This window comes from Alteromonas sp. W12 (assembly GCF_001924945.1).
In the GTDB taxonomy this organism is placed as follows: domain Bacteria; phylum Pseudomonadota; class Gammaproteobacteria; order Enterobacterales; family Alteromonadaceae; genus Alteromonas; species Alteromonas macleodii.
Genome location: NZ_LQXH01000007.1, coordinates 403,699 through 461,369, shown reverse-complemented (window position 1 = coordinate 461,369; position 57,671 = coordinate 403,699). Strand labels below are relative to the sequence as shown.

The following is a 57,671-nucleotide window of genomic DNA, read 5'->3' as shown; positions in this document are numbered from 1 at the left end:
TTTAGCTTTATCAATATAAATTAAAACGCATACTCCAACATCTAGCCACTAGACATTAGCAGTAAGGCATTCCAATCATCTAAGCCACGCTGCTTTAAAACTAAGCAATTCGACTCGCAGGCCTTTTCGATATGACAAAGCATAGCACGAAATACGACCTGTTGACTGCTACACCATGTTCGAAAGCCTGATGCGCTAGTCGATAAGTGTGTATTCGATAGTAGAAACCACGCGCACTTTCTTTATATGTGGATGATGACTATCGCGACTAGAAATACTGAACTGCCCTTGGTTAGCGCGCTTAATTTTGCCCAAAGTACTTTTTGAATCTTTGGCAAATTTTTCCGCAACCTCTCTCGCATTGAGCGTAGCTTCTTCAATCATTTCCGGCTTTACTTCGTTTAAGCGGGTAAATACATAGTCGGGCTGAGCGCGGTAGCTTTGGTCTGATAATACAATACCAGTTTTAATTAACTCCCCAATTTGCTGCATAAGCGCTCGCACCTTTTCAACATCATTTGAAAAGACAGTAACGGTTTGAATGGCACTGTAGCGAAATGGCGCTTTTTCACTACTTCCATATTGTTGTGCCAATTTGTCATTTATTTCTGGCTTTCCAATAGTAATGCTTTCTGCTGAAATGCCCTTCTCTTCTAAAAAGTTAGCTACCTGAAGGCTATTCTTTTCAATATGTTCATACAGTTGAGGTAAATCATTGCCCGCGTCGACAAATTGAATAGGCCAAATAACCTGATCAGCAATGTATTCTCGCTCTGACAATCCTTTTACGGTTACTACTCTATCCCACGTTTGCATATCGTTCATGGCAGAAGATACCTGAACACCAAGCAAAGACACAGCAACCACCATGCCCATCGCCATTACTATCGCCGCACCTATTTTCATTCGAATCTCCATTCTTTCTGTTTTCAACAGGATACAAGCGAATATAAGCTTTTCGGTTTCACAAAACGAGATAAAAGCTGACCAATGGTGGCAAAAAAAAGGCCACTCAAATGAGTGGCCTAAAGAGCCCCTTAAGAGGGCAACGCTTGGGTAGACGGGAGAGTTAACCTTTACGCTGTATCAGGTAATAAAATACCGGAGTTAAGATAAGTCCAAATACGGTAACACCAATCATGCCTGAGAATACTGCCACACCCATGGCCTGACGCATTTCAGAGCCGGCACCGGTTGATACCGCCATTGGCAGCACACCCATGATGAAAGCAATGGATGTCATTAGTATTGGACGAAGACGTAATCGACTTGCTTCTTTAATAGCTGAAAGCGCGTCCATCCCCTTGTCTTGTAGCTCTTTTGCAAACTCGACAATAAGAATGGCGTTCTTCGTTGCAAGGCCAACCAGTACAATCAAACCTATTTGGGTAAAAATATTGTTGTCGCCGCCATAAACTTGCACACCAATAAGCGCGCTCAGCAAGGTCATGGGAACAATCAATATGATTGCCAGTGGCAAACGCAGGCTTTCGTATTGTGCAGCCAGTACTAAGAACACCAAAAGCACAACTAATGGGAATACAAACGCTGATGCATTACCCGCTAATATTTGCTGATAGGTGATCTCAGTCCACTCGTAAGTCATGCCAAGTGGTAACGTTTCAGCCAGTATTTCTTCAATTGCTGCCTTCGCTTGGTCAGACGAATAGCCTGGCGCTGCTGCACCGTTTATTTCAGCGGTAACGTATCCGTTATAGTGCATAACACGGTCAGGGCCTGCACTGTGCTCAATGTTCAAGAATGAGCCAAGCGGGATCATTTCACCTTGTGCATTACGCACTTTAAACTGCGTAATGTTCTCAATATCCTGACGGTATTGGGCATCAGCTTGTACATTTACTTGGTAAGTTCTACCGAACAAGTTGAAGTCGTTCACGTATAACGAACCTAAGTAGCCCTGCATGGTGGTAAACAAGGTATCGATGTTCACACCTTGGCTTACCGCTTTTTCACGGTCTACATCCACATCGAGCTGAGGTACAGCAACAGTGAAGCTAGTGAATGCATCGGTAAGCGCTGGGTGTGCCCACGCTTTGCCAATCACTTCTTGCGTTACACGCTCAAGTTCTTCAAAGCCTAGGTTCCCTCTGTCTTCAACCTGTAAACGGAAACCACCAATCGTGCCTAACCCCATTACTGGTGGCGGCGGGAATATTGCCACAAAGGCACCTTTTATAGACCCAAAGTTCTGGTTAAGCTGTGCAGCAATAGCGCCACCAGATAGATCAGGCGTCGTTCTTTTATCAAAGTCAGTCAGCGTTGCAAACAACACGCCTGAGCTTGGACTATTGGTAAACCCGTTAATATTCAAGCCAGGGAATGCAATTGCATCTTCAACACCAGGGTGTTCCATAGCAATACGAGACATTTCACGGATCACCTCTTCAGTTCTGTCTAAGCTTGCTGCATTAGGCAGTTGAGCAAAGGCGACCAAATACTGCTTATCTTGCGGCGGAACATAGCCTGTTGGTGTATTGGCAAACTGGAAGTAAGTGAGCCCTAACAGACCCGCGTAAAGCACCATGATGATACTGCTCTTACGGATAAGCCCACCCACAGCACCAGTGTAGCGCTTTGAGTTACGGTCAAAGAAACGGTTAAACGGTGAAAATACAAAGCGGCCAAACACTTTATCCATTAAACGGGTTAACCAGTCATTCGCTTTACCGTGAGGTTTCAACAGCAATGCAGATAACGCAGGGCTAAGCGTTAACGAGTTAATTGCAGAAATTACCGTAGAGATAGTAATTGTTAGCGCAAACTGCTTATAGAACTGCCCGGTAAGACCGCTCATGAAAGCAGTAGGTACGAATACCGCAGCAAGTACCAAGGTTGTGGCAATAATAGGACCGGTTACTTCTTTCATTGCCTGTACGGTGGCTTCAAACGGCGCTTTGCCTTCAGAAATATTACGCTCTACGTTTTCGACAACAACGATGGCGTCGTCCACAACAATACCGATTGCCAGCACAAGGCCAAACAGCGACAGTGCATTCAGCGAGAAGCCCATTAGCTGCATAAAGGCGAACGTTCCCACAAGTGAAATAGGTACTGCAACGAGTGGAATAATAGACGCACGCCATGTTTGTAAGAACAGTACAACAACAAGTACAACTAACAATACAGCTTCAAGAAGTGTACTAATTACCGCTTCAATCGAACCGCGAACAAATACGGTAGGGTCGTAGGCAATTTCGTATTCAAGGCCTTCAGGGAACGCCTTAGACAGTTCCGCCATACGAGCGCGAACGTCATCTGAAATTTGGATTGCATTAGAGCCTGGTGCTTGGAAAACCGGCACCGCTGCCGCAGGGTTATTGTTAATAAGTGAACGCAGTGCATAAAACTCTGAACCTAGTTCGATACGCGCAACGTCTTTAAGACGGGTTATTTCACCATTCTCACCCGACTTAACAATAATATTTTCAAATTCGGCTTCATCTTTTAAACGGCCGCGCACATTGATAAGCAGCTGAAATTCGCTGGTACCCGTAGGCTGTGCACCTAGGCTACCTGCCGCCGCTTGCTGGTTTTGGTCTGCAATAGCGGCTGCCACATCGCCAGGGTTTAACTGGAGCGCAGCCAGTTTGTTAGGGTCTAACCATACTCTCATGCTGAATTCACCAGCACCGAACAGACGCACTTGCCCAACGCCATTGATTCGCGCTAGCTCGTCTTTAACAAACTGATCAGCATAGTTTGAAAGATAAAGCATGTCATAACGATTATCAGGCGACGTCAGGTGCACTACCATGGTTAAATCTGGTGACGATTTTTCAGTTACCACACCTAAACGCTGTACTTCTTGAGGTAAACGCGGTGTCGCGCGATTTACTCGGTTTTGTACCAGCGTTGTGGCTTCATCTGGATCCGTACCAATGGCAAACGTAATTGTTAGCGTCATACGGCCATCACTGGTTGCCTGTGATGACATATACAGCATGTTTTCAACACCGTTGATTTCTTGCTCTAGCGGCGTTGCAACTGTTTCCGCGATAACTTCTGGGTTTGCACCGGGATAATTCGCAGTTACCACCACGGTAGGCGGCACTACTTCTGGGTATTCAGTGATAGGCAGTTGCCAGACAGCAATTGCACCACCTATAAAAATAAGTAGGGAAAGCACGCCCGCAAAAATCGGGCGGCTAATGAAAAACTGCGAAATGTTCATTACTTAAGACCTGCTGTTGCTGTACCTGTGGCAAATGAACCACCAGATAAAACATCCTCATACTGCGCCATGTTTTGGGTTACTTGTGTTGCATTATCAACACGTGACTGCCAGCTAGATAAGTTTGCCAAAGCATCTTCATCACCCATAGGCACTTCGTTAGCGGCAACTTGGGCACCAGGGCGAACGCGCTGTAAGCCATCAACCACAATGGTGTCGTTTACATTCAAGCCGCTTGTGATGATGCGCATGCTACCCACTTTGTCGCCTAGCTTAACCGCACGGTATTCCACTTTACTTTCGTCGTTTACAACCAGTACAAACTTATTATTAAGATCTGTGCCGATAGCTTTTTCTTTAATAAGAATGCCCTGTTCATCGGTGTCACCTGCCAATTTTAAGTGTGCAAACAATCCCGGAATTAAACGACCTTCTTCGTTATTAAATACGGCACGAACGCGAAGTGTGCCAGTGCTACCGTTAACCTGGTTGTCGATGAAATCAATTTGACCCCAGTGGTTATAATCAGACTCGTTAGCAAGGCGCATCGCTACCGGCTGCTCGCTCACTGCTGTTGAAGCCGCTGATTTATCGGTTAGATAGTTTAGGTAGGTCTGCTCATCAATATCGAAATACGCATATAAACGGTCGGTCGATACGATGCGAGTCAACTCTGTTTGTCCTGCGGTAACAAAGTTACCTTCAGTAATGTTTGCGCGAGAAATACGTCCAGAAATAGGTGCTTCAACACGAGCAAAGCCTCGATTTAGGCGCGCTACTTCAAGTGCGGCTTGCGTTTGGTTTAAGCTTGCAAGCGCTTGGTTTTTCTCAGCTAAACGGGCATCAAGAACTTCTTCAGAAACCGCCTGGGTTTTACGAAGTTTAAAAGCACGGCTATAGTTTTGCTCAGCCAACTGAACGCGACTTTTGGCTTCTTCAAGCTGTGCAGTCAATCGATCAACTTCTGCTTTAAACGTGCGGTTATCAATTAAGAATAAGGTTTGCCCTTGTTCGACATATTCGCCTTCGTCAAATGCAACAAAGTCAATATAGCCCGACACGCGTGGGCGAAGCGCAACAATTTGCGGAGACTCTAGACGACCTGTAAAATTATCCCACTCGGTTAAACGCTGAGACACAACCGTTGCCACATCAACAGGAACACCAGCATTTGCGCCAGCGCTCATTGATTGACTTGGATCCTGCTCGTCACCACCGCATGCAGCGACAAGCGCAGTTAGGCTTACTATTGCCAATAAACGGGTAAAAGTTTTCATTGCAAGATTCTCTTAAAAATTAAACTAAAGTTTGATGCTGTGCATTATGCATCGCCACCAACAATAAAAATAATTATCTTTTTATATGCAACACATCACATGATATTATATATTGAAGATCGGGCTGACAGAGACAACCGCTTTTAAAGATTTAGAAGAATGGTTTCGCAGAGAAAATGAGAATAACCGTATAAAAAGCGAGAGCTTAGGGAAATCAACGGTTACAGCGATATAGTGTACCAGTGTCGCTCGTCGCATTCATTTGGAAAATAAATGCTTTTAGCTATAACCTATAACTAAACTATGTCAGTTAAATTACATAGCCAAAAAAGAAGTAAACGGCAGCTTTTTTCATCGTTCGGTAGATGAAAGTAGATTGTCCGCAATAGATACCGGAGACAACCATGCGTCCACATGATTTAAATTTATTGATGATTTTTGATGCCATCATGACCGAGGGTGCAATTACCCGCGCAGCTGACAGGCTGTCGATGACGCAACCTGCGGTATCTAACGCACTCTCTCGTATGCGCACAGCCTGGAAAGATGAACTGTTCGTTAAAGACGGCCGCGGTATTCAACCTACCTCATTTGCTAAAAATTTATGGAGCCAGATTCAGGGCCCTTTAGGCGAGCTCGAAGTCGCCGTTAACCCAACTGACTTTAACCCTGCAACAGCTAAGCGTACCTTTCGTATAGCTGCAACTGACAGCATCGTTTCTATGGTGTGGGGGCCGCTACGCAAAGTTATTGAGAATGAAGCGCCTGGTATTAATATCCATGCCATTCCTAATTACGACATGGAAACCGATAAAATACTCAAAGATGCTGAAGCAGAGCTCACTTTCTCTAAATATCAGGAGCCTGGCTCTGTTATTCGTGCCGAACATGTTCTCGACCCAAGCTGGGTTGTGGTAATGCGCCCCGATCATCCATTAGCAAAATCTCAATTGACCTTAGAAGACTTTGTCGCGGCTGATCATCTTCTCGTTTCTGTTACAGGCGATGTGACTGGCCCTACAGATCAGGTGCTGGCGAATTTAGGCCTTAAACGCCGCGTGGCAATGTCAGTAAACCAGTTTTATAACGCTACACCGTTACTAAAAGAGAGCAACCTTATTTGTGTAGCACCGTCTTTGGTAATGGAAAAAGAGATTTTCTCAGGCGAATTGGCAGTATTTGAAACTCCAATAGAAATTGTCAGCTCTCCGCTGTCTGTGATGTGGCACAAACGTCAGGATCAAGACGCGGGCTTACAGTGGCTTAGAGGACTCGTAGTTAGATTTATTCGCGAGCGTGTACAACGTCATGAAATGCTGCTCTCTCAATGCTGTAGAAAAGCCTATTGCGCCGAAACGGTTAAGCGCTTTATGGACCAGCGCAATATGGACTGTGAAGAATTCACGCCAGCGCATTTGAAAACGCCCAGCAACGATGAAATGGACGAAGAACGCGACACCGTAGCGGTTGGAAAAGAAACAGCTTAATACTAGCCTGCTTAGATAACTACACACTCGGCGAGACTTAACATGTTCGCCATTGCGTTGTGCTATCGCAGGTAAAGTGGTTCTAAAACATTCAAAGCCCTAATAAAAAACCGCTCAAAGAGCGGTTTTTTCGTAGTTCGAACAAAGAAGCTAATTTACTTCTTTTTCTTTGCTTTCGGGTTTGGTAGGTCAGTAATACTTCCTTCGAAGATTTCAGACGCAAGACCAATTGATTCGTTAAGCGTTGGGTGAGCGTGGATAGTCAATGCTACGTCTTCAGCGTCAGCACCCATCTCAATAGCTAGGCCGATTTCGCCAAGCATTTCGCCCGCGTTGGTACCTACCATAGCACCACCAATTACGCGGCCCGTTTCTTTTTCGAAAATCATCTTAGTCATACCGTTAGTTGCATCAGATGCAATTGCACGGCCTGAAGCAGCCCATGGGAACGTTGCTGTTTCATAGCTTACGCCCTGCTCTTTCGCTTCTTTTTCAGTTAGACCAACCCAAGCAACTTCTGGCTCAGTGTACGCTACTGAAGGAATAGCACGTGGGTCGAAGTAATGCTTCTGTCCAGCAATAACTTCTGCTGCAACGTGACCTTCGTGAACCGCTTTGTGCGCAAGCATTGGCTGACCTACAAGGTCACCGATTGCGAAGATGTGGTCAACGTTAGTACGCATTTGCTTATCAACGTTGATGAAGCCACGCTCGTCAACGTTTACGCCAGCCGCATCTGCGCCAACTAGCTTACCGTTTGGCTTACGACCAACAGCAACAAGTACTTTGTCGTAGCGCACTGGCTCAGCAGGTGCGTTCTTACCTTCAAATGTTACGTACAAGCCATCGTCTTTTGCTTCAACCGCAGTCACTTTGGTTTCAAGCATGATGTTAAACTTGTCTTTGTAGTCTTTCATGAACACTTTCATGATGTCTTTGTCAGCTGCTGGAATTAGCTGATCTAAGAATTCAACTACATCAATGTTCGAGCCAAGTGCTTCGTACACAGTACCCATTTCTAGACCGATGATACCACCGCCTAGTACTAGCATTTTCTCTGGAATGTCTTTCATTTCCAGTGCGCCAGTTGAGTCGATTACACGATCATCTTCTGGGATGAACGGTAGGCTTACTGGCTCAGAACCCGCAGCGATAATCGCTTTCTCGAAAGTAATAGTAGTAACGTCGTCACCATTTTTTACTTCTAGGGTGTTTGCGCCTGTAAATTTACCGAAGCCTTGTACGTGCTTGGTTTTACGCATTTTAGACATACCGCTAAGGCCATTTGTCAATTGCTTAACAACGCCGTCTTTGTATTCGCGGATTTTATCTAAATCGATGGTAGGCTCGCCAAACGATACACCGTGGCTAGCAAGGTGCTTCGCTTCTTTCATCACTTTAGCAACGTGAAGAAGGGCTTTTGAAGGGATACAGCCAACATTAAGACAAACACCACCAAGCGTGTCGCGAGAGTCTACGATAACTGTTTCAATACCTAAGTCAGCCGCACGGAATGCTGCTGAATAACCGCCAGGGCCGCCGCCCAGTACCACCAATTGCGTTTTAATTTCGCTCATTGTGAACCTCAATCCTGTTCTTGTAGGGTCATGCTATTACTTTTGTGTAATAGCATAACCTAAATGCCACCAAATGGGCTTATAAAATCGTCGAAAATGTTACTGATATTGTAAACTTTTTCGACCTTTTATTTAAAGTATGATTCTGCGTAAGTCAGTTAGGTTTGCAGCAACCTCAGTAGAGAATCTTGCACCTACCGCACCATCGATGACTCGGTGGTCGTATGACAGGCTTAGCGGCACCATTAAGCGCGGCTCAAACTCTTTACCATTCCACTTAGGCTTCATCTCAGACTTAGACACACCTAATATGGCGACTTCTGGTGCATTTACAATAGGCGTAAACGCCGTGCCACCAATACCACCTAGACTAGAGATAGTGAACGTTCCACCCTGCATGTCAGCCGCTTTAAGCTTGCCTTCACGGGCTTTCTTAGATGTTTCGATAAGCTCTTGAGACAGCTGCTCAATACCTTTCTTATTCACGTCACGAATAACAGGTACAACAAGGCCTCCCGGTGTTTCAACCGCAATACCAATGTTGATAAACTTCTTAATGATTAAGCTCTCGCCGTCGTCAGACAGTGATGAGTTGAATACTTCGTATTTCTCAAGCGCTTTCGCTACCGCTTTCATAACGAATACTAGTGGTGTGATCTTAAGACCAGACTTTATTTTCGCGTGGTAAGCGTTTTGCTCTTTACGGAATTCTTCAACTTCAGTGATATCTGCTTCGTCGAACTGCGTAACGTGCGGGATAGTCGCCCAGTTACGGTGTAAGAACGGTCCAGAGATCTTTTGAATTCGAGAAAGCTTTTGTTCTTCAATCTCGCCAAACTTGCTGTGATCAACAGGCTTAACCGGAACGATTTGAAGTACGTTGTCGCCCACAGGAGCACTGCCTGAAGCTGCTGCTGTGCGAGGTTTCGCAAGCTCAGCTTTCACATAGGCTTGAACGTCTTCTTTCAAGATACGGTTTTTAGGACCAGAGCCGTTAACTTGAGTAAGGTCTACACCAAACTCACGAGCAATACGGCGAACCGAAGGAGAAGCATGTGCTTTACCTGTATTCTTGGCTTCTGGCGCTGGAGGCACAGGAGAGCGACCTTGCGAGGCTTCCTGCTGTGACCCTTGTTGAGTCTCTTCTTGCTGTGAGTCTTGTTTAGTCTCTTCTTGCTTAGGCGCTTCAGCAGGCTTTTCAGCTGCACTTGAAGACGAACCACCGCTGGTCTCAAGCTTAACAACTAAGGTGCCTTGCTTAACTTTGTCGCCCGCTTTGATAAAGACTTCTTTAATCGTACCTGCATGTGTCGAAGGCACATCCATGGTCGCTTTATCAGTTTCTAGCGTGATAAGACCGTCTTCTTTTTCAACGGTATCGCCAGCTGATACAAGTACATCGATAACGTCAACTTCACCGTCTTCACCAATGTCTGGTACAGCAACTTCGATAGTCTCGCTACTTGCAGACGCCGCTGGCGCTGATTCTTGCTTTGCACTTTCCTGCGCAGCCGGTGCAGATGCTTCAGAAGAAGCATCGCTAGACGCCGATTCACTTGAAGACGAGCCTGAACCCGCTACTTCAAGCTTAATAACAACTGTGCCTTCTTTCACTTTATCACCAGTACTGATGAATACTTCTTTCACCGTACCTGCGTGTGTTGAAGGAACGTCCATGGTTGCTTTATCGGTTTCAAGGGTAATTAGCCCATCTTCTTTTTCAATGGTGTCGCCCACTGAAACCAATACGTCGATTACGTCTACTTCGTCGTCAGAACCGATATCCGGTACTGCAACTTCAATCACTTCGCTGCTGCCAGACGAAGCTGGCGCTGCTTCTGACTTGCTTTCGTCTTTTGGTGCTTCTTCTTGCTTAGGTGCATCTTCTTTAGAAGATTCATCTGAAGCGTTTTCTTCAGACGCGCCTTCATCGGCACTGTCACCATTGGCAACTTTCATTTCACCAATCACATCGCCTTCTTTGATTTTATCGCCTACTGATACAGTCAGGCTTACAATCTCACCTTCAAACGGTGCTGGGATGTCCATTGACGCCTTGTCACTTTCAACAGTAACAACGCCTTCATCAGCCTCAATGTTGTCGCCTACGGCAACACATAGCTCGATAACTTCAACTTCGTCACCGCCTACGTCGGGTACGATAATCTTTTGAATATCTGACATATGTAAAATACCTTATCTGGCTTACGCGTAAAGTGGGTTAAGTTTTTCAGCGTTAATTTCAAAACGCTTAATGGCTTCTGCTACCACTTTCTTCTCAACGTCACCGCGCTGAGCCAATTCGTAAAGTGATGCCACCACAATGTATGACGCATTAACTTCAAAGTGAGTACGCAAGTTTTCACGGCTATCGCTTCGACCGAAACCGTCTGTACCTAGGCATCGGTATTCAGTTTCGATGAACGCACGTACTTGGTCTGAGTAGTTCTTCACATAGTCAGTGGCAGAAATCGCAGGACCTGCGTCTTTCGTAATTACCTGACCAATGTAAGGTACTTTTTGCTCAGCTTCTGGGTTTAGCATGTTCCAGCGTGCTACGTCTTGGCCTTCACGCGCTAGCTCGTTGAACGAGGTCACTGAGTAAACGTCAGATGATACGTTATAGTCGTCACAAAGAATTTGTGCCGCTTTACGCACTTCGTTCAAGATAGTGCCTGAGCCCATCAACTGAACATTCAGCTTAGACTTGTCATTTTCAACACGCTCAAGCTTGTAGATACCTTTAATGATCTGTTCAGCAACATCATCACCTTCTGGCATTGCAGGATGCTGATAGTTCTCGTTCATCAATGTTAGGTAATAGAAGATATTCTCGTTATTACCGTACATGCGACGTAGACCGTCTTGAACGATAACTGCTACTTCGTAACCATACGTTGGGTCGTAAGTAATACAGTTAGGAATTAGGTTCGCTTGAACATGTGAGTGGCCGTCTTGGTGCTGTAGACCTTCACCGTTAAGTGTGGTTCTACCCGCAGTTGCGCCTAATAGGAAACCACGCGCTTGGCTATCGCCTGCCGCCCATGCAAGGTCACCAACACGTTGGAAACCAAACATTGAGTAGTAAATGTAGAACGGAATAGTGGTAGCGTTACACGTTGAGTAAGACGTACCCGACGCAACCCACGATGCCATTGCACCTAGCTCGTTAATACCTTCTTGTAATACCTGACCTTTCTTATCTTCGCGATAGTAAGCGACTTGGTCGGCATCTTGAGGTACGTATTTCTGGCCTTCATTGGCGTAAATACCTACCTGACGGAACAAACCTTCCATACCGAATGTACGGGCTTCATCAGGAATAATTGGCACAATACGCTTACCAATTTTCTTATCTTTCAATAGCGCGTTAAGTACACGTACAAACGTCATGGTTGACGATACTTGACGGTCACCTGACCCTTTTAAGATAGCGTCGAATGCACTTAGCTCAGGAATTTCAAGCTGCTCTTCAGCCTGTTCACGGCGAGAAGGCAAGTAACCGCCTAGAGCTTCACGACGCTCGCGAAGGTACTTCATTTCTTCGCTGTCTTCGTCGAACTTGAAGTATGGCAGGTCAGCAATTTTCTCGTCTGCTACAGGAATATTGAAACGATCGCGGAACGCTTTGATTGAATCAACGTCCATCTTCTTAACGTTGTGCGCCACGTTTTGTGCTTCGCCTGATGCACCTAAACCGAAACCTTTAACCGTTTTAGCAAGGATTACCGTTGGACGACCTTTCGTATCAATGGCTTTTTGGTAAGCCGCGAATACTTTAACTGGATCGTGACCACCACGGTTCAAGCGCCAGATGTCGTCGTCAGACATGTTCGCAACAAGTGCCGCTGTTTCAGGATACTTGTTGAAGAAGTTTTCACGGGTGTACTTGCCGCCTTTGGCTTTACAGTTCTGGTATTCACCGTCTACCGTTTCACCCATAAGCTGAATTAGCTTGCCAGATTTATCACGAGCTAATAGCTCATCCCAGTAGCTACCCCAAATAACTTTCACTACTTCCCAGCCAGCGCCGCGGAACGTACCTTCAAGTTCTTGGATAATTTTGCCGTTACCACGTACAGGTCCGTCTAGACGCTGAAGGTTACAGTTGATAACAAACGTTAGGTTGTCTAGGCCTTCACGAGAAGCAAGACCAATTGCACCCAAGCTCTCTGGCTCATCACACTCACCGTCACCCATGTAGCAGTAAACGCGCTGACCTGAACAGTCTTTGATACCACGGTTAGTTAGGTACTTAAGGAAGCGCGCTGTGTAGATAGCTTGAAGTGGACCAAGACCCATAGATACGGTTGGGAATTGCCAGTAGTCTTTCATCAAGTGAGGGTGTGGGTAAGACGACAGACCATCGCCAGCACACTCTTGACGGAAGTTGTTTAACTGCTCTTCAGTTAAGTTGCCTTCCATATATGAGCGCGCATAAATACCTGGAGAAATATGGCCCTGAGCGAAAATAAAGTCGCCGCCTTGGTTCTCGTTAGGCGCTTTGAAGAAGTGGTTAAAGCCAACATCGTAAAGCATAGCCGATGATGCGAAGCTACCAATGTGGCCACCAAGCTCTAGGTCTTTTTTAGATGCACGCAATACAATCATCAATGCGTTCCAACGAATCGCCGCACGGATGCGCGCTTCGATGGTCAAGTCACCAGGCATTTTTGGTTCTTGCGCTGCAGGGATAGTATTGATGTAGGCAGTAGTTGCGTCATACGGTAGATGCGCTCCGCTGCGACGTGCTTTATCAATAAGTTTTTCGAGTAAATAATGGGCGCGTTCTACGCCTTCCTCTTCTAAAACCGACTCAAGCGCATCAATCCACTCTTTAGTTTCTTGAGGATCTACATCTTGGTGCATCATATCAGACATGGTGCCATCCTATTTTTTGCTTATATAGAAAATCCTCCCTTAGCATTGCCTCTACTCTTAAAGGCGCTAAAAGAAGGAAAACTAAATTACGTTGTACTCACAGTGACCCAATCTGGCTCACCTGCTTTTGCAGTGGCACAGGAAAAACCTGACCGGCCTCTGCGAATGAATAGCTATCTAGCCCTTATCTTATGAAAAGTCAGACTAGTAACTAAATCTCTAATCGTCGCAATGCGCGCTGTACGCGGGTATCGCGTTGATTAATGGTTAATAGCGTTTTTTCAATAAACGCCAAATGCGTATTACATGCCTGACGCGCAGCTTCAGGGTCGCGAGAAGCAATGGCTTCTACAATTTCACGACGCTGCTTAGCAATGTCTTCCACCGCTTCAGGGTGCGCTGCCAACATGTCAAAGTTTCGTTCAATATTGTCCACCAGCATGCTTTGCATGGTGCTCATTACGTGCAACAACACCATATTGTGTGATGCTCTTGCCATAATGATATAAAACTGTCCTAGCGCCTCAGCTTGGGCACGCTTGCTTTCGTGCGCTTTAGGCGTAGGTACGTCGTTCAGTGCTTGCTTCAATGCGTTGTAATCTTCAGGTTGACCACGAAGTGCCGCATAGTACGCCGCCATCCCTTCAAGCGCATGACGAAATTCAAGCAAATCAAATTGAGTTTCAGGACGCTGGCTAACTAAGTCCATTAGGGGGTCTGTCATGGCTGAGTTAAGGTTGCGATTAACAAACGTACCGCCGCCTTGCTTACGTTCTACCAACCCACGTGCCTGTAAATTACCAATGGCTTCCCTAAGCGAAGGTCGCGATACATCAAATTCAAGCGCAAGCTCTCTCTCTGGCGGTAATTTCTGACCAGCCAATAACGTACCGTCGAGTATCATTGACTCGAGTTGCTCGGTAATCACATCAGAGAGTTTTTTTCGCTGCTGCCGCATGCGCGCTACGTATCCTTCTATTTAGACCGTGCTCTATAACAATAGCGACGTTATAAGAGCGGTGAATGTAAAAAATAATCGTGGAATATTTAATCACAAACACAATTGGTAATACCATTTTACCTATCTAGTTTAAGGCAGATCGATTTCGAGGTAAATACTCACAAGCATAGCAAAGCATTTACCTTTTGCTGGGTGTTAAGCTTTATTGTTGAATTTGTTAAGAAAAATCAGTAGCCGCAAACTGGTCTGATGAGGAAGGGAGAATGCAGCAATAGGGGCAAAGCGCCTGATCTACATACAATTAATAAATAGACCAAACGCCCTTCTAAGCCGAGTAGACTAGTAAATGTTAAAAATAATGACTATGCAAGACTGCCTACAAGCGTGAGCGCTGATGTTATTACAAGAAGAAAAATAACATTACGTTTTGCTAACTTTACAAGCACCTTCGGTTCTATTGCTGCATTTTCAGCCTGCAACTGCTGTTCATCAGGCGTTAGAATCTCAGCTTTCGAAGAAATTTGTGTAAGCACATCGTATGCAGGTACATCGAACTGAAGTGCATACTTAATCCACTCAGGCAACGCTCGTGAGAAATGTCCCATCATCAACATGCCAAAAGCGGTAACGCGAACAGGAATATAATCGAGCGCAAACATCAATCTTCCCGCAGCGGCTTTTAAAGGGTGATTTGCATCACACAATGCCTCGGTTGTGCTTCGACTCAAGCTATAAAACAGCGCGCCAGGTGCACCAAAAGCAATAAACCACAGCATCACAGCGGCATAGTGTTGATAGTTAAGCCAGGTAAGGTGTTGGCCAAAAGTTTTGCCTTCTGTACCCGCACTTCCGTCACTGTCTGTTTGACTTGCACAATGCCCTAGTTGGTCGGTGTACATACTGCACGCCTGAAGGTCACCTCGATCAGCAGCATTCAAAAAACTCTTGTAGACGGCTCGCAATGCAGGGCAGCCAATACAGATGAACAAAATTATGCTTTGCTCTATAAACGTAAGAAATGCACCAAGTACCCAGTATTCAATTGCTCCCAGCACTACTGCGGGAAGTAAAAGATAGAAATAAAGTGCTGTGGATGGGGCCTTTTTACTCCCCTCCTCACCTTCATTTCCTTCTTGAAACTTAATCAACCCTTTATCTTGAAGAAAAGCACGATATTGAGCGGCATACTTTTCAATATGCCAATTAGGTGTTTTTGTTATCAACCGCTCGAGGCTGAGAACTAATAGCAAGCTCATTAACATCATAGGTATTGAGTTTCCTTTTTTCTGCAGTGCGGATTAGTTAAATTATTTAAACCCAGCAACGCGCATTCTATATCTTGCCCAATCGAAAGATGCACCAGGGTCAGTTTTTCGCCCTGGTGCTATATCATTATGGCCTACGATACGCCCTAAAGTGATCCGAGGATAGTATCTCGTAATAAAATCAGTGAGTTCGCCAAGGGCTTGGTACTGTGCATCGGTGTAATGCAACGTATCAGTACCTTCAAGTTCAATACCTATAGCATAGTCGTTACAGCGGCTGCGGCCTTGAAATGAAGACAGGCCCGCGTGCCATGCCCGCTGTTCAAAGGGCACAAATTGCTCTATTTCACCCGTTCGATAAATTACACAATGAGCAGAGACCCGTAACCCAGCAATTTCTCTATAGAAAGGATGTTCATCAGGATTGAGGGTTCCGGTAAACAATTGGCGAATGCCCGGCGTACCAAACTGTGAAGGAGGTAGTGAAATATTGTGTATCACTAACAGGCTAACGTCTGCGCTGTCAGGACGGGCATCATAATGCGGACTTGCTGTGTACTTTGCTTCGTTGTAAAGCACCATAGTATTTGCTTCGATAATTGATTTTCTGCGTTATAGCCTACATTGTATATGGATATAAGTGTATAGGGCTATACATTGCATTCTAATAAGCTAATCAGCACGTTAGTCCTTTGCTTAAGAGATTACGCCGAGTATTTAGCAATACGAAAAGCGGTGCACCACTATTATAAGAAAGGTAGAAGCATGAATGAACAACAAGACCCGACAGCGTCAACGGGTAAATGGATGGTTGCGCTTGCTTGGATTTGCGGTTTTGGTCTACTGGTTTTTGTTTTCTCAGATCTTTTAGAAAAACAAATTAACCCAAATAGCGAACCAACATCAGAGCGTATTGGTTCACAAACCGAAGTCCGACTTAAGCAAAATCGCCAAGGTCACTATGTGACAACAGGTTATATTAATGGTGAGGAAGTCGTATTTCTTGTTGATACAGGTGCAACTGACGTGGCCGTTCCCGCTCATTTGGCTAACAAGCTTCAACTCAAAGCGGGTCGAGAAGGGTTAGCCAGCACAGCTAACGGCGTTGTAAGAGTCGCCGAATCGACTATTGAAACTTTGCGCATTGGTGAAATTGTGGTGCGCGATGTAAAAGCAAACTTAAACCCCGGTATGCAAGATGACCATATATTGCTGGGAATGAGTGTTCTTCGCCAATTAGAGTTTACTCAGCGCGGAGAATGGTTAATATTGCGTACCCTTTAAATACACAGATAGCATAGATCATAGCGATGAAGATGACATCACCAGACATGCAAGCGATTCGAGAGCAAGTATCGAACGCGCTTATTGAAGATCTTGGCGGCGAATTAAATGCTGCAAACGACATTACGGCGAACCTGATAGATGAAAGCGTTAATGCAAAAGCCACTATTATTACGCGAGAGCCTTGCGTGGTTTGTGGAATCGCATGGGCAAACCAAGCATTTGCACTAATCGACGAGTCGGTGTCGCTAACGTGGCATGTAAAAGATGGTGACAAAGTTGATGCCAACACCGTACTGGTTAGTTTGGAAGGCTCTGCTCGCGCGATATTGACGGCAGAACGTACGGCGCTTAACTTCCTACAAACCCTGTCAGCAACCGCCACTGTTACTGCCTTTTACGCTAAGTATTTAGATGGCTCCAACACCAAAATTCTCGATACCCGCAAAACGTTGCCAGGTTTGCGGCACGCACAGAAATACGCGGTGCGTTGTGGTGGTGGTCAAAACCATCGTGTGGGTTTGTTCGATGCATTCTTAATTAAGGAAAACCACATATTTTCTTGCGGAAACATCGAAAAAGCCGTAAGCCGAGCGAAAACAATGATGCCGGGCAAGCCCGTTGAAGTAGAAGTAGAGAACTTAACCGAGCTTGAACAAGCCCTTAATGCAGGTGCCGACATTGTCATGCTGGATAATTTTTCTAACGAACAGATCCAACAGGCAGTAGCGCTCAACAAAGGTCAATGTAAACTGGAAGTATCAGGAAACATTACTGATGAACGACTGGCGTCTCTCGCTAAGCTAGGCGTAGATTACATTTCATCTGGAGCTTTAACCAAGCACGTTCAGGCCATTGATTTGTCGCTGCGCATTAATTTGTCATAGCAGAGCAAGAAAGATAAAGAGTCAAATTAAAAGCTGTAAAGGTGGATTTAACATTAGGTAAGCGAATGTGTTGCTTATCCCCTTGTACTTCCACCTTTATAACGCGGCTTCTTTGTTGCACGTGTTTTATTATAAAGATACAGTGTTTCAGTGAAATTTACGTTATCGCAATTATCACTTCCCTATACTGTGGCTTTAAATGCTGAGACCTTAATGGTTGAGGTTGCACAGTGATTTTAAATCACCGAGTAGATGTATAATTTACAATACGATTACTCGTCATTCTGTTCAGTCATTTCTCGATAATGCTTTTTGTGTATAGATAGACATACGCACTTAAGTCATTAACTTTTATACGAAAGTTCAAGTGATAAAGCCTGCCAAGGCGCGGCGAACCGTGTCATACTGAAAAAGCTAGACATAGGTATATTTGCCTATACTTGTCAGTAACAAATAAGATTCTATACTGAGTATCAAGTACCAGGGGCGTTAAATGGACGACTCGGGTATAAACGTCAATTTGAATTAGATTTAAACTTTACGTGTTATACACGTCCCGGAGAAAAACCATGATGAACATGAATACTAAAAACCAAAAAGGTTTCACCCTAATCGAACTAATGATTGTTGTTGCAATCATCGGTATCCTTGCAGCAATCGCACTTCCTGCTTACCAAAACTACACGCAAAAAGCGAAGTTTACAGAAGTAACTAACGCAACTGCGGCAGCAAAAACTGCTGTAGAGATTTGCGCACAAACTGTTGATAAAACTCTAGCGACTTGTATCGCAGGTTCTAACGGCGTTCCAGCTAAGGTCGACCCTGCCGCAACTGTTGTAGGTGTTGATGTCCAAGCTGACGGCGTTATTGTTGCAACAGCATCAGGAAATTCAGACGTTGAGAAAGCTGACGGTTCGGCCGCTACATATACTCTTACACCTGCGGCAGACGCTTCGGGCAGAGTGACATGGACTGCAGTTTGCGACCCATCAACTCTTTGCTAACCGAATTTGTTGATAAAGCCCAGTTTAACACTGGGCTTTTTTGTTTAAGTTTTACAGTGGAATGCTTCTATGGCAAAGGCTGCTACGGTATACACATGGCAAGGTAAAGATCGCCATGGCCAAGCTCGAAAAGGCGAAATTTCTGCAACCTCACTCTCAGAAGCCAAAAACCTTCTCCGTCGACAAGGCATTTCTGCAAATAAAGTTAAAAAGCTCGCTAAACCTTTGTTCGGCGGTGCACAAAAGATAAAACCTGCCGATATTTCTGTCATTTCTCGTCAAATCGCCACTATGCTCGCGGCTGGCGTAACGCTAATTCAATCTTTAGAAATGATTTCCCAGGGTCATGCCAATTCTTCGATGCGAAAACTCCTTGGTGAAATAACCGATGAAGTAAAAGCGGGTAACCCGCTCTCATCGGCCCTTAGAAAACACCCCCTATATTTCGACGATTTATACTGCGACTTGGTTTATACCGGTGAGCAGTCGGGTGCACTTGAAACCATTTATGACCGCATCGCAACCTACAAAGAAAAGGCCGAAGCACTAAAATCAAAAATCAAAAAAGCAATGTTTTACCCCATTGCAGTTTTGGTTGTTGCTTTTATTGTTACGACTATTCTCCTAGTGTTTGTTGTGCCGCAGTTTGAAGAGATTTTCAGCAGCTTTGGCGCAGAACTCCCTGCCTTCACCCAGTTCGTATTGGCTATTTCACGGTTCGTCCAAGACTACGGTATTTTTATCGCCATAGGTATTGGTGGTGCTGGGTTTATGTTTATGCGCACCTATAAGCGAAGCCAGAAGCTACGTGACACGGTAGACCGCAACATTTTAAAAATTCCCGTTATCGGCGAGATACTAAAAAAAGCCAGCATTGCGCGCTTTACCCGAACCTTAGCCACAACTTTTGCAGCAGGTGTGCCGCTTATTGGCGCACTTGAATCCGCCGCAGGTGCATCGGGCAACGCAGTATACCGCGAAGCCATTTTATACATGCGTAAAGAAGTGGCGGGCGGTATGCCAATGCATGTTGCAATGCGCGCTACACAAGTATTCCCTGACATGGTGACGCAGATGATTGCCATTGGTGAGGAGTCGGGCGCGGTTGATGAAATGCTCAGCAAAATTGCCACCATATATGAAGCTGAAGTCGATGATATGGTAGACGGTTTAACTAGCCTACTTGAACCTATGATCATGGCCGTACTTGGCGTGGTAATCGGCGGCTTGATTGTGGCTATGTACCTCCCTATATTCCAGATGGGTAACGTGGTATAACGTGGCTCAGCACAAAAAGAACGAAAATCAACAATTATAAGAACCACATACCATGGACGCGATAATTACGCTTAGTCAGCTTTACCCTGCTGTATTCTATTCCCTAGTCTTTTTTGTAAGCTTAATGGTTGGCAGTTTCTTGAACGTGGTGATTTACCGCTTGCCTATTATGATGGAACGCAGCTGGCAGCAAGAGTACCAAAGCTATTTTAGCGAGGGTGAGCCGACACCTCACGATAAAAACTCATCCGCGTCAGAAGAAGTATTTAACCTTGTAAAACCAGACAGCACATGCCCTAGCTGCGGCCACAAAATTCGCGCATGGGAAAATGTTCCTGTTATTAGCTACCTGTTCCTTAAAGGTAAATGCGCTAAGTGCAAAGTTGGAATATCAGTTCGTTACCCGCTGGTTGAATTGTTTACTGCTTTAGCCTGTACGTTTGCGGCCTATCAATTTGGTGTCACATCGCAAGCACTATGGGCCATATTGTTTACCTACATACTCGTTGCTCTGCTGTTTATTGACTTAGATAAGATGCTATTACCTGACCAGTTGACACTGCCTCTACTGTGGTTGGGGTTACTGTTGAGCACGCAACACATTTTTGTAGGCACCACCGACGCTATTATTGGCGCAGCGGCGGGTTACTTAAGTTTATGGTCTGTTTATTGGCTATTTAAACTTGCCACTGGCAAAGAAGGCATGGGCTATGGCGATTTCAAGCTGCTCGCCGCACTTGGCGCTTATACGGGCTGGCAAGGTTTGCCCATTATTATTTTGCTCTCTTCGTTTGTTGGTGCAATTGCAGGCATACTCATAATGGTGATTCAAAACAAAGGTAAGTCGCTGGCAATTCCTTTTGGTCCCTATCTCGCAGTGGCAGGTTGGCTGACACTGCTTTTTAAAGATGCCATTATTACCGCCTATCTTGATTACGTACTTTAGTTTGAAGGTGCCGGCATTATGAATAAGCAGACTCCCTTTGTAGTGGGCCTTACTGGCGGGATAGGTAGCGGTAAATCTGCTGCCACTGATATTTTTGCGTCGTTAGGCATAGACATCGTGGATGCCGACGAGGTCGCAAGAGATGTGGTTGCCGTGGGCTCACAAGGGTTGCTTCAAATAGCTGAGCATTTTGGCGAGCATATTTTGCTTGAAGACGGTAGCCTTGATCGCGCCGCACTTCGAGAGAAGGTTTTTGCTAACCCAGATGAAAAAACCTGGCTGAACGGCCTTCTCCACCCGCTTATTCGTTCTCGCATGCAACAGCTAATCATGGAATCGACTTCCCCCTATTGCATCTTGTCTGTTCCACTATTGGTTGAAAACAAGCTTACTGAAATGTGTAACCACGTAGTAGTGGTTGACTGCCCTGAAGTGCTTCAGCTTGAACGCGCCTTAAAGCGAGATGGTAGCTCTGAAGCAACGATAAAAAGTATTATGGCGTCACAAGCTAGCCGTAAAGAACGGCTGAGCGCTGCAGACCATGTATTAGACAATAGCACCAGCCTAAACGCCCTCTCTTCGCAAGTTTCGGCCTTGCATGAACACTTACTTTCGCTATCTAAAGCGTGAAGTTGATAGACGAAGTTAACGCAAAAACACATCCCTAATAACTAAATTCACCACCTAAAAGCAGGGCGTTACAGCCTTACGGATTGATTTTTGAAACTTTTTTGACCAATTAACGTCAAAGTAAAGATTTGGCGAACAAGTATACTTGGCTTAAACGCTTTGATGCTTTAGGCTTGTTGCCTTTCACTGTTCAGCTAAATTTTTAGCGACATTTCTCTAAGTCTATGTGTTTTAAGGGGTTCCATGGGTCACGCTGTTTTCGAATTTCCACTAAAGGAAAAAGTACGTAACTATTTACGTGTTGAGCAGCTGCTTGGACAACTTAAAATTACGGCTAAATCAGAACATACTCATCTGCAGCTGGTGTTCTTTGAACAGCTTTTCGAATTACTTGATCTCATTGAAAGACTGGATCTTCGCTCCGATCTCACCAAAGACCTCGAAGCCCATGAAAAGAACTTGGTGTATTGGTCTAAGCACCCGAAAATTGACAGCACCGCCTTAGAACAAGCGCTAAAAACCGTGCTTACCCTAAAACAAAAGCTAAAAACAGACCGCCGTTTTGGTAGTGCTTTGAAAGAAGATAAACTGCTAAGCGCAATCAGGCAGCGCTTTGCCATTCCAGGTGGCGCGTGCAGCTTCGATTTGCCCAATCTTCATTTTTGGTTACAACAACCCCTTGAACAACGCCTCGCTGAAATAGCGCAATGGCTTGAAACGTTAGCCTTACTCGATGATGCTATTGCTGTTAGCCTGTCGTTCATTCGCGAACGAGGTCAATTTGTCAATGTGGTTGCTGACAACGGTTTTTACCAAGGCGCTGCAGAAGATAAAAACGAGTTAATTCGCGTTAAATGTAGTGTTGATGAAGGGTATTACCCTACGCTTAGCGGCAATAAATACCGTTACGCACTCCGCTTCATGCTATTTTCTCCTCAAGAGGGCCAATCTGGCGCAGTGGAAAGCAGTATTCAGTTTCGTTTAGCTGCCTGTTAAACTTAAGACCTGTTGATGTTTGATTTACCGCAAAGATCAGCAGGCCCGAGTCTTTAATTTATTATTTCCCGTCTGCGGTAGTGATAGCAAATCGCAAACTTCGCCGTTTAGACGTATTTCACTGGAGTAAATAATGGAAGTGAAATGTCCTATTTGTGCCAAGCAGGTTGTTTGGGCACCAACAAGCGAATATCGCCCTTTTTGCAGTAAAAAATGCCAACTTATCGATTTAGGTGAATGGGCCGCTGAAGACAGAAAAATAGCCGGCAAGCCTGCAGAAGACGCAACGCCCAAGCATATCGATGTTGAAGAGATAGAGGCGATGCTAGCACAGCAATCAGATGACTTCTTTAAGCACTAATACGCGATGTCATTCCCATACAATTTGGCAAACATCAGTATTTAGGTAAATTCCACTAAGACGTATTCTCGTACAAAGCGCAGTGGTGTAGTATCGGTTTACTTGGTCTCCAAGTCGTAGGTAGATGCTCAGCAATCGAACGTATTAATTCGTCACAATATTAATCAATAGCTCGCTGCGCAGCCTTCCTCATCCTCAACCTATACAAAAAGGAACATGAATGTTTAATTCTATCGCGCTTGTTGGTGGTACTCATGGAAATGAAACCAGTGGTATTCAGCTTATTCGAAACTGGCAACAGTTTGGGCTACCTTCGCGATTTAATGAGCTAAATGTTTCGTTAAGTATCGCCAATGAAGCGGCCATTGCGGCAAACGTTCGTTTCGTAGACGAAGACTTAAACCGTCAGTTTACTTTTGAACGTTTATCGAATAACAATTCTGCGAAAGAAGCTGAGCTTGCTAAGGCTCTTAACCAACAGTTAGGGCCTAAGGGTGATTCGAACACAGATTTTGTGATTGATATTCACAACACCACCAGCGAAATGGGTGCTACGCTTATCATTTTGGAAGCGGATGAATTTCATATTCAGCTGGCGCGATACGTAAAGCAACAAATGCCAGAAGCCAACATTTTGGTAGAAGACGAAAAGCCCTTCCTTGAACATGGTTACCTGTGCACCACTGGTAAGAAAGGTGTAATGATAGAAGTGGGTGGGCAGCCACAGGGCGTGTTAAGAGAAGATGTTTACCTTCTAACACAAACCATGGCTGAAGCAATATTGGATTTTTGTGCCGCGTATAATAAAGGGCAAATCAGTACTGACGCTTTGCCTGCCTGTGAAGCTTTTCGTTTAGGCGATAACGTGTCTTTTCCGTTAGATGCTAATGGAAAACGTACCGCCATGATCCATCATTCACTGCAAGATAACGATTTCAAACCTCTCATACCTGGGGCACCTGTATTTCGGACGTTTGACGGCAAAGATATCGTGTGGGAAAACGAAACTGAAACCTACCCGCACTTTATTAATGAAGCCGCTTATTTCAAACTGGATGTGGCATTTGCCACCGCTGAACGAATAATGCTTTAAGCGTAAGTTATCTTGTTATTTGACTTACCAGCAAAAGAATAACAAAAGCACAGTCAGAAAGGCTATTGGGCCCTGATGGGCCCTTAGCTAAAAGAGTTCTATTTTTGGCTCTCGCGCCTCTTCAAACTCATTTTTCTCTTCTGGTGAAGATTCATTGATGTCAAAGTGGATTTTACGCTGATCTTCCATAACGTATTTTTCAAACATTTCTTTCGTGCTTAAATTAAAAGACTCGTCAAAATGTTCGCGATTATTGATGTAAGACGAGAATTGTCCGAACAAGCTAACAATGGCATCTTGCTCTAACTTCACGTGTTCGGTGCGCTGGCGAATAATATCTTGGAATTGAATCTTGGCTATTGCACCACTCACTTTAGACGCCACTTCCGTCGCGCTTTGTGAAAAACATGCCAGCATTTTGGGATTAAGTTCTTCTAATACCCGATAGTGGCTCGTAATGTTTTCTAACGATTCAGAAAATCCCGTCAATAGTTCACACGTGTCGTTAGCACGCGTTGAATTAAGCATTTTCTCTCCCTGGTGGTGTGCGGCATCAAGAGCGGACTTTATACCTGATTCTATTTTTTCAGCCGCTTCTGAAGACTGGGAAGACAATATACGTACTTGTTCTGCTACTACCGCAAATCCCCTTCCGTATTCTCCAGCTCTAGCTGCCTCGATAGCCGCATTTAGCGCTAATAAGTTGGTTTGTGAAGCAATATTTTTAACCAGTTCAGTGAGCTCTTTAAGGTTCTCAACTTCACGCATTACCCCTTGAATCGCTTCTGTGTCTGCGATTTGCTGTTCCCGCTGGGTGCTTATCATGGCTTTAATACTCGATAAGCGCTTTGCAGCCAGCTCAAACTCATCGGCGCTTTTTTCTTTGCAGCTAAGCGCGTTCTTCTGCCCTAACTCAACGTTATCTATACTGTCTTGAATGCTACTTTCAATTTCGTACAGCGCCTTCATCAATTCCATCGATGCATCTTCTGTGATAGCGCTTATGCCGTCCATTTGGCCTTTGAGTATGGCTACATATTCACTGACTTGAGCATGTGTTTCGTTGAGTTGCTCAGAGGTTTCTTGTAAATAACTCTCCTGTTTATTAAGACTGGCTTTGAATACGCTTATTTGCCTATGCGAATACCATGTAATAAAACTCAAGAAACCCAGAATTGTAGCAACGGTACCTGCTTGCCCATTTAATAGCTGTGGCGATATATTCAACGAAATTGCCATACTCAATATAGACACACCAACCAAACCGCTCCAAAGTAAAAGTGAGTCCTGAACTTTGTTCGTCTTATCCTTAAGCACTTTAAACTTCTCAGCGAGTACCAACTCATAATACTGCTTTGTTTTTTCAAGTACTTTCATAATCTAACCTTATGCAGTTGGCACCAACTGCTTTACTACACCTAATAACTGCTCTGGCTCAACAGGCTTAACAAGCCAACCTGTCGCGCCCGCCGCTTTCGCTTCTTCGCGACGACTCTGTTGAGATTCAGTGGTTAACATCAACATAGGGGTGAACCTGAACTTAGACTGCTGTTTCAACGTTTTAATAAGCTCTATGCCATTCATACCTGGCATGTTTAAGTCTGTGATAATTAGTTTAGGACTGATTGATTCAAGGGCTGTCATAGCCGCTTCCGCACTCTCTGATTTTGTGACCGTATAGCCCGCTCGTTTTAATAACATTTCCATGCTCATTAACATGGTGGCCGAGTCATCTACTAAGTGTATTGCGCTCATTGCATTACCTCTCGTGTTAGCCAATTAATTGTTTACATAATTCAGTATAGTCATGTGCGCCACGACTGTTAGGAGCATAGGCAAATACAGGCTTATTCTCTGCAAATGCCTCGGCGAGTTTGATGCTCTTTCTAATGGGATTAAGCACTTTGCTTCGTCCATAGCGCCCGTACCAGTTACTTAACTCCTGTCTGTGCAGCTTTAGATTTTGTTCTACCATGACAGGTAAAATAGTGAGTTTGGTTGCTCTAAATTTTCGCTCTGCCATTGCATTTCTGCAGGCATTGAGCAGTTTCTGAACACCGTCACTTGCCAGTGGAAGGGGTGTTGCTGGAATAATAATGTCGGTCGCTGCCGATAGCGCAGCCATAAGCTGCGGGCTCAATGTTGGCGGTGTGTCAATAAGAACAATATCGAAATGTTTCGTTACCGCTTCCGAGTCGCACCAGTTACGCAATACATCTAGCGTGATTTCTTCATTTGTATTCGCATTACAAGTATCAACATCGGTGGCATAAATGCTGTCAGCGCACTTCACAATAGAGGTAAAGAAGGTGTTGAGAGGCAGTTCAGTTATATCGCTTTGTTGAACGCATCCTAGTGCTTTTAAGCCATGCATAACATGGCCTTGATTATCAAGATCCAACACAATGACCCGTTTATTCGCTTGTGCGAAGCCATAAGCAAGATTTACCACCGTAGTGGTTTTCGCCGTACCGCCTTTGCGATTAGCTACCGTGATCACTCTCATTCGAACCACACTTTACTCTGCTTGTTCTGCATCATTTCAGTCAGCCAATATAGTGCATCAGCTTCAGGCCACACGCTCACTTTTGGCTTCTTCGCTAGCAATACCTGATACACAGCGGTATGTGCGCTACCTAAGGCTTTTAAATTAACTTGTCGGGAAGTCTCTTCATTCAACCAAGCAAAGAGCGCTTCAGCTTCTTCTATTTCACAATGCCCGGTCATTACCGCGACTTTCTTTTTGTAAGCTATAGGCATTTTGCTAATACCTCTTGAACGTTGATAATCAATAACACACGCCCGTCGCCAAGCAGCGCCGTTCCCGAGAAGTGAGCGTATCCGGCCAACACGCCTTCAAGCGGTTTTTGAATGACGTCAATCCCTTCGTGAAACTTATCAATGATTAATCCAAACTCTCCCTGAGGCGTTGATACCACAAGAATTGAATGCTCTTCCCTTTCTTCGGCTGCTTCGAAACCTAACGCTTCACGCAAGTCACAAAGAGGTATGAGCTTTTCGCGGATAACCAGTACGTGTTCGTTGCGAATACGCTGGATATCGGCAGTAGGCACTTTGACAGTCTCAACGACGGCATCCATTCCAACACCAAACATTTGATCATTCACTTCGAACATCATTACTCGGTTCACTGACATAGTTTGGGGCAGCAATAGTTTGAAAGTACTTCCTACTCCCACTTCGCTTTGCATTTCGATTGTGCCGCCGGCCTGACTAACCATCGTTTTTACCGCATCCATTCCAACGCCGCGCCCAGATAAATCTGACACTTGCTCAGACGTAGAAAAACCAGCGGCAAAGATTAATTGTAGCGCTTCATTATCATCCAAGTTTTCAAGCTGCGTTTCGCTGATAACCCCTTTTTGAAATGCCAAAAGCTTTATTTTTTGAGGGTCAATGCCTTTACCATCATCACGAATCTCTATGATTACGCTATCATCAAGCGGCGTTGCGATGAGGTCGATGCGACCTACTTTAGGTTTTCCTGCTGCAAGTCGCTCTGCAGGAGACTCTATGCCGTGATCTATGCTATTTCTTAGCAAGTGAATAAGCGGTTCAGATAAGGACTCAATTAAATTTTTGTCAAACTCGGTATCTTCCCCCTGCATACACAACTCGATTTTTTTATCGAGCTTTCTGGCTAAATCCCGCACTAAGCGAGGGTAGCGTTGAAATACGTGGGAAACAGGCACCATACGAATCTGAAGCACTGCACTTTGGAGCGATTCTGTTAATCGGTTAACAATGGAAAAATGGGCTTTGATTTGCTTACTGAGCTTTCTACTGCCTCCCTCTTCTTCTGCCTGCTTTGCAAGATAAGGCAGAGAATTTTTGGCAACGGTTAGCTCGCCAACAATGTCCATTAAGTAATCTATTTTTGACTGATCGACCTTGAGCATTTTCACCGCTTGGCGTTCAGCTTTTACAGGAGCAGCTGTGTCTTCTGTCGTTTCTCGTGCGTTAGCTGGCTGTGTATTAGCTGACTGTGTATTAGCTGGCTGTGTAGCCTCAGCTGTCACGTTATTCGACGTTTGTTGCGCTTGCTCGTCATTTGCTTGCGCTTGAATTGTTTCCTCATCTAACGCGTTACTAATGGCAACCGCCAGCGCGTCCTCATTTTCAAACTCAGCGCCCAGAATATTACCCACCAGCCCTGCGATAGAAGGAAACATGAACTCAGATTTATAGTTATCCGAATTTAGTAATGTGAGCTGTTGTTTCAGCATTGCTCGTTCATGCAACGCTAAGGTTTTTGGCTTAGACGCATCGCTCTTCGAGTCTCCTGCTTCGTTTGTCGAACTATTACCGACTTCAGGAGACGCATTCGTATTAGTGTCTTTACTTGAACATCCATCCTCTCGAATCTCGTTATTAAGAAAACTCAAATCGTCGATTGAAGATAGCAGGCTCAGCACAGCCCTATTAGCGCTATCATCTTCGCTGTCGTCAAAGTTCAGTGAGGCAAGCAGTAGTCCAGCGCTAGCATGCACTTGGTCTATGTCTGTGTCATTCAGGGCACTGTTTAAGGTTTCGTCGTCGATAGTCTCGACGCACTTTTGAATTTTACCGCTGCATGCAGCTTTTAAGGCTTGAGTGGAAAAACTAACGCAAGAGTACTGCCCCTCGTAATACGCCATATGCTGTTTAATTTCATCTTCGCCGGCAACGCCAAGCGCTTTGATTGAAGTGAAACAGTTATAGATATCTGCATCTTCGCCTAATTCGGGCATTTCAATATTAAACGCCTTTATTCCAGGTAAGGCTACGGTGACATTTATTGGGTCTTCTCCGCGAAAGAAGCAGCCTTCGTCGGGCGTGTACTGAATGAAATAGCAGTCTGGGCCAGTCGCTTTACAAAGTAGGTCTAAGTCAGCGTTTCTACCAAAACTGGCGATCAGTGCTATGTGCTCTTCACTTAGCGTTTGCAAGTCTGCTATTGGGCTTTCGTTGTTAACCGTGGCGCTGCTTTCATCGACTTCACTCGATGCTGTCGGGTCGATAAAGTGTCTTAATTGAGCACTAAGCTGTGTCGATATTGGTTTCCATTGCTCTACATTCTGAGAACCTACTTCGAGCTCGTCGAACCATATAGAAATTTGGTCTAAGGCTTCAAGCAACAAATCGCCTATATCATCGCTGTAGGTGACCTCGTTAGACCTTACACTATCAAGCAAATCTTCTGCTGCGTGCGCCAAGCGAGTCAAAGGTTTAATATCAAATAAATCAGAAGAACCTTTAATGGTGTGCAGGTCGCGAAAAATTTTGTCTACACGCTCAGAAGCTGGGCCCGACGATTGAATTTCTAAAAGCTCTTGGCTCGCCGACTCTAAATTCTCGCGGGACTCGCCAATAAACACATCAAGTAATTCACTCATTGGCTTACCCCCCAATCACTGCACTTACTACTGACTTCAACGTGTCTGCATCCACAGGCTTCGTCATGTAATAGTTTGCCCCACATTGATAGGCTCGTTCGGCATCTTGATTAGCCGACTCGGTGCTTATCATGATAATGGGGACCGCACGTAGTGCCTCATTGAGCCGTATTTCCTTACATAGCCTATAACCGTCCATCTTTGGCATGTTCACATCAACAAGAAACAAGTCCACATTTGTACCTATAGCTTTCTCAAGCGCTTCTACACCATTCTCCGCCTCTTCGATAATTCTGTCTGGCGAAGTCACCAGCATTTTGTGGAACATTCTTACCGTAGAGGCATCATCAACAATCATTACTGTTTTCATGTTATGCCCCTCCTGTAAGTGGCTTCTGGTAAGCAATCACATCACCGAATTTGCGTACTTTAAACATAGACGAAATACGGCTCATAGATTCGCTGTGCCCTAAAAAAATGTATCCACCTGGTTTCATCGCATCAAAGAGTACCTGCGCCGCCTTCTTACGCGATTCATCATCAAAATAAATGAGCAAGTTTCGGCAAAAAATGAGGTCAAAATGCCTAAACTGCTTCATATTATTTGCGGATAAAATATTCGCGAGCGTAAAGGATACGGACTCACGTATGTCATCACTAAGCTGGAATTGCCCATTGATTTCTTTGAAATACTTCTTCACCAGCGGGAGCGGAATGTTCTGAACAGAGCGCTTGGAATAAAGCCCTTTTTTTGCTGATGCCAGCACGTTGCTGTCAATATCAGAAGAGATGAGCTCTACATCTCTGTGCGCCAACCCTTTCCAATACTCGATAAGATATATCGCTATTGAGTAAGGCTCTTCGCCCGTACTCGAGGGTACTGACCAAATGCGCAAATCTTCTCCGGCAGGACGATAACCGTCTAACTCATCCATTATTTCTCTTGTCATCGCTTCAAATTGATATTCTTCGCGAAAGAAATACGTTTCATTGACAGTCATTGAATTCACGAGGTTTTGAAATTCTTCACCTGACGCTTGGAATCGCATGTAAGTGAAGTAACCTTTAAAGCTCGTATGACCTGTAGCCTTCATGCGTTCATGGAGACGTTTGTCTACAAAATAGCGCTTCGAGTCTTCGAAGTGGATCCCGGTTTTTCGGTAAAACATAGAGCGAAACCGTTCGAAATCGGCAGCACCTATTTTGTCTAGTGCTACACTATTCATCGGCGTTTCTCACTTGATTACGAATTAGTGAAATAACAAACTGAATGTAGTTATGATTCGGAAAGCGGCTTTCAACAGTTTGCAAAATATCCAAAGTAGACACATCAGCAATTTCAGCCAGTTTGTCCAGTGCAGTACCCACAACGTTTTCATTGTCGTCATTTAGAGCGAATTGGTGCAGCCAGTTCACTGCATCTATGTGAGCAACCGCACCTATAATGTCTACGCAGAAAATACGGGTGTCAGGGTCCTCGTCGTGCATGAGTAAATTGACATTCGCAGCAAAAATATCAGGGTTTTGCTGCATAAGCTCAATAGCCCCATTTCGCAATTGCACGTGTTCGCTTTTAAGCATGGTAATAACCTGCGAGGCATGACTTTGAGTCATATCATGCTCGAGCGCGCTAAATAAAGCCTCGATCACTGTTGGGTCATCTTCTTGTGGCAATCGATATATAAAGGCGTCGTGCGCATCTTTTTGGCCACTCAAATCTCTTACTGCCCACCGGCGCACATCACTGTCGTTCGAGTTTAGGTCGCTAATGAGTTGCTCTTTCGTTCGAGGGTGTTCGCGCTTTTCCTCAAAGTCATCGGAAACATCGGCAATAGGTTCTACTTTCTTCTTGAGACCCATAATTACTTCTCCTCTTAACGACAAAGCGCATTCAATTTAGATGCGACTTTGGGACTATCTAGTACGAAGCTGGCGCAACCCGCTTCAATAAGCTCTTTTGGCATACCGAAGACAACTGAGGTCGCCTCACTCTCTGCGATCGTTGTCGCACCTTCTTTAAACGCTTTGCTCATAGCGGCAACACCATCACACCCCATTCCGGTCAGCTGTACGCACAGCATAGAAAGTGGCTTGTAGCAGTTAAGTGCGCTGTCTACCATACGATCCACACTTGGATGCCACAGAAAACTTGGGCTTGATGGCACAGGGCGCGCTGAGACTTCACCGCCGGTTTTTGAGAAGGCAAGATCAGCATCCCCCTTTGCAAGATAAACATTGCCAGCCTTTATGGGCATCTTCGCATTCACCTCAACCACGTTGAGCGGACTGATTCCGTCCAAGCGCTTAGCCAGCGCACTGGTGAAAGAGGCTGGCATGTGCTGTGAAATAACGATAGGAATCGGAAATGCGGGGCTTAAGTTAGCTACCAGGTGTTCAAGCTTTTTGGGACCACCAGTGGAAACGCCTACCAGAACGACTTCAAAGGGTACGCTCGTTTTGTGGCGAACAACTTTCTGTGTCACGACTGGGGGCGGTTTAATTGTAGGACGCTGTGGTTTGCCAGTTTTGGCTAGGGCGTGAATTTTGTTTATTAAAGGCGCCTCTAAATCTGAAATATCCCGCGAAACAGTGCCCCCTGTTTTTAACACAAAGTCACTTGCGCCAAGCGCGAGTGCCTCTAGGGTAATGGTGGCTCCCTTTTGCGTAAGCGAAGACACCATGATAATAGGACAAGGATAAAGTTTCTTGAGCATCGCCAGACACGTCATGCCATCCATTACCGGCATATTAATGTCCAGTGTTATACAGTCTGGCTCGAACTCTACAGCTTTAGTTAGCGCTTCTTCGCCGTTACGTGCTACTTGAACAATAAAGCCCTCTTTCTCGAAGAGTTGCGTGAACAGCTTTCGCATTAACGCGGAATCGTCGACGATAAGTACTTTTACTGTCATAAATAACCTCGAATATTAGCTAGCATTGCTCTTGAGCTTTAGATACCGCATTGTCATCGAGCAAGACTTTGGGCTCGATAATTTGAATAATGCGTTTTTCATCGTTCAGCTTAATCAGGCGGTTTAAGAACTCAGATTGCATCTCAGAAAGAGAAGGCGCTTCTTCAATAGTCTGTCTAACGACGGTCTTCACTTCGGCAACACCATCAACGATGAACCCGGTACGCTGTTTATCTTTAGTAAGAACAACGATGCGCTGACGTTCTGACGTTTCGCTGCACGGCATACCTAAGCGGCTACGCAAGTCGATAACCGGCAACACTGTACCGCGAAGGTTAACAATGCCTTTCAGGTAATCTGGCGTACTCGGCACACTTTCAAGCTTTTCAGGTACTCGCGTAATCTCTTGGGTATCGTCAATGCTTACGCCGTATTCTTGCCCATTAATCCAAAAGATAACGTATTGCTCGCAGTCATCTTCATCAATTGCTAAATCGTTGCCATCATTCATTTGAGACTCCTGCTGAATATCGGCATCAAGACTGGTTAAAGCGCTCATCAGCGCACGGCTGTAGATGTTAGAAAGGTTGATAATAGACACCAGGCGTTTGCCGCCATCGCTGCGGTAGACCGCTTCAAGCAGCCCCGATTCCGCGCCGTCATTACATACCGAAGGAACAGATTCCAGTTCAGCTTCAGAAATAGACACCACATTACTGACTTTGGCTACCACAAAGCCAACGCTACCAAACTCACTGTTTTGCGTTACTACAATGCGCGATGCTTCGTTAATTTCAGTGCGCATCATGCCAATGGAGTTCGACAAGTCGACAATGGGAATGATGCGGCCGCGCAGATTGACCAGCCCCAAAACAGAAGGTGCACTATCCGGAAGTTGCGATATCTCAGCGGGAACACGCACAATTTCTTCTACATCTTGAAGGTGAAATGCGAACTCTTGTTCCTCTAGCGAGAAGCACACTAACTGCTGCAAATTCTCGTCCTCTTGAGAATCTTCAGGCGCATCGTTATCAATATGCTGCATTCCCGACAGCTGCATAGTATTGCCATCTTGCTTGACGACTGCCTGTGCTTTTGCAAGCGCAGAAACATCAAGGATTTGCTCTACAGGCTGGTCGCTTTGTTTAATGATGCCCTGCATATAGTCGTAGGCGATAGAATCCGTCATTGAGGTTTTATCGATAACAGCATCGCTGCTAACACTGTAGACTCGCAGTACTCTGTCTACCAGAAATCCTACGCTACCAAGCTCAGACTCCACTACAACTACGCGGGTTACGTCACTCTCTTGTGACTTCGCTCCAAGTAAGATTGTGCTTAAGTCATACACGGGCAATACGTTCCCACGTAAGTTTGCTAAGCCAATCATTTGTGCGGGACCAAGGGGGACAGACACCATAGTCGGTACGCGAATGATTTCGCCCACCGCAAGCATAGGAAAAGTGAAACGCTCCTCGTTGACCATGAAGGACACGAACTGTTGTTCACCACCTGACATTGGCTCAGTTTCGTTTGCGGTCTCGTTATTCGTATTTTCGTTACTCATGAGGCAAGCTCCTCTATTAGACACAAGCGCTATGGATTAGCCGTTTTGCATTTCGTCAGCCACTGAAGCAATTTCTTCAATGGACTTGGCCAACACTTCCATGCCTTTACTTTGCTGGTCTGCTGCGTTAAGTGCCTGCTGACAGTTACTGCTCGCTTGCTCATTTGCCGTCGCAATTTGCTCTAGTCCCCGCTGGGCCTGTGTAACACCCGCGGCAATTTCTTCACCCCGCTCTTTCATTGCCTGGTTATATTGCACAACTTCGTCGATATCAGTCGCAATTTGCTCGACATCTTGCGTAGTTTGCTTCGCTTTCATGACCTCTCTAGATGCACTTTCAGCAACATTAGTTAAGTCTGTTTTTACGCTCATTGTCTGGTCTTGAATGGCTTTGATGAGGTCTTTTATCTGCTCTACATTTTCAGCAGCTTCATCTGCTAGGCTTTGAATATCTGCAGACACGACCGCAAAACCTTTGCCATACTCACCTGCTCGCGCCGCTTCTACCGCGCCGTTTACTGCCAACATGCTGGTTTTCACTGATACCGTGGTAATAGTGTCGATAACCTTGTCTATTTGGCGCGTCATGACTTCCATCTCACTGATAGCACTCACATTTTCTTTGCTAGTTTCAAGCGCCAGATTTATGCCGCTAACCATTCCCTCAATCAGCGCACGGTTTTCTTTAAGTAATCCAGTAATAGCATTGCCTTTCTCTAACGCTACATCACACTGCGCTGAGGCTTTATCAACACCTTCTCTTAACAGGTCAATATTTCCCACGGCTTGGTCGACAGAGCTTGCTGCCTGCTGCGAACCGTTATTCACTTGAGTCAATGCCGTCATGATTTCACTGGATGAGCGATTGATTTCTTCGAGGGTTGCTGACAGCTCTTCAGCTGACGATGCCACCTCTTCTGCGCTCTTGTTAATGTCTGTGCTGTTTTTAAGCTCTTCGGTGATTATTTCTAGTGACTGTGCAGCCTGTTCAGCTTGAGACAAAGCAACACTCTGCTCAGAGACATTAGATGACACTTCCTGAGCAGCGGTTGACTGCTCGTCGGCCGCGCACGAGATTGCTTCTGAACCAGTTTGAATTTCTTTAGCCGCTGCATCCATCGATTTGACTTGTGCCTGTAGTTCACCCGCACCGTCAGCAATGCTCTGCATGTCTGATTTTATGGTGATAAGTTGCTCGGTAACCGCTTGGCCTTTGGTCACTTCCTCAAGCGCCGCTTGCGATGATGATTTAACGGCATCAGAGACACTGTTAGATTGCTGTTGAATACGCTCTATCTGCTTAGCTATATCTGCAGCACTTTTGTCTGACACTTCTGCGAGCGCGCGAACTGTATCGGCGACTACAGCAAATCCCTTTCCGTGCTTACCAGCCCGTCCCGCTTCAATAGCAGCGTTAAGCGCTAGCAAGTTCGTCTGATCGGCAATGCGGGTCACTTGTTTGACAGCTTCGCCGATGTTTGATGCTTGTTGCTCTAACTCGCTCATCATTACTACAGAGCGTGATTGATGCTCAGATGCGGTTTTAACGCTGGTCATCATGGTGCTTAAATCACCGACAACGCGTTCAAGATAGGTTTGAAGCTCGTTGGTTTTGTCCATTGTCGAGCCTGCCAATTCAAGCTGTGCAACAAGACCACCTGAAATCTGTGTGATAGCCGCTAAGCTTTCTTGGCTTGCACTGCTCGATTCCTCGGCGCCTGCTGCAATTTCGTTAACTGCAGTGGATAACTGATCGGTTGCGCTTGAGGCCTGATTTATACCACTTGCTAATTCAGTCGTGGCGGAAGCAACGCGCTCTGCGGCTTGCTGCTGCCTCGCGAGTGTTCTTGCTTTGCGGCGCTCCTCTTCCGCTTCTTTACGCATCTTTGCATCAACTCGCACTGCTGGTGCGACTGTTTGTTCGGTAGATTTTTTGAGCGCCATAAGTAACCTCGATATGTGAATGGCTGTAAAAACACTATTCAAATATCGTTGAGAACCGGGCGCATTAATGTATTAAACGAAATACGTTTGTATGAAGAGGGGTACGTTGTTTCCGTAGAAACATAATTCAACGGCAAAATGGCGCAAATGTCATAAATGACACTTTTTTACATATCAATATAAAATCAAAAACTTATATACGTGTGTTCTAGAAAGATGATGCTAGCGACTTTGTCAAAGTACAATAGTCTAATGCGCTTCTGAGGATTGAGATTAATTTTTAAAAAAATTACCGAGGAATTAGCAACTTATACTTAGGTATAAGAAAAAAGCGGCTGAACGCCGCTTCACTTTGTACGGTGGATAACGCAGAACTATTGTAAAGCGTTAATTATGGGAACGTTTGCTTCAGGAAAGTCAGAGGCGTTTAGTGACGTTACCTTGACCCACCGCGACTGTTGGCCTTCTTTGCCGTGCGGCTCGCCGGTAAAATCACACACGCGATGAACATCTAGTTTAACTTGCTTGTCGCCGTAATCATGGGTGATCACAATCACAGGCTCGCTTCCGTTCACAATAATCCCAACTTCTTCAGCAAGCTCTCGCTTCAGCGCCTGTAGAACGGTCTCACCGTCTTCTACTTTGCCGCCGGGAAATTCCCATTTTCCGCCCTGATGAACATTGTCAGGGCGAAGAGTAATGAATATTTCATCGCCGCGGGCGATAACGCCCACAGCAACATGTACTACTTTCATTACTTAAGCTTGCCGTGACACTGCTTATACTTTTTACCAGAGCCACAAGGACATGGGTCATTACGGCCCACTTTCGCACCTTCGCGAACTTGCGTACGTACTTTGTCACTTGCCTCTTCTGGCGTTGCGTTCGCTTCTTCGTGCTCGAAGTTCTTAGGCACATCGTCAGCTTGACGACGTTGTTCTTCTACTTTTTGCACGTCTTCTTCAGCTTGTACTTTTACACGCGCAAGAATAGTGATCACTTCAACTTTAAGCGCTTCTAACATTTGTGAGAACAAAGCAAACGACTCACGCTTGTATTCTTGCTTAGGATTTTTCTGCGCATAGCCGCGTAAATGAATACCTTGGCGCAGGTGATCCATTGCCGCCAAATGCTCTTTCCAATGGCTGTCTAGGTTTTGAAGCATTACCGCTTTTTCAAACTGACGCAGTACCTGCTCGCCCACTACCGCTTCTTTCTGCTTATAAGAATCAACGACTTCGCCAAGAATGCGCTCGCGAAGCTTCTCTTCGTAAAGTTTGTCGTCATTTTCAAGCCAGGTCTTGATTGGCAAGTCTACGGCGAAATCGGCACGCATGCGCTCTTCAAGTCCGCTTACATCCCACATTTCTTCAAGAGACTGTGGCGGAATGTACTCATCGACAACACTTGAAATAACGTCTTCACGAATAGCCGCGATAGTCTCGCTAATATCACCTTCATCAAGAAGCTCATTGCGCTGCTCGTAGATGACTTTACGCTGGTCGTTGGCCACATCATCGTATTCAAGCAACTGCTTACGAATGTCGAAGTTACGACCTTCTACTTTGCGCTGTGCATTCTCGATGGCGCGAGTTACCCACGGATGCTCAATGGCTTCACCACGCTCCATACCTAAACGCTTCATCATGTTGCCCATTTTTTCAGAGGCAAAGATACGCATAAGTGCGTCGTCTAATGAAAGGTAGAAACGGCTTGAACCGGGGTCACCCTGACGGCCCGAACGACCGCGAAGCTGGTTATCAATGCGGCGAGACTCGTGACGCTCTGTACCAATAATGTGTAAACCACCTGAGGCAAGCACAGCGTCATGGCTTTCTTTCCATTCGGCTTTGATCTTCTCGATTTGCGCTTCAGTTGGATTTTCAATCTTTTCTACTTCTGCCTGCCAGTTACCACCTAACACGATATCGGTACCACGACCTGCCATGTTAGTCGCAATCGTAACCGCGCCTGGCTTACCAGCCTGAGCGACGATATCTGCTTCGTGTTCGTGGAACTTAGCGTTAAGCACTTTATGAGGAATTTTCGACTTCTTAAGAATGCGAGAAATGAGTTCTGAATTCTCGATAGACACAGTACCCACAAGCGTAGGTTGACCGCGTTTAACGCACTCTTTAATGTCTTCAACAATGGCTTCGTATTTTTCTTCTGCCGTTAGGTAGATGAGATCAGCCATATCTTTACGCTGCATAGGACGGTTTGTTGGGATAACTACCGTTTCCAAGCCGTAAATATGGTTAAATTCGAAGGCTTCTGTATCTGCTGTACCTGTCATACCCGCAAGCTTGTTATACAAGCGGAAATAATTCTGGAAGGTAATTGACGCAAGAGTTTGGTTTTCGTTTTGAATACGAACCCCTTCTTTCGCTTCTACAGCTTGGTGTAAACCTTCAGACCAGCGACGGCCTTCCATCGTACGACCCGTATGCTCGTCAACAATAACGATTTGGTCTTCTTTAACGATGTAGTCTACGTCTTTAGCAAACAACTTGTGTGCACGAAGCGCAGCGTTAATATGATGAAGCAGTGAAATATTACCTGCAGCAAACAGCGACTCGCCTTCAGGTAGCATGCCCTCTTGCTGAAGAATTTCCTCAACGTGAATTTGACCGCGCTCGGTAAGGTGAATTTGCTTGGCTTTAAGGTCAATCGTGTAATCACCGTCACCCTCTTGGCCTTCTTCATCCTCTTTTTCTTGCTGAACAAGTTTAGGAATAATAGTGTTGATACGGCGATACAGTTCTGAGCTATCTTCGGCCTGACCAGAGATAATAAGTGGTGTACGGGCTTCGTCGATAAGAATTGAGTCAACCTCATCCACTACCGCATAGTTAAGCGGGCGCTGTACGCGGTCTTGTGGGCTAAATGCCATATTGTCACGAAGGTAGTCAAAACCAAATTCGTTGTTCGTACCATAGGTTACGTCTGCTTGGTAAGCTTCACGTTTTTGCTGTGGCGACATACCGGGTACGTTACAGCCCACACGCATGCCTAGGTAAGTAAATAACTGGTTACTCCACTCAGCATCACGGCGGGCAAGGTAGTCGTTCACGGTCACAACGTGAACCCCTTTGCCTGACAAGGCGTTAAGGTAAGTTGGCAAGGTAGCGGTAAGCGTCTTACCTTCACCCGTACGCATTTCTGAAATTTTACCTTGGTGAAGTACTTGACCACCTAGCATCTGAACGTCGAAGTGACGCATGCCGTATACGCGTTTACTTGCTTCACGCACAGTAGCGAAGGCTTCTACAAGAATATCGTCAAGGGTTTCACCCTTTTCAATACGCGCTTTAAATTCGTCTGTCTTAGCCTTTAGCGCCTCATCGGAAAGCTTTTCAAATTCTGCTTCCAGTGCATTGATGGCATCTACGTTTTTGCGTAATTTTTTTAATAGTCGGTCGTTTCTACTACCGAATACTTTTCGAAGGATGCTTGAAAACATTAGCTTTATTATTCCACTACTTGTCGAGGCGCCGCACAATGTGCACAGCTAAATTAAACGTATAAAACACAACGGTAACCACGTTGTGCTTTGCGATGTTCTAAAATTATGCTTCTTCGTTTTAGATGACTTTTAATTAATAAAGGCACCGTCTACGAGAATTACCTGGCTGCTACCTATGCTACTTTTTGTAGACAAAAGGCAGAGGATCGACTTGTTTTCCGTTTCTTATTACTTCGTAGTGAACATGAACGCCAGTTGAGCGCCCCGTATTGCCCATTTTAGCAATAGGTTCCCCTTTGGTTACCACGTCGCCTATTGAGACAGTAAGGGTGTCGTTATGCCCATAGCGGGTAACAAAACCATCACCGTGATCAATTTCTACAAGTTGGCCATAGCCGTAGCGATCACCAGCCCAGGTCACAATACCTGCGGCAGTTGCCACTACGTTTTCCCCTGCCTTACCAGCGAAATCTAGCCCTTTGTGCATAGTTGGTTCGCCGGTAAACGGGTCGGCCCGCATACCATAATAAGAAGACAACCACCCTGACTCTATCGGACGACCAGATAATTGGCTCTGTTCGTGGATATGGTGACCCCTGACCAAACTTTCAAGCATAGACAACTGTTGAGACTTCAAATCGAGTGATTGCTCTAGTTTGGCTATTTCGTGAAGGATGGGATCGTCTTGAAGGTTATCCGGTATCGATACCGGTACGAAAGCGTCCAGGTCAGCCGCTGACATACCTAATTCTGTTGCGATTTGCTTACCTTTCTCGTCCAGCAATGTAGCCTGCGCAGATAACTCTGCGACGTGAGAAAGCAAAGCTTGTAATTTGACCGTTGTTTGCTGCTTTAACGCTTCAACGTCTTTTTGTCGTTCGTTGACTTCAGTCTGTGCCAAACGAACTCGTGCAATATCTTCTGATACCGATTCTGTTGAACGGCTCGACACTAGCATAAAAATAGACGAGAGCACGGTTGCGCTCACAAGCGTACGGACACTAATACTGTGCCTATAGCGTTTATTTTTACCAGCGAGTGTAATTGTTAGTTTCATACCACGAAGAAAATTGCTGTTTCACGCCACTCTTTTCATACCACTTCATACCACGATGAATGTGTTTTTAGCCAAAGGCGACAACCTTCGACCTATCGTTTTTATGTCACATGGGTGAAATTTATATTAATTATTCGGCTACTGTATCATTTATTTCAGTAATTGCCATACGAAAAAAAGCCGCCCGTAAGGCGGCTTTTTAAAATTCTTACGCTAATGCGGGCTGAGCATAACGAATTGGTGCTGTTTCCTGCGAGTCATAGGTTACGAACTCCCAACACTCTTTTTGCGCAAGTACTGCATTTAATAGCTTGTTATTCAGACCATGGCCTGTTTTGTACGCACGCAATTCACCAATTAGACTATGGCCGCCAAGGTATAAGTCACCGATAGCATCCAAAATCTTATGCTTTAAGAACTCATCGTCGTAGCGCAACCCTTCAGGGTTGAGTACGCGGAATTCGTCCAACGCCACTGCGTTTTCCATGCTGCCACCCAACGCTAGGTTGTTAGCATTCATGTACTCTAAGTCGCGCATAAAGCCAAAAGTTCGTGCACGGCTAACTTCGCTTACATATGAGCATGAATCAAAATCCATCACCATATGCTGACGAGTCTGACTGATCACTGGGTGATCGAAGTCAATTTGGAAATCAACGCGGAAACCGTCGTAAGGCACTAATTCGGCCCACTTATCGCCATCTTCTACACGAACTGGCTTTTTAATACGAATAAATTGCTTAGGCGCGTTTAGCTCTTCGATACCGGCAGATTGAAGCAAGAATACGAACGGGCTAGCACTTCCGTCCATAATTGGCAGCTCGTTACTGTCTACTTCAACAATAATATTGTCGATACCTAAACCTGCAAGCGCAGACGCTAAGTGTTCTACCGTTTGGATAGTCACACCGTCTTCGTTGTTCAGGCACGTACACAGCATGGTATTACCTACCGCGTTCGCACGCGAAGGTATGTCAACATGTGGTTCAAGGTCAACACGCCTAAACACGATACCCGTGTTTGCTGGCGCAGGTCGGAGAGTCATTGTGACCTTTTCCCCTTTATGAAGCCCAATTCCGGTCTCTTGGACCGATTGCTTGATTGTACGTTGTCTAATCATCTGCTTAAGCTTTTACCTATTAAAAAAAGCGGGCGCGAATTATAGTGAGTTATTACTCACATGTCAAAGAACACCCGATCTGACGGATTTTACTCTGTCAGATTACGTATTTTGTTAATCCATTCACGCGAATTTTTCACGTCGTGTATGTACACCTTACTAGGTGAGACATCACAAACGCGAAATAATTCCCTTCCGTTTCAGGCAGCTAAATTAGTCTGCCTGCTTACGAAGAAATGCAGGAATATCCAAATATTCCAAATCATTTTCTGGCTGTGCACTGTCGTCGGCCTTCAGCGCCTGATTGCCCTCTGTACCGCCTACTGCAGAACGTGGTTCACTTGATTGCGTGTTACCGTATTCTTTTGCAGGCTGTGTTAGACGAGAGCCTTCAGAGCTTACTAGCGAAATGTCAGGCTTGCGCTCTGCGCCAATACCGGTCGCAACAACCGTTACGCGAAGCTCGTCTGTCATTTCCATATCGATTACTGTACCCACAACCACTGTGGCGTTCTCTGAGGCAAACGCTTTAACGGCGTTACCAACAGTCTCAAATTCGTCGATAGCGAAATCTGGACCCGCAGTAATATTCACAAGAATACCGCGCGCGCCTGACAAATCGATATCTTCAAGAAGCGGGCTGGCAATCGCGGCTTCCGCAGCTTCTTCAGCACGGTCTGGACCGCTTGCAGCGCCACTACCCATCATCGCTTTACCCATCTCAGACATAACGGTACGTACGTCTGCGAAGTCAACGTTGATTAGACCAGGACGGGTAATCAGTTCGGCAATACCTTGAACTGCACCGCGTAATACGTCATTTGCAGCGCTAAACGCTTGAAGAAGCGGCGTGCCTGGACCCATTACTTTTAACAACTTTTCATTAGGAATGGTAATTAGCGAGTCAACGTTGTTAGACAACTCAACAATGCCCTGTTCCGCAAACGAGGTGCGTTTTTTACCTTCAAATGGGAATGGCTTAGTAACTACCGCTACCGTAAGGATGCCCATTTCGCGAGCAATCTTTGCCACTTCTGGCGCTGCGCCCGTTCCTGTACCACCGCCCATACCGGCAGTAATGAAAACCATGTCTGCACCGTCTAGCGCCTGACGAATGGTTTCTCTGTCCTCTTGTGCTGCTTCTCGACCAATGTTCGGATCAGCACCCGCACCTAACCCTTTTGTTACACTTGAGCCAATTTGAAGTGTAACGTCTGCACTTGAGCTGCGAAGCACCTGTGCATCGGTGTTAACTGCAATAAATTCTACGCCTTCAATGCTTTGAGACACCATGTGCTCAACGGCATTGCCGCCGCCGCCACCGACACCGATGACTTTGATTACGGCTTCTTCGCCGTGACTATCCATTAATTCGAACATACTTACTCTCCGGTTGTACGTCTTTTAAACACTACGCCAGGTCATTCCCTTAGGCTAATTGCTTCCTGCTAGCCTTGATGCCGTAGCTATAGCGCCCCCAAAATAAAATTAAAATTCACCTTTAAACCAGCTTTGCACTCGATGAAATAAGCTTTCACCGGTCTTCTGCGTACTGGACTTCTTATTGTCAGATTGTACTTTGCCATATTGCAGCAGTCCTACGACTGTCGCAAATCCAGCGTCATCAACATATTCGGACAAGCCTTTTACGTTGATGGGTTTGCCCACGCGCACGGGCATCTGGAAAAGTTCTTCGGCAAATTCCACGGCACCTTCCATCTTAGCGGTACCGCCTGTAAGCACAACGCCTGCAGCGATTTGCTCTTCCAGACCGCTGGCACGAATTTCATCATGTACCAGCTCAAAAAGCTCTTGATAGCGAGGTTCAATCACCTCGGCTAACGTATGACGAGACATCACTCTAGCTGGGCGTCCGCCCACGCTAGGCACTTCAATGCTGTCTTCCATACTCACCATATCCTTCAATGCACAGGCGTAATTCACCTTAATTTCTTCTGCATTGCTAATAGGCGTTCTAAATATTTTAGCAATGTCGCTGGTAATTTGATTACCCGCAACCGGTATTACCGCCGTGTGACGAATAGCGCCATCGGTGTAGATAACCATATCCATAGTACCACCACCGATATCAACCACACATACGCCAAGCTCGCGCTCGTCGTCAGTCAGTACCGCATAACTCGATGCCAACGCTGAAAAGATCAGCTGATCGGCATTAAGTTCACAACGCTCAACACATTTCACCATGTTTTTTGCCATATCGTCGGCACAGGTAATAATGTGAGCATCCGCTTCCATTCTTACTCCCGACATGCCAATAGGGTTCTTAATCCCTTCCTGCACATCAATAGTAAATTCTTGTGGTAACACGTGTAGTAGACGACGTTCCGCTGCAATTGGCACACTGCGCGCTGCATGAATAACGTTATCTACGTCTTCTTGTGTTACTTCCTGATTGTTAATCGGTACCATGCCATTTTCATTTTGGCACTTAACGTGTCGTCCCGAGATAGACATAAAAACTGAAGACACACGGCAATCTGCCATTAACTCCATCTCGTTTACTGCACGCTGGACCGATTTCACCACCAGGTTCAAATCGTTAACGCCGCCCTTATCCATGCCTTTCGATGCATGGGTGCCCACGCCAACAATACTGATTTGATCATCTTCTAGTAATTCACCCACAACAGCTTTTACTTGGCTGGTGCCGATATCTAGTCCTACAATCAAATTGCGTTCAGCAGGTTTTGACATGGTTTCCTTAACTCTCTTCATCTGTGGCGCTGTCGTCTTTCCATCCGACTGCTACGCCCGTGTCATAGCGAAGGTCGACGTATTTCACCGCCTTCTCTTGTTGCGCCAGAAGTGGATAAACATCAATAAAGCGTTGTAGCCTATCGATAAACTCCTGACGTCCTAAATTCAATTTAATGCCGTTTTTCAACTGCACTTGCCATGCAAATCGCTCGCTTAAGGACAGCTCGTCTAACGTCATATCCGTCGTCGCAATCAACGCGTGCATGGCGTTGTAGCCTTCAAGGGCGGTTTTTTCGCTGCCACCTGGGCCGTAAAGGCGCGGTAAGTCTAACTTCACGCCTTCGTCGTTAAACGTATCGCCATAAGGGTTTAACAACAAATCTTCATTCCATTGCGCAACCGGCTGCTGCTCAACCAAATAAATTTTTAACGTATTTGGCCACTTCTTTCTTACTGACGCGCGATAAACCCAAGGCTGCGCTTCAACAAGCTCAAATACTTCGTTGACGTCAAGCGCGAAAAAGCTTCCAGGCTGCGCCTTGCGTATTAACCGCTCTAGCTTTGTAATATCGATGTGCTGATAATCACCAGAAAAATCGATAACCTGTACCGGCATTTGCTGTTCATCCTGCAAATACTGGTTTGCTTTAAGCCCACCAAACACTAATCCAGCAATAACAAACAGTAAGAAAGCGACGCCGCCCCACACTGCCGTTTTACTTTTGCCGCTCTTTGCAGAAGCGGGCTTACCTTGATTAGTGTTGGTATCAGCCACGTTTACGCCTTGTTTGCAACGTCATCAAAACTGGTAGAAAGAATACTTAATACCAGTTCATCAAAAGTTAATCCTGCAACTTTGGCTGCCTTAGGCACCAAACTTTTTTCTGTCATGCCAGGCACTGTGTTCGCCTCTAGCAAATAAAACTGCCTTTGGTTGTCCTGCATAACGTCAATTCTACCCCAGCCGCTGCCAGAAATAGCATCAAAAGCACGGGATGCTAGTTTTGCTAGCTGTGCTTCTTGCTCTTCAGACAAGCCGCTTGGGCAATAGTATTCTGTTGTATTATCCTGATATTTCGCAGCATAATCATAGAATGTATGTGGAGTAGACATGCGAATAGACGGCAACGCCTGTCCCTGCAATACAGAAACAGTGAATTCGGGGCCATCTATATACTGCTCTAACAGGACTTGATTATCGTATTTAAAGGCGTCCTGAATGGCAGTTTCGAGCTGTTTAGCGCTTGTCACTCTTGCCATGCCAATACTCGACCCTTCTCTGGCCGGTTTTACCATGACTTCATTCCCCAATTTATCCATTATAGCGCTGCACTTACCAGCTTCAAAGTGCCTTTTATCAGCAATTTCATATTTTGCAGTGGGTAAGCCTAAACTTTGCCACACTTGCTTAGTATGAATTTTGTCCATTGCCAGTGCAGAACCTAAAACTCGACTTCCGGTATAGGGGATTTTTAGGAACTGAAGGGCTCCTTGCATAGAGCCATCTTCACCACCGCGACCGTGCAGCATAATGAGCGCTCTATCGACGTTGAGGTCGATAAGGTCGGTCAGAGGTCGCTCTGCTGGGTCAAACGCAAACGCATCTACGCCTTGTCGTAACAATGCATTTAACACCGCATTGCCCGAATTAAGCGATACTTCCCGTTCAGCAGAATCACCGCCGAGAAGCACAGCTACTTTGCCATACTCGTTCGGCGAGTGGGTTTTCTGTGAGTGAATACTTACTGAAGGTGTAAACATCTTATTCCCCTTCCTTTGCAAGTGTGATCGGCTCTAGCGCGTGACGAGCTAAGAGCTTAGCAATTTGTCCGATATTTCCCGCGCCTTGTGTCATAACAATGTCGCCATTTTGCATGATATTCGCCAAAATAGCTGGTAAGGCGTCTTTGTCACCTACGTATACAGGCTCGATTTGACCACGCTGACGAATGGAGCGGCACAACGCTTTACTGTCAGCGCCTTCAATAGGTTGTTCACTGGCAGCATATACATCCAGAAGCAACAAGGCATCAACACTCGACAGTACTTCAACAAAGTCTTCGTAAAGGTCGCGGGTTCGCGTAAAGCGATGTGGTTGATAAACCATAACCAAGCGCTTATCAGGCCAGTTTGCACGAGCCGCAGCGATAGTCGCTCTTACTTCGGTTGGATGGTGACCATAGTCATCCACCAAACACACCTCGCCCTTACTGGTAGTAAACGTACCTAACTGCTCGAAACGACGACCTATTCCACCAAAGCTGGCTAATGCGCGGATGATAGCGTCGTCATCTACACCTTCATCCGTTGCTACAGCGATAGCGGCAAGGGCATTAAGCACGTTGTGGTTACCGGTGAGGTTCAGCGTTATATCTAACGGTTCGCGTTCTGGGCGAATAACCGTAAAATTCGCTTTACCGAATGACAGTGAAACATTTTCTGCGCGATAGTCATTGTGAGATTCAAAACCGTAGGTCAGAATACTTCGGCCTATACGAGGGCGAATCTCTTGAATATTTGCATCGTCACCGCACACGATGGCCTGCCCGTAAAAGGGTAGGTTCGACAAGAAATCAACAAAGGTATCTTTCACCTTTGAGAAATCGCCACCATAAGTATCCATATGGTCGGCTTCAATATTGGTCACCACGGAAACCATCGGCTGCAAATGAAGGAAGGACGCATCGCTCTCGTCAGCCTCTGCGATTAGATAACGGCTTTTGCCTAGTCGCGCATTCGTACCAGCGCTGTTAAGCAAACCACCGATAACAAACGTAGGATCATACTCCGCTTCTGCGAAAATCGTTGAAATCAAACTGGTTGTAGTCGTTTTGCCGTGGGTACCCGCCACCGCAATACCGTGGCGGAATCGCATCAATTCTGCCAGCATTTCTGCACGGCGAATAATCGGAATGCGCTTTTCACGAGCCACGATAATCTCTGGGTTTTGCTCGTTGATGGCGCTAGACACCACAATAACGTCCATGCCTTCAACATTTTCCGCACGGTGGCCTATTTTCACATCAGCACCTAATTCGCTTAGCCGCTGTGTCATTGGCCCTTCTTGTATGTCAGAGCCAGCAATAGCATAACCTTCGTTTAATAATACTTCGGCAATACCACCCATACCGGCACCGCCGATACCAATAAAGAATATATTTTTAACCCTGCGCATTTGCGGGCTTTCAAATGGGGTTTTAAAAACCATTAGTCCCCTACTCCTACCACGCTTTTAACGTGGCTTACTACATTTTCCGTGGCATGAGTGCTTGCACATGTTTTCGCAACAGCACCCATCTTTAAGCAGCCTTCAGGGTGTTGTAACCACTGACGCACCGCCTGCCCTAAATTTTCTTTCAATACAGATTGAGCAATCATCAGTGCCGCATTTTGCTTTACTAACGACTGCGCATTTTTTGTTTGGTGATCGTCAACCGCAAAAGGTAGCGGTACGAAAATCGCTGCGCGTCCGGCAGCTGCAACTTCACTTACCGTAAGCGCACCGGCTCTACAGACAACAAAGTCTGCCCATTCATAAGCTGCGGCCATGTCATCAATAAAGTCACTGACATCGATTTTCGACATATCTGCGCCCACCGACGTGTAGGCTTTAATGACACCTTCACTGTTGCCTTTTCCACATTGGTGTTTGATTGATAAACCTTCTAGCACCCCGCAAGTCTCCGGCACGGTTTCATTGAGAATTTGTGCGCCTAAACTGCCGCCTACAACAAGTAAATTAAGGCCTCGTTTATGCCCTGTGGTGTTTTCACGAGCGTCTGCGTCAATGTCTACAGATTTGGGCTTCACCTGCCAAATTTCATCTCGAACAGGATTGCCCACAGTATGCACCTTAGTAGCGCCACCTGAAAATTGTTCTTTGGCATCGTCAAAGCCCAGAAGCACGCGACTTGCGAATTTACTAAGAAGCTTATTGGTCATGCCTGCCGCTGCATTTTGTTCATGCACAATAACGGGAATACCTAAGCTCTTTGCAGCAACCCCACCAGGGCCGCTAGCGTAACCGCCAAATCCAACAACGATATCAGGTTGAAGGCGCTTTATAATTCGCCTTGCAGAAAATAAGCTTTTAACTAACGCAACAGCACCTTGAAGACGTGCCGTAACACCTTTGCCACGAAGCCCTTTTACCGGAATAAAGTGAATAGGTATGTCGTGCTTAGGCACAACTTGCGCTTCCATCCGCTCGGCGGTGCCTAGCCAATGAATGTCCCAACCTTCCTTTCGAAGCGCGTTTGCCACTGCAAGCCCTGGGAAAACATGCCCGCCTGTACCGCCAGCCATAATTAAGCAACGCTTAGCCATTATCAGCCTCCTGCGCTACCCGCGCGAGTATAGCTTTAATGCCAGCTTTTCCTTCGTCTTCTGTACTTGATGTTTTGGCGCTAGGTTTAGCTTCAACCGTCGCTGTAGAAAAATCCGCTTCATCGGCCCCGCTCTCTACACTTGCCTCACCTTCAGCTTGTGACGCTTTAGTTTGCGACGCGCTTGTAGGAATAGGCTTTTTACGGCGGGCCTTGCTCTTACCGGATTTGCTGTCGCCCCGGCCAATCGCCTGTACGCCATCAACCCGTAATTCAAAATCGATACGAAGTAATATGGCTACTGCTACTGACATGATGATAAGTGACGAGCCGCCGTAGCTAACTAACGGCAGTGTTAACCCTTTTGTTGGCAGAATACCTGCGCTTGCACCAATATTTACCGCCGTTTGGAAACTGAACCAGATGCCTATGCTGTAAGCCATGTAACCATCAAACGCTCGCCCTTTTTCAAGTGCCTTATTTCCAATGCTCAGTGCACGCAACACCATCCACAAAATAAGGCCGAGTACGGCAAGCACACCAACGAAACCTAGCTCTTCCGCTAGGATGGCCATAACGAAGTCAGTGTGTGCTTCGGGTAAGAATTCCAGTTTTTGCAAACTATTGCCTAGGCCTTGCCCAAACCAGTTACCGCGGCCATAGGCCATCAAAGACTGGGTTAGCTGATAACCAGCGCCAAACGGATCAGCCCAAGGGTCTAAAAAGGACGTAACCCGTTTCATTCGGTATTCTTCAAACACGATAAGCGCTACAACCGCCAATATGCCTGCAAACACCAGTGCGAAGAACTGCCAAAGTCGTGCACCAGCTAAAAACAGCAAGCCAATCGTGGTTGCAAACATCACAACGACGGTACCTAAGTCTGGCTGTAACAGTAATAGCATCGCTAACGCAAAGAACACGACAAGGGGTTTAATAAATCCTTTTAGATTTTCGGTCACTTCTTCGTAGCGGCGAACCAGATAACCAGCCAAATAGGCAAAGAAAAAGAGCTTAGCAGGCTCGGCAGCTTGAATGGTTATAGGCCCAATCGCCAACCAACGGGTACTCCCGTTTACAGTTCTTCCCACTACCAGAACTGCTAGCAATAGCGCGATGGCCGCGAGCAGAAGATAGGGATTGGTCATGCGCCAAAACTGCATGGGCAAATTCAGCACTACCATAGCGGCAACGATCGCCCCAACAATGTAAATACCGTGGCGAATAGCAAAATAGAAGGGGTTGTCGTGCAGCCTATCGGCCACCGGCATCGACGCCGAGGTGACGATAATAATGCCAATACTCATTAGCGCGAGCGCAATTAAGATAAGCGTCACGTCATAGGGATGCGTTGCCGAAGGTTGTCCGTCATGCTTCGCGGCAAATAACGCGCTAAGTTTGGTAGAGGCAGCAATCATGATGTGGCCTCCACAGCGTCGTCGTTCTTACTGTGTAGATTAAGTAGGTCGTGTACATCTTGTTTAAACACGTCACCGCGATGCATATAGTTCTTAAACATATCTAAACTTGCACACGCAGGCGAAAGCAGCACAACATCACCAGGGGCAGCAAGTCTTGTTGCTGCTTTTACGGCGTCTTTCATCGTTGCCACACGAGTTGTATGCGCAAAACTCTTTTCAAACAGGTGTGCATCTTTGCCCAAAGCAAACACGTGCGATACATATTTAGTTAGATAAGGCGAGAGGCTGGCTATATCAGCGCCTTTAGCGTCACCACCTGCAATAAGAATGAGCTTCCCTTGTATAGTCGGGGCTAACCCTTCAAGGGCAGCTACAGTGGCGCCAATGTTGGTTGCTTTGGAGTCGTCGATATAGCGGATGTCGTTTACACGGGCTATTTCCACACACCGATGTGGTGCAGCTTTAAAACTGTGTAGATGTTTAACCGCGAGCACTGGCGAAACACCTAGCTGTTGGCATATGCCTAATGCAGCCATGATGTTTAGTACGTTGTGCATGCCCGCCAAATGAATATCGCTAAGGGCAATAAGCTTTTCGCCTTTAAACGTTATATATAGACTTTGTTCATCGTCACGAGCACTATCGTCACCGTCAAAAGACGCAATCGCAAACCCTGTGGTCGACTCTCCCAGTCCATATTCAACGATATTTTTTGACGCTAGCGACTCTTCATTAGACGCGGCATTAGATTCGCCATTAGATACTGCATTTGATGCAGCATTACCCTTAGCGTCAGCAATAATCTGCTCGTCTGGCGCTACAAACTCACCGTCTCGCCATACAATCGCAGATTTCGCGTTATCAAAAATGCGATGCTTGGCATCGATATAGGCTTCAAGGGTACCGTGACGGTCAAGGTGATCATCGGAAATATTAAGGACAGTAGCAGCTTCGAGCACCAAGCTTGACGTTGTTTCAAGTTGAAAACTTGATAGCTCCATCACCACTACGTCTGCATCACTTTGAAGCGCTTCAAGCACAGGGCGACCTACGTTACCCGCTTCAATACTTTTTACGCCGCAGCTTTTGAGCAGATGGTTCACTAATAAAGTAACCGTGGTTTTACCGTTAGAGCCGGTTATACCTACTACGCGCTTAGCTGGCGTAGCATCACTCGTGGAGGCATTTAATCGGGCAAACAATTCCACGTCGCCGATCACCTCAACACCACACTTTTGCGCTAAAGCCACTTGTTCAATATTCAGAGCAAGCCCCGGGCTTAACACCAAGGTGTCTACACCATCAAAGTAATCTTCGCTTAGAGCAGTGCAAGTGACCTTCTCCGCCATAAACGCTTGCATGTCAGTATCAATATCAGAATCAGGGTCGGTAACTAGGGTAAAATTAGCACGGGTATCAAATGCTTTAACCGTTGCCTGCTTTTGCAACAAAAAGCGCACGCAAGCCTGACCTGTAACACCTAGGCCACCGACTACATAACTATGCTCACGTACGTTATACGACATTACGATTTATCTCTTTACCGCTTATCTAAGTTTGAGGGTAGCAAGACCCACCAACACCAAAATGATTGAAATGATCCAAAAACGCACTATTACGCGCGGCTCTGGCCAGCCCTTCAATTCATAGTGATGGTGAATAGGCGCCATACGAAAAATACGCTGGCCACGCAATTTGTAAGAACCTACCTGAAGGATGACCGACAGGGTTTCCATAACAAAAACACCACCCATGATGATTAACACGAGTTCTTGGCGCACTAATACAGCTAACACACCTAGTGTGCCGCCTAGCGCTAGTGAGCCAACGTCACCCATAAATACTTGTGCCGGATACGTGTTAAACCATAAAAAGCCTAAGCCTGCACCGACCATGGCGGTACACACAATCACCAGTTCGCTGGTAAGCGGAATATGAGGAATATTCAGGTATTCAGCAAAGTTCGCATTACCTGTCACATAGGCGAAAATGGCAAATGCGCCTGCCACCAATATAGTGGGCACAATGGCAAGCCCATCCAATCCATCGGTAAGGTTTACCGCGTTACTTGTGCCTACAATGGCAAAGTAGGTAATAATGATGAAGAACGCACCTAACTGCGGGAACACTTCTTTGAAGAAAGGCACCAGTAGTGAGGTTTCAGCGCTTATTGTTGCACTGCTGTATAGATAGAATGCGACGCCTAGCGCAACCACAGATTGCCAGAAATATTTCCAACGGGCGATAAGCCCCTTCGAATCTTTGCGGATCACTTTTCTGTAGTCGTCAACAAACCCAATAATACCGTAAGCCACAACCACGGTAAGGGTTACCAACACATAACGGTTAGTCAGGTCAGCCCAAAGCAGGCCGCTTACTACAATTGCTGCGAGTATAAGTAACCCGCCCATAGTGGGTGTGCCTGATTTTGACAAATGGCTTTGCGGGCCATCGTCTCGTACAGTTTGACCAATTTGCATACGCTGCAAATAACGAATCATCTTAGGGCCAATAAGAATGGCAATAAGTAATGCGGTCAGCGTGCTTAAAATTGCACGAAGGGTAAGGTATGAAAATACGTTAAACCCTGAATCGAATTGTGTCAGCCAGTCGGCTAGCCAAATTAACATGCTATTCGCTCCCGACGGCTATCGTGCTTTCCCAGCGCAGAGGCCTCTACCGCCTCTACCACACGTTCCATTCTGGAACTGCGTGAACCTTTAACTAAAATTGAAATATCGCGCTGCTGCACTAACAAATCACTCTCCATTGCGGCCAACAAACTTTCAACATCGCTGAAATGGCCACCATTTTCATTAAACACAGCACTAGCTGATTGACTCAAAACACCCATGGTATACAGGTAATTAATTCCTTTTTGTTTAGCGTATTCCCCCACCTGCTCGTGGTAAAAACGCGCTTTTTCACCCAACTCTTTCATGTCGCCTAGAACAAGAACGCGGATACCTGAAAAGCTACTTAGCGTATCAATTGCCGCATTTACAGACGCCACGTTGGCGTTGTAGGTGTCATCTAACAGCCGAACCTGTTCGGTAAGCTGCTTTACATTCAAGCGGCCGCTAACTTGCTTCATGGCAAGTAAGCCGTCGCGCACGTTTTCTAGTGTGGCGCCAACTTGCAGCGTTAATGCCGCAGCGACAAGGGCATTCCCCACGTTGTGAACGCCAGGAATAGTAAGCTGAATAGACATATCTCCTTGCGGGCAAACCAAGTGGAATGCGGCGCACCCATCTAGCCCAATAGTGATATCTTCTGCTCTAAAATCAGCATCGTTTTTCTGCTGGGGCGAAAACGTTAGCGTTTTGGTCTGTTTAAGTTTGCCCTGCCAAAATTCAGAAAACTGGCTATCAACATTGACTACCGCCACGCCGTCACTGCCTAAGCCTTTAAAAATTTCACTTTTGGCGCGCGCTACACCTAGCAAACTTCCAAAGCCTTCTAGATGAGAAGCGGCGGCGTTTACGATAGTCGCGACGTCCGGCTTAACAAGGTTCGTGGTATAGGCGATTTCACCAATGTGATTTGCGCCTAACTCCATCACTGCATATTCATGCTGAGGTTCAAGGCGTAGAAGGGTTAGCGGCACACCGATATCATTATTGAAGTTACCGTTTGTTGCTAAAACATTGCCTCTTCGCTCCAAAATAGCGGCACACATTTCCTTTACGGTGGTTTTGCCACTGCTTCCGGTAATCGCAATCGTTTTGGGTGCCACATAAGCTTTTACTGCCGCACCTAATAGACCAAGTGCTTCTTTGGTATCTTCAACCATGATGACAGGTAACGAGGTTGCTACGTCTTCACTGGCAATAACTGCACTTGCTCCCGCTTTCTCCGCCGTTGAAATAAAATCATGGCCGTTAAAATTCGGACCTTTCAAGGCCAAGTAAACTGCGCCATCTTCTAGGGTGCGGGTATCGGTACTTACTGCAGACACTTCAACGTCAGCAGCGCCTTTCAATAATTTTCCATTAACCTTTTCGGCTATCCATGACAGCGTTGTTGTTATCATTTGCTGTACTCCTGTTGCAGTCGCGCCACAACTGCACGTTCGTTATAGTTAGTCTTTTTGTCACCGATAATTTGGTAATCTTCATGGCCTTTTCCGGCCACGATGATGATGTCGCTTTCATGCGCATGCTCAAGGCAATGACGAATAGCTTGCTCGCGATCGGGAATAGACACTGCCAGCTCACGGTTTTTCAAACCCGCAATGATATCCTCGGCGATAGATTCAGGGCTTTCACTGCGACTGTTATCTGTGGTGATCACAATAGCGTCAGCACCAACCTCGGCAGCCTGCCCCATTAACGGTCGCTTGCCTTTGTCTCTGTCCCCGCCACAGCCAAACACACACCACACTTTGCCCGTTGTATGGAATTTGGCGCTTAACAGCACTTTCTCCAGAGCGTCTGGCGTATGCGCGTAGTCCACCACTAGGTTCGCCGCACCTGTTACGGGGAAAACTTCCATTCGCCCGGGTACAGGCGTGATTGCATTTACCGCGTTAACCACCTCATCAAAACGCTCACCTTCAGCGAGTAACGCACCTATAGCACTCAATACATTACTGATATTGAACTTTCCGAATAGTGGCAGCGAAATAGCAGCGCTTCCCCACGAACTCACCAGTTCAAAGCTACATCCACCTGCATGATAAGAAGCATTTGTGGCGAAACAATGGCGACTTTGAGGAGTGTTATGCTCTCGCAAGTATTCACTTTCACCGCTTCCATCCAGACCACTTTCGTCTATACCTGTCCAGATGCGTGTAATCGACTTATCTGCTGCACCATCCCACTTCTTACTTTCATCATCATTAGCGTTTAATACCACAGCCTTTAAACCTGGCTGCTGAAGCAGCAAGCGCTTGGCTTTGCCGTACTCTTCCATGGTGCCGTGGTAATCGAGATGATCTCGAGTAAGGTTGGTGAAAACAGCGATATCGGTTTTTACTGTACCAAGCCGACCTTGAACCAATGCGTGAGAACTTGCTTCGAAGGCCGTATGGCGCACTTCACTTTGCACAAAGTCTGCCAACAAATACTGCATACGTATGGCATCGGGCGTAGTGTTTGCTGCCGGCGTGTTCGACCACTGGGTTTCATCGCCTTCAAACACACTGCTCCCTAAAGTTCCGATGCTTGCACTACGTGTACCTAACGCATCCTTAAGCTGGGTAAGCAATTGAACTGTAGAGGTTTTTCCGTTTGTCCCTGTCACTGCTACCGTCGTCATTTTCTGAGCAGGGTAGTCGTAAAATGCAGCAGCTAATGCAGAGAGCATTTGTGGTAATTCATACAGCGAGATAATGACGCTGTGGTCACGCATTTCCATCTGACCATGGGCACTACTGTCTTCAGTTTGCGCCAGAATTACACGGGCCCCTAAACTTATTGCCTGGGGTATAAAATCTCGACCATCACGTTCGTGGCCCTTAATTGCCAAAAACGCTAAGCGTGTATTTACTTCTCGGCTGTCTAGCGTTAAACCTTCAACGCGGATATCTGGGGCGTCTACACCAAATTTCGCCAATAAAGCTTTTATACTTTGAATAAAGGCACTAACTACCACTTTGACCTCCTTTCAATAAGCGGCTAGATGTAACCTGCTTGTCATCGGGCGTAACGTTTAACATGTGCAGTGCGCCACCCATAATTGATGAAAAGACAGGTGCAGCGGTATCCCCCGCGTGATACAAATCACCGCCAGGTTCGTTGATCAATACAATTGTCACTAATCTTGGGTCAGACACAGGTGCGATACCGGCGAAAATGTTGACGTACTCTTCGCCGTACCCGCCGGCCACCGCTTTTCGGCTTGTTCCTGTTTTCCCAGCAACGCGATAACCTGGTACCGACGCTTTTGTTGCTGTGCCGCCACGCTGGGTTACGCTTTCCATCATTTGAACAATAGCGTTAGCGTTTTCTTCGCTGATCACCCGCTCAGATTGAGCCTGCCATGAAGGTTGCTCTGGCGACTTGATGACATTAAGCGGTGTTTTAATACCGCCGTTCGCCAACGTTGCGTAAAGACGCCCCAACTGTGCAGTGGTAACCGAAATGCCGTATCCAAATGACAGCGTGGCTAGCTCAAATTCAGACCAGCGGCTGCGCTCATGAAAGATACCGCTACTCTCACCCGCCATATTAAGCCCGGTATCGCTCATTAAGCCCATATTGTAATAGGTATCCAGCAGGAACTGTTTCGGCACAGAAAGCGCCAGCTTAGACGTTCCCATATTTGAGGAATGCTGAATAATTTCTTCTAGCGTTAGTTCGCCGTAATTGCGCGAATCTTTTACTAGGCTGCCGCCTAATCGCATCCATCCAGGGTGAGTGTTTACTGAGTCTTCAGGCTCCACTTCACCGAACTCTAATGCAGTAAGAACGGCCAGCGGTTTTAGCGCCGAGCCTGGCTCGAACGCATCGGTTATAACCCTGTTACGCATTCTGTGCGCAGAAATATCGCTTCTGTCATTCGGATTGAACGACGGTGCATTCACCATGGCTAACACATCACCGCTTTTTACATCGATGACAATGGCGGAAGCCGAGCTTGATTGGTAATAAATCATGGCTTCTTTAATTTCTTTATAAGCAAGTGCCTGAATACGCTGATCAATAGTCAGCTGCAGGTCGCCGGCTTTTTCGCCTGATTTTGTTTCTAAGATCTCTACCTGACGGCCTTTCGCATCGCGGCGTATTTTACGAGAACCCGGCGTGCCCGTTAGCCACTCGTTATACATGCGCTCCAAGCCTTCAACTCCCGTGTCGTCAACATCGGTTACGCCTATTAACTGCGCTGAAACTTCACCTGTAGGATAGTAGCGGCGGCTTTCACGGCGAAGATAAATGCCTGGAATGTCCAGTTTATCAACGTACTCTGCCATGGCAGGCGACACCTGACGCTGCAAGTAAACAAAGCGGCGTTTGGGGTTTGCCACTTTTTCTTTGAGTTCATTGACGTCTTGGCGCAGTACATCTGCCAGCGCTTCCCAACGGCGCTCTTCCTCGAAGCCGTTGTTTTCATGGATAACCTTAGGGTCTGCGTAGATGGCCCGAACAGGCACACTCACCGCCAGCTCAACACCATTTCTATCAGTAATGAGCCCGCGATAGGTTGGCATGTCACGGGTTCTTAGTGTGCGGTTGTCACCCTGTTGAATTAGCTCGTCTGGCTCAATAACTTGAATATAGGCTGCACGGGCGGCTAGCACGCTGAAAACTAGCATAATAACAACAAGCACAACGACAAAGCGCCAGTGCACTAAGCTTGGCGTTACATTTTGTTTTGCACCGGTTTTTTTACGTTGGCGAGAAAGTGCTGTTGTACTCATTTTAACTTCACCACTACTTCATCGTCTGCGGTTGGGCGGTACATTTCTAACTGTTTTTCAACCAGATTTTCTATGCGGTTATGCTCGGTCAACGCGCGTTGCTCAAGCACGAGGTTACGCCACTCGACATCAAGCTCATCTTTCTCTTGCATAAGGTCTTCAAGGGCAATGACCTGCTGTCTGTTGTGATGACTGCTTAGTGTCACTGCCATGGCACTTGTGATAACCATTAAATACAACAAAACCCGCAACTTGTTGCGGGT

At 46.0% G+C, this 57,671-nt stretch carries 47 protein-coding genes (1 of these 47 running past the window's edge); 10 read left to right on the top strand and 37 right to left on the bottom strand.

The window, feature by feature from the left end; translation table 11 throughout:
- Window positions 1–195 precede the first annotated feature (195 nt).
- From AWH61_RS09595 to AWH61_RS09585, 3 genes are all read right to left on the bottom strand, one after another.
- Window positions 196–906: an SIMPL domain-containing protein gene (locus tag AWH61_RS09595; protein ID WP_014950391.1), complete on the bottom strand. Its 711-nt coding sequence runs from the start codon at window positions 904–906 to the stop codon at window positions 196–198.
- Window positions 907–1,069: 163 nt separating this feature from the next.
- On the bottom strand, window positions 1,070–4,192 hold the full coding sequence (locus AWH61_RS09590) for an efflux RND transporter permease subunit (protein ID WP_014977213.1): 3,123 nt from the start codon (window positions 4,190–4,192) through the stop codon (window positions 1,070–1,072).
- A complete protein-coding gene (locus tag AWH61_RS09585; RefSeq protein ID WP_014950392.1) occupies window positions 4,192–5,469 on the bottom strand; it encodes an efflux RND transporter periplasmic adaptor subunit in 1,278 nt (425 codons plus the stop codon). The genes AWH61_RS09590 and AWH61_RS09585 overlap by 1 nt, the downstream gene beginning before the upstream one ends.
- 404 nt (window positions 5,470–5,873) lie before the next feature.
- Here AWH61_RS09585 and AWH61_RS09580 point away from each other — a divergent pair, with 404 nt between their 5' ends.
- On the top strand, window positions 5,874–6,956 hold the full coding sequence (locus AWH61_RS09580) for a LysR family transcriptional regulator (RefSeq protein ID WP_014950393.1): 1,083 nt from the start codon (window positions 5,874–5,876) through the stop codon (window positions 6,954–6,956).
- Window positions 6,957–7,111: 155 nt separating this feature from the next.
- Here AWH61_RS09580 and lpdA read toward each other — a convergent pair whose 3' ends face one another.
- From lpdA to ampD, 6 genes are all read right to left on the bottom strand, one after another.
- Window positions 7,112–8,533 carry a dihydrolipoyl dehydrogenase gene (gene lpdA, locus AWH61_RS09575; RefSeq protein WP_014950394.1) on the bottom strand — a complete coding sequence of 474 codons (1,422 nt, stop codon included), beginning with the start codon at window positions 8,531–8,533 and terminating at the stop codon, window positions 7,112–7,114.
- A 132-nt stretch (window positions 8,534–8,665) separates the two neighbouring features.
- A complete protein-coding gene (gene aceF, locus AWH61_RS09570; RefSeq protein ID WP_075176914.1) occupies window positions 8,666–10,717 on the bottom strand; it encodes a pyruvate dehydrogenase complex dihydrolipoyllysine-residue acetyltransferase in 2,052 nt (683 codons plus the stop codon).
- Window positions 10,718–10,738: 21 nt separating this feature from the next.
- Window positions 10,739–13,414, bottom strand: coding sequence for a pyruvate dehydrogenase (acetyl-transferring), homodimeric type (aceE, locus tag AWH61_RS09565; RefSeq protein WP_039228012.1), 2,676 nt, complete (start codon window positions 13,412–13,414; stop codon window positions 10,739–10,741).
- A gap of 211 nt (window positions 13,415–13,625) precedes the next feature.
- Entirely contained in the window at window positions 13,626–14,372 is a 747-nt protein-coding gene (gene pdhR / locus AWH61_RS09560) for a pyruvate dehydrogenase complex transcriptional repressor PdhR (RefSeq protein ID WP_014950397.1), read from the bottom strand.
- A 365-nt stretch (window positions 14,373–14,737) separates the two neighbouring features.
- Complete coding sequence (gene ampE / locus AWH61_RS09555) at window positions 14,738–15,640, bottom strand: beta-lactamase regulator AmpE (protein ID WP_075176913.1); 903 nt, start codon at window positions 15,638–15,640, stop codon at window positions 14,738–14,740.
- A gap of 42 nt (window positions 15,641–15,682) precedes the next feature.
- Complete coding sequence (gene ampD / locus AWH61_RS09550) at window positions 15,683–16,222, bottom strand: 1,6-anhydro-N-acetylmuramyl-L-alanine amidase AmpD (RefSeq protein WP_075176912.1); 540 nt, start codon at window positions 16,220–16,222, stop codon at window positions 15,683–15,685.
- Between the two features lie 183 nt (window positions 16,223–16,405).
- Here ampD and AWH61_RS09545 point away from each other — a divergent pair, with 183 nt between their 5' ends.
- The 9 genes from AWH61_RS09545 to AWH61_RS09505 all read left to right on the top strand — a co-directional run bounded on the left by AWH61_RS09545 (window position 16,406) and on the right by AWH61_RS09505 (window position 24,119).
- The gene (locus tag AWH61_RS09545; protein ID WP_014950400.1) at window positions 16,406–16,924 is read left to right on the top strand and encodes a retropepsin-like aspartic protease family protein; all 519 of its coding nucleotides are present in this window, start codon (window positions 16,406–16,408) and stop codon (window positions 16,922–16,924) included.
- A gap of 32 nt (window positions 16,925–16,956) precedes the next feature.
- Window positions 16,957–17,811 carry a carboxylating nicotinate-nucleotide diphosphorylase gene (nadC, locus tag AWH61_RS09540; RefSeq protein WP_075176911.1) on the top strand — a complete coding sequence of 285 codons (855 nt, stop codon included), beginning with the start codon at window positions 16,957–16,959 and terminating at the stop codon, window positions 17,809–17,811.
- 569 nt (window positions 17,812–18,380) lie between these two features.
- Complete coding sequence (locus AWH61_RS09535; protein WP_075176910.1) at window positions 18,381–18,815, top strand: pilin; 435 nt, start codon at window positions 18,381–18,383, stop codon at window positions 18,813–18,815.
- Between the two features lie 69 nt (window positions 18,816–18,884).
- Window positions 18,885–20,093, top strand: coding sequence for a type II secretion system F family protein (locus tag AWH61_RS09530; protein WP_075176909.1), 1,209 nt, complete (start codon window positions 18,885–18,887; stop codon window positions 20,091–20,093).
- Window positions 20,094–20,145: 52 nt separating this feature from the next.
- Window positions 20,146–21,039 carry a prepilin peptidase gene (locus AWH61_RS09525; RefSeq protein WP_075176908.1) on the top strand — a complete coding sequence of 298 codons (894 nt, stop codon included), beginning with the start codon at window positions 20,146–20,148 and terminating at the stop codon, window positions 21,037–21,039.
- Window positions 21,040–21,057: 18 nt separating this feature from the next.
- The gene (gene coaE, locus AWH61_RS09520; protein ID WP_075176907.1) at window positions 21,058–21,669 is read left to right on the top strand and encodes a dephospho-CoA kinase; all 612 of its coding nucleotides are present in this window, start codon (window positions 21,058–21,060) and stop codon (window positions 21,667–21,669) included.
- Window positions 21,670–21,912: 243 nt separating this feature from the next.
- Window positions 21,913–22,665: a cell division protein ZapD gene (gene zapD, locus AWH61_RS09515; protein WP_039227984.1), complete on the top strand. Its 753-nt coding sequence runs from the start codon at window positions 21,913–21,915 to the stop codon at window positions 22,663–22,665.
- Window positions 22,666–22,798: 133 nt separating this feature from the next.
- Entirely contained in the window at window positions 22,799–23,026 is a 228-nt protein-coding gene (yacG, locus tag AWH61_RS09510) for a DNA gyrase inhibitor YacG (RefSeq protein WP_014950407.1), read from the top strand.
- 220 nt (window positions 23,027–23,246) lie between these two features.
- A complete protein-coding gene (locus AWH61_RS09505) occupies window positions 23,247–24,119 on the top strand; it encodes an aspartoacylase (protein WP_075176906.1) in 873 nt (290 codons plus the stop codon).
- Window positions 24,120–24,206: 87 nt separating this feature from the next.
- On the opposite strand, the gene AWH61_RS09500 is transcribed toward AWH61_RS09505, so the two are convergent.
- The 28 genes from AWH61_RS09500 to ftsL all read right to left on the bottom strand — a co-directional run.
- Window positions 24,207–25,496, bottom strand: coding sequence for a methyl-accepting chemotaxis protein (locus AWH61_RS09500; RefSeq protein ID WP_075176905.1), 1,290 nt, complete (start codon window positions 25,494–25,496; stop codon window positions 24,207–24,209).
- Between the two features lie 9 nt (window positions 25,497–25,505).
- Window positions 25,506–25,874, bottom strand: a complete 369-nt coding sequence (locus AWH61_RS09495) for a response regulator (protein WP_014950410.1) — start codon at window positions 25,872–25,874, stop codon at window positions 25,506–25,508.
- 16 nt (window positions 25,875–25,890) lie between these two features.
- Window positions 25,891–26,625: a ParA family protein gene (locus AWH61_RS09490; RefSeq protein ID WP_069944754.1), complete on the bottom strand. Its 735-nt coding sequence runs from the start codon at window positions 26,623–26,625 to the stop codon at window positions 25,891–25,893.
- The gene (locus tag AWH61_RS09485) at window positions 26,622–26,879 is read right to left on the bottom strand and encodes a hypothetical protein (RefSeq protein ID WP_014980031.1); all 258 of its coding nucleotides are present in this window, start codon (window positions 26,877–26,879) and stop codon (window positions 26,622–26,624) included. Before AWH61_RS09485 ends, AWH61_RS09490 begins: the two co-directional genes overlap by 4 nt.
- Window positions 26,870–29,515: a chemotaxis protein CheA gene (locus AWH61_RS09480; protein ID WP_075177116.1), complete on the bottom strand. Its 2,646-nt coding sequence runs from the start codon at window positions 29,513–29,515 to the stop codon at window positions 26,870–26,872. The genes AWH61_RS09485 and AWH61_RS09480 overlap by 10 nt, the downstream gene beginning before the upstream one ends.
- Before the next feature lie 4 nt (window positions 29,516–29,519).
- Window positions 29,520–29,885 (bottom strand): response regulator, encoded by a 366-nt coding sequence (locus AWH61_RS09475; protein ID WP_039227970.1) that lies wholly within the window; start codon window positions 29,883–29,885, stop codon window positions 29,520–29,522.
- Window position 29,886: 1 nt separating this feature from the next.
- Window positions 29,887–30,741 carry a CheR family methyltransferase gene (locus AWH61_RS09470; RefSeq protein ID WP_039227968.1) on the bottom strand — a complete coding sequence of 285 codons (855 nt, stop codon included), beginning with the start codon at window positions 30,739–30,741 and terminating at the stop codon, window positions 29,887–29,889.
- Complete coding sequence (locus tag AWH61_RS09465; protein ID WP_075176904.1) at window positions 30,734–31,375, bottom strand: HEAT repeat domain-containing protein; 642 nt, start codon at window positions 31,373–31,375, stop codon at window positions 30,734–30,736. The genes AWH61_RS09470 and AWH61_RS09465 overlap by 8 nt, the downstream gene beginning before the upstream one ends.
- A 14-nt stretch (window positions 31,376–31,389) precedes the next feature.
- Window positions 31,390–32,427, bottom strand: coding sequence for a chemotaxis-specific protein-glutamate methyltransferase CheB (gene cheB, locus AWH61_RS09460; protein WP_075176903.1), 1,038 nt, complete (start codon window positions 32,425–32,427; stop codon window positions 31,390–31,392).
- A 19-nt stretch (window positions 32,428–32,446) separates the two neighbouring features.
- Window positions 32,447–33,994 (bottom strand): chemotaxis protein CheW, encoded by a 1,548-nt coding sequence (locus AWH61_RS09455; protein ID WP_014950418.1) that lies wholly within the window; start codon window positions 33,992–33,994, stop codon window positions 32,447–32,449.
- Window positions 33,995–34,030: 36 nt separating this feature from the next.
- Entirely contained in the window at window positions 34,031–35,938 is a 1,908-nt protein-coding gene (locus AWH61_RS09450) for a methyl-accepting chemotaxis protein (RefSeq protein ID WP_039227964.1), read from the bottom strand.
- A 374-nt stretch (window positions 35,939–36,312) separates the two neighbouring features.
- Window positions 36,313–36,693, bottom strand: a complete 381-nt coding sequence (gene mutT / locus AWH61_RS09445) for an 8-oxo-dGTP diphosphatase MutT (protein ID WP_075176902.1) — start codon at window positions 36,691–36,693, stop codon at window positions 36,313–36,315.
- A complete protein-coding gene (gene secA, locus AWH61_RS09440) occupies window positions 36,693–39,401 on the bottom strand; it encodes a preprotein translocase subunit SecA (RefSeq protein WP_075176901.1) in 2,709 nt (902 codons plus the stop codon). The genes mutT and secA overlap by 1 nt, the downstream gene beginning before the upstream one ends.
- 181 nt (window positions 39,402–39,582) lie before the next feature.
- Window positions 39,583–40,461 (bottom strand): M23 family metallopeptidase, encoded by an 879-nt coding sequence (locus AWH61_RS09435; RefSeq protein ID WP_014950422.1) that lies wholly within the window; start codon window positions 40,459–40,461, stop codon window positions 39,583–39,585.
- Between the two features lie 208 nt (window positions 40,462–40,669).
- Complete coding sequence (gene lpxC, locus AWH61_RS09430) at window positions 40,670–41,581, bottom strand: UDP-3-O-acyl-N-acetylglucosamine deacetylase (RefSeq protein ID WP_014980041.1); 912 nt, start codon at window positions 41,579–41,581, stop codon at window positions 40,670–40,672.
- Between the two features lie 213 nt (window positions 41,582–41,794).
- The gene (gene ftsZ / locus AWH61_RS09425; RefSeq protein WP_014980042.1) at window positions 41,795–42,961 is read right to left on the bottom strand and encodes a cell division protein FtsZ; all 1,167 of its coding nucleotides are present in this window, start codon (window positions 42,959–42,961) and stop codon (window positions 41,795–41,797) included.
- A gap of 108 nt (window positions 42,962–43,069) precedes the next feature.
- A complete protein-coding gene (ftsA, locus tag AWH61_RS09420; RefSeq protein WP_075176900.1) occupies window positions 43,070–44,299 on the bottom strand; it encodes a cell division protein FtsA in 1,230 nt (409 codons plus the stop codon).
- A 7-nt stretch (window positions 44,300–44,306) separates the two neighbouring features.
- Window positions 44,307–45,077, bottom strand: coding sequence for a cell division protein FtsQ/DivIB (locus AWH61_RS09415; protein WP_014977223.1), 771 nt, complete (start codon window positions 45,075–45,077; stop codon window positions 44,307–44,309).
- A gap of 2 nt (window positions 45,078–45,079) precedes the next feature.
- Window positions 45,080–46,063 carry a D-alanine--D-alanine ligase gene (locus AWH61_RS09410; protein WP_014950427.1) on the bottom strand — a complete coding sequence of 328 codons (984 nt, stop codon included), beginning with the start codon at window positions 46,061–46,063 and terminating at the stop codon, window positions 45,080–45,082.
- A gap of 1 nt (window position 46,064) precedes the next feature.
- A complete protein-coding gene (gene murC, locus AWH61_RS09405; RefSeq protein WP_075176899.1) occupies window positions 46,065–47,510 on the bottom strand; it encodes a UDP-N-acetylmuramate--L-alanine ligase in 1,446 nt (481 codons plus the stop codon).
- Complete coding sequence (gene murG, locus AWH61_RS09400) at window positions 47,510–48,628, bottom strand: undecaprenyldiphospho-muramoylpentapeptide beta-N-acetylglucosaminyltransferase (protein WP_075176898.1); 1,119 nt, start codon at window positions 48,626–48,628, stop codon at window positions 47,510–47,512. Before murG ends, murC begins: the two co-directional genes overlap by 1 nt.
- Window positions 48,621–50,045 (bottom strand): cell division protein FtsW, encoded by a 1,425-nt coding sequence (gene ftsW, locus AWH61_RS09395; protein WP_075176897.1) that lies wholly within the window; start codon window positions 50,043–50,045, stop codon window positions 48,621–48,623. Before ftsW ends, murG begins: the two co-directional genes overlap by 8 nt.
- Window positions 50,042–51,574 carry a UDP-N-acetylmuramoyl-L-alanine--D-glutamate ligase gene (gene murD, locus AWH61_RS09390; protein ID WP_075176896.1) on the bottom strand — a complete coding sequence of 511 codons (1,533 nt, stop codon included), beginning with the start codon at window positions 51,572–51,574 and terminating at the stop codon, window positions 50,042–50,044. Before murD ends, ftsW begins: the two co-directional genes overlap by 4 nt.
- Window positions 51,575–51,595: 21 nt before the next feature.
- A complete protein-coding gene (gene mraY, locus AWH61_RS09385; protein WP_014950432.1) occupies window positions 51,596–52,678 on the bottom strand; it encodes a phospho-N-acetylmuramoyl-pentapeptide-transferase in 1,083 nt (360 codons plus the stop codon).
- Window positions 52,672–54,081, bottom strand: a complete 1,410-nt coding sequence (locus AWH61_RS09380; RefSeq protein WP_014977225.1) for a UDP-N-acetylmuramoyl-tripeptide--D-alanyl-D-alanine ligase — start codon at window positions 54,079–54,081, stop codon at window positions 52,672–52,674. Before AWH61_RS09380 ends, mraY begins: the two co-directional genes overlap by 7 nt.
- Window positions 54,078–55,643, bottom strand: a complete 1,566-nt coding sequence (locus AWH61_RS09375) for a UDP-N-acetylmuramoyl-L-alanyl-D-glutamate--2,6-diaminopimelate ligase (RefSeq protein WP_075176895.1) — start codon at window positions 55,641–55,643, stop codon at window positions 54,078–54,080. The genes AWH61_RS09380 and AWH61_RS09375 overlap by 4 nt, the downstream gene beginning before the upstream one ends.
- Complete coding sequence (locus AWH61_RS09370) at window positions 55,633–57,408, bottom strand: peptidoglycan glycosyltransferase FtsI (RefSeq protein ID WP_014977227.1); 1,776 nt, start codon at window positions 57,406–57,408, stop codon at window positions 55,633–55,635. Before AWH61_RS09370 ends, AWH61_RS09375 begins: the two co-directional genes overlap by 11 nt.
- Window positions 57,405–57,671, bottom strand: the 3' portion of a protein-coding gene (gene ftsL, locus AWH61_RS09365) for a cell division protein FtsL (RefSeq protein ID WP_014950436.1). The gene runs 69 nt beyond the window's last position; only the last 267 of its 336 coding nucleotides appear in the window; the start codon falls outside the window, past its right edge — the gene reads right to left on this strand; its stop codon occupies window positions 57,405–57,407. Before ftsL ends, AWH61_RS09370 begins: the two co-directional genes overlap by 4 nt.

Excerpts from the sequence above, each read along its gene's own strand:
- AWH61_RS09590 (WP_014977213.1), bottom strand. The coding sequence starts at position 4,192 with ATGAACATTTCGCAGTTTTTCATTAGCCGCCCGATTTTTGCGGGCGTG.
- secA (WP_075176901.1), bottom strand. The coding sequence starts at position 39,401 with ATGTTTTCAAGCATCCTTCGAAAAGTATTCGGTAGTAGAAACGACCGA.
- AWH61_RS09500 (WP_075176905.1), bottom strand. The coding sequence starts at position 25,496 with ATGAAAGTACTTGAAAAAACAAAGCAGTATTATGAGTTGGTACTCGCT.
- lpdA (WP_014950394.1), bottom strand. The coding sequence starts at position 8,533 with ATGAGCGAAATTAAAACGCAATTGGTGGTACTGGGCGGCGGCCCTGGC.
- ftsZ (WP_014980042.1), bottom strand. The coding sequence starts at position 42,961 with ATGTTCGAATTAATGGATAGTCACGGCGAAGAAGCCGTAATCAAAGTC.
- AWH61_RS09480 (WP_075177116.1), bottom strand. The coding sequence starts at position 29,515 with ATGAGTGAATTACTTGATGTGTTTATTGGCGAGTCCCGCGAGAATTTA.
- AWH61_RS09530 (WP_075176909.1), top strand. The coding sequence starts at position 18,885 with ATGGCAAAGGCTGCTACGGTATACACATGGCAAGGTAAAGATCGCCAT.
- ftsA (WP_075176900.1), bottom strand. The coding sequence starts at position 44,299 with ATGTCAAAACCTGCTGAACGCAATTTGATTGTAGGACTAGATATCGGC.
- murG (WP_075176898.1), bottom strand. The coding sequence starts at position 48,628 with ATGGCTAAGCGTTGCTTAATTATGGCTGGCGGTACAGGCGGGCATGTT.
- ftsW (WP_075176897.1), bottom strand. The coding sequence starts at position 50,045 with ATGATTGCTGCCTCTACCAAACTTAGCGCGTTATTTGCCGCGAAGCAT.
- AWH61_RS09410 (WP_014950427.1), bottom strand. The coding sequence starts at position 46,063 with ATGTTTACACCTTCAGTAAGTATTCACTCACAGAAAACCCACTCGCCG.
- AWH61_RS09525 (WP_075176908.1), top strand. The coding sequence starts at position 20,146 with ATGGACGCGATAATTACGCTTAGTCAGCTTTACCCTGCTGTATTCTAT.
- AWH61_RS09595 (WP_014950391.1), bottom strand. The coding sequence starts at position 906 with ATGAAAATAGGTGCGGCGATAGTAATGGCGATGGGCATGGTGGTTGCT.
- AWH61_RS09545 (WP_014950400.1), top strand. The coding sequence starts at position 16,406 with ATGAATGAACAACAAGACCCGACAGCGTCAACGGGTAAATGGATGGTT.
- AWH61_RS09470 (WP_039227968.1), bottom strand. The coding sequence starts at position 30,741 with ATGAATAGTGTAGCACTAGACAAAATAGGTGCTGCCGATTTCGAACGG.
- murC (WP_075176899.1), bottom strand. The coding sequence starts at position 47,510 with ATGGTTTTTAAAACCCCATTTGAAAGCCCGCAAATGCGCAGGGTTAAA.
- mraY (WP_014950432.1), bottom strand. The coding sequence starts at position 52,678 with ATGTTAATTTGGCTAGCCGACTGGCTGACACAATTCGATTCAGGGTTT.
- AWH61_RS09580 (WP_014950393.1), top strand. The coding sequence starts at position 5,874 with ATGCGTCCACATGATTTAAATTTATTGATGATTTTTGATGCCATCATG.
- pdhR (WP_014950397.1), bottom strand. The coding sequence starts at position 14,372 with ATGCGGCAGCAGCGAAAAAAACTCTCTGATGTGATTACCGAGCAACTC.
- aceE (WP_039228012.1), bottom strand. The coding sequence starts at position 13,414 with ATGTCTGATATGATGCACCAAGATGTAGATCCTCAAGAAACTAAAGAG.
- zapD (WP_039227984.1), top strand. The coding sequence starts at position 21,913 with ATGGGTCACGCTGTTTTCGAATTTCCACTAAAGGAAAAAGTACGTAAC.
- ampD (WP_075176912.1), bottom strand. The coding sequence starts at position 16,222 with ATGGTGCTTTACAACGAAGCAAAGTACACAGCAAGTCCGCATTATGAT.
- murD (WP_075176896.1), bottom strand. The coding sequence starts at position 51,574 with ATGTCGTATAACGTACGTGAGCATAGTTATGTAGTCGGTGGCCTAGGT.
- yacG (WP_014950407.1), top strand. The coding sequence starts at position 22,799 with ATGGAAGTGAAATGTCCTATTTGTGCCAAGCAGGTTGTTTGGGCACCA.
- AWH61_RS09370 (WP_014977227.1), bottom strand. The coding sequence starts at position 57,408 with ATGAGTACAACAGCACTTTCTCGCCAACGTAAAAAAACCGGTGCAAAA.
- coaE (WP_075176907.1), top strand. The coding sequence starts at position 21,058 with ATGAATAAGCAGACTCCCTTTGTAGTGGGCCTTACTGGCGGGATAGGT.
- ampE (WP_075176913.1), bottom strand. The coding sequence starts at position 15,640 with ATGATGTTAATGAGCTTGCTATTAGTTCTCAGCCTCGAGCGGTTGATA.
- mutT (WP_075176902.1), bottom strand. The coding sequence starts at position 36,693 with ATGAAAGTAGTACATGTTGCTGTGGGCGTTATCGCCCGCGGCGATGAA.
- AWH61_RS09505 (WP_075176906.1), top strand. The coding sequence starts at position 23,247 with ATGTTTAATTCTATCGCGCTTGTTGGTGGTACTCATGGAAATGAAACC.
- AWH61_RS09465 (WP_075176904.1), bottom strand. The coding sequence starts at position 31,375 with ATGGGTCTCAAGAAGAAAGTAGAACCTATTGCCGATGTTTCCGATGAC.
- AWH61_RS09475 (WP_039227970.1), bottom strand. The coding sequence starts at position 29,885 with ATGAAAACAGTAATGATTGTTGATGATGCCTCTACGGTAAGAATGTTC.
- AWH61_RS09490 (WP_069944754.1), bottom strand. The coding sequence starts at position 26,625 with ATGAGAGTGATCACGGTAGCTAATCGCAAAGGCGGTACGGCGAAAACC.
- AWH61_RS09495 (WP_014950410.1), bottom strand. The coding sequence starts at position 25,874 with ATGAGCGCAATACACTTAGTAGATGACTCGGCCACCATGTTAATGAGC.
- AWH61_RS09450 (WP_039227964.1), bottom strand. The coding sequence starts at position 35,938 with ATGGCGCTCAAAAAATCTACCGAACAAACAGTCGCACCAGCAGTGCGA.
- AWH61_RS09535 (WP_075176910.1), top strand. The coding sequence starts at position 18,381 with ATGATGAACATGAATACTAAAAACCAAAAAGGTTTCACCCTAATCGAA.
- nadC (WP_075176911.1), top strand. The coding sequence starts at position 16,957 with ATGACATCACCAGACATGCAAGCGATTCGAGAGCAAGTATCGAACGCG.
- AWH61_RS09435 (WP_014950422.1), bottom strand. The coding sequence starts at position 40,461 with ATGAAACTAACAATTACACTCGCTGGTAAAAATAAACGCTATAGGCAC.
- AWH61_RS09455 (WP_014950418.1), bottom strand. The coding sequence starts at position 33,994 with ATGAGTAACGAAAATACGAATAACGAGACCGCAAACGAAACTGAGCCA.
- AWH61_RS09380 (WP_014977225.1), bottom strand. The coding sequence starts at position 54,081 with ATGATAACAACAACGCTGTCATGGATAGCCGAAAAGGTTAATGGAAAA.
- aceF (WP_075176914.1), bottom strand. The coding sequence starts at position 10,717 with ATGTCAGATATTCAAAAGATTATCGTACCCGACGTAGGCGGTGACGAA.
- AWH61_RS09585 (WP_014950392.1), bottom strand. The coding sequence starts at position 5,469 with ATGAAAACTTTTACCCGTTTATTGGCAATAGTAAGCCTAACTGCGCTT.
- cheB (WP_075176903.1), bottom strand. The coding sequence starts at position 32,427 with ATGACAGTAAAAGTACTTATCGTCGACGATTCCGCGTTAATGCGAAAG.
- lpxC (WP_014980041.1), bottom strand. The coding sequence starts at position 41,581 with ATGATTAGACAACGTACAATCAAGCAATCGGTCCAAGAGACCGGAATT.
- AWH61_RS09485 (WP_014980031.1), bottom strand. The coding sequence starts at position 26,879 with ATGCCTATAGCTTACAAAAAGAAAGTCGCGGTAATGACCGGGCATTGT.